Source organism: Shewanella sp. CG12_big_fil_rev_8_21_14_0_65_47_15, assembly GCF_002783505.1.
Classification (GTDB): Bacteria; Pseudomonadota; Gammaproteobacteria; order Enterobacterales; family Shewanellaceae; genus Shewanella.
Genome location: NZ_PFGL01000012.1, coordinates 1 through 57,671 on the forward strand (window position 1 = coordinate 1; position 57,671 = coordinate 57,671).

42 protein-coding genes and 8 tRNA genes (1 of these 50 running past the window's edge) are annotated in these 57,671 nt (G+C 47.2%); 16 read left to right on the forward strand and 34 right to left on the reverse strand.

Features of this window, described 5'->3' with window-relative positions:
* The 3 genes from COW15_RS03035 to COW15_RS03045 form a co-directional block, all read right to left on the reverse strand.
* Positions 1-1,076: PAS domain-containing methyl-accepting chemotaxis protein (locus tag COW15_RS03035; RefSeq protein WP_293629872.1), on the reverse strand; the 1,076-nt coding region annotated here is incomplete at its 3' end.
* A 347-nt stretch (positions 1,077-1,423) separates the two neighbouring features.
* Positions 1,424-5,746 carry an alpha-1,6-glucosidase domain-containing protein gene (locus COW15_RS03040; RefSeq protein ID WP_293629874.1) on the reverse strand — a complete coding sequence of 1,441 codons (4,323 nt, stop codon included), beginning with the start codon at positions 5,744-5,746 and terminating at the stop codon, positions 1,424-1,426.
* A gap of 105 nt (positions 5,747-5,851) precedes the next feature.
* A complete protein-coding gene (locus tag COW15_RS03045) occupies positions 5,852-8,818 on the reverse strand; it encodes a TonB-dependent receptor (protein ID WP_293629875.1) in 2,967 nt (988 codons plus the stop codon).
* A gap of 478 nt (positions 8,819-9,296) precedes the next feature.
* Here COW15_RS03045 and COW15_RS03050 point away from each other — a divergent pair, with 478 nt between their 5' ends.
* The 5 genes from COW15_RS03050 to COW15_RS03070 all read left to right on the forward strand — a co-directional run bounded on the left by COW15_RS03050 (position 9,297) and on the right by COW15_RS03070 (position 12,874).
* Positions 9,297-9,680, forward strand: a complete 384-nt coding sequence (locus COW15_RS03050) for a DUF3649 domain-containing protein (RefSeq protein ID WP_293629877.1) — start codon at positions 9,297-9,299, stop codon at positions 9,678-9,680.
* Position 9,681: 1 nt separating this feature from the next.
* The gene (locus COW15_RS03055; RefSeq protein ID WP_293629879.1) at positions 9,682-11,379 is read left to right on the forward strand and encodes a PepSY-associated TM helix domain-containing protein; all 1,698 of its coding nucleotides are present in this window, start codon (positions 9,682-9,684) and stop codon (positions 11,377-11,379) included.
* Positions 11,376-11,726: a DUF3325 domain-containing protein gene (locus COW15_RS03060; RefSeq protein WP_293629881.1), complete on the forward strand. Its 351-nt coding sequence runs from the start codon at positions 11,376-11,378 to the stop codon at positions 11,724-11,726. The genes COW15_RS03055 and COW15_RS03060 overlap by 4 nt, the downstream gene beginning before the upstream one ends.
* An 84-nt stretch (positions 11,727-11,810) precedes the next feature.
* Entirely contained in the window at positions 11,811-12,248 is a 438-nt protein-coding gene (locus tag COW15_RS03065) for an OsmC family protein (RefSeq protein WP_293629883.1), read from the forward strand.
* Positions 12,249-12,406: 158 nt separating this feature from the next.
* Positions 12,407-12,874 carry a hypothetical protein gene (locus tag COW15_RS03070; protein ID WP_293629885.1) on the forward strand — a complete coding sequence of 156 codons (468 nt, stop codon included), beginning with the start codon at positions 12,407-12,409 and terminating at the stop codon, positions 12,872-12,874.
* Positions 12,875-12,980: 106 nt separating this feature from the next.
* Here the strand turns inward: COW15_RS03070 and COW15_RS03075 are convergent, their stop codons facing one another.
* The 5 genes from COW15_RS03075 to thrA form a co-directional block, all read right to left on the reverse strand.
* On the reverse strand, positions 12,981-16,265 hold the full coding sequence (locus tag COW15_RS03075) for a S41 family peptidase (RefSeq protein WP_293629887.1): 3,285 nt from the start codon (positions 16,263-16,265) through the stop codon (positions 12,981-12,983).
* Between the two features lie 238 nt (positions 16,266-16,503).
* Positions 16,504-17,397, reverse strand: a complete 894-nt coding sequence (locus tag COW15_RS03080; RefSeq protein WP_293629889.1) for a transporter substrate-binding domain-containing protein — start codon at positions 17,395-17,397, stop codon at positions 16,504-16,506.
* Positions 17,398-17,715: 318 nt separating this feature from the next.
* Positions 17,716-18,999, reverse strand: a complete 1,284-nt coding sequence (thrC, locus tag COW15_RS03085) for a threonine synthase (RefSeq protein ID WP_293629891.1) — start codon at positions 18,997-18,999, stop codon at positions 17,716-17,718.
* Positions 19,000-19,072: 73 nt separating this feature from the next.
* On the reverse strand, positions 19,073-20,035 hold the full coding sequence (thrB, locus tag COW15_RS03090; protein WP_293629893.1) for a homoserine kinase: 963 nt from the start codon (positions 20,033-20,035) through the stop codon (positions 19,073-19,075).
* Positions 20,032-22,500, reverse strand: coding sequence for a bifunctional aspartate kinase/homoserine dehydrogenase I (gene thrA, locus COW15_RS03095; RefSeq protein ID WP_293629895.1), 2,469 nt, complete (start codon positions 22,498-22,500; stop codon positions 20,032-20,034). Before thrA ends, thrB begins: the two co-directional genes overlap by 4 nt.
* A 643-nt stretch (positions 22,501-23,143) precedes the next feature.
* Between thrA and slyD the strand changes: the two genes are divergently transcribed.
* Together slyD and COW15_RS03105 are read left to right on the forward strand one after the other, a co-directional pair.
* Positions 23,144-23,800 (forward strand): peptidylprolyl isomerase, encoded by a 657-nt coding sequence (gene slyD, locus COW15_RS03100; RefSeq protein WP_293629897.1) that lies wholly within the window; start codon positions 23,144-23,146, stop codon positions 23,798-23,800.
* A 219-nt stretch (positions 23,801-24,019) separates the two neighbouring features.
* Positions 24,020-24,397: a hypothetical protein gene (locus tag COW15_RS03105; protein WP_293629899.1), complete on the forward strand. Its 378-nt coding sequence runs from the start codon at positions 24,020-24,022 to the stop codon at positions 24,395-24,397.
* A 42-nt stretch (positions 24,398-24,439) separates the two neighbouring features.
* Here the strand turns inward: COW15_RS03105 and trpR are convergent, their stop codons facing one another.
* Complete coding sequence (gene trpR / locus COW15_RS03110) at positions 24,440-24,715, reverse strand: trp operon repressor (RefSeq protein WP_293629901.1); 276 nt, start codon at positions 24,713-24,715, stop codon at positions 24,440-24,442.
* Between the two features lie 189 nt (positions 24,716-24,904).
* On the opposite strand from trpR, the gene COW15_RS03115 reads away from it, so the two are divergent.
* Positions 24,905-25,354 carry a cytochrome c gene (locus COW15_RS03115; RefSeq protein WP_293629903.1) on the forward strand — a complete coding sequence of 150 codons (450 nt, stop codon included), beginning with the start codon at positions 24,905-24,907 and terminating at the stop codon, positions 25,352-25,354.
* A gap of 63 nt (positions 25,355-25,417) precedes the next feature.
* Here the strand turns inward: COW15_RS03115 and COW15_RS03120 are convergent, their stop codons facing one another.
* Positions 25,418-26,110, reverse strand: a complete 693-nt coding sequence (locus COW15_RS03120; RefSeq protein ID WP_293629905.1) for a cytochrome b/b6 domain-containing protein — start codon at positions 26,108-26,110, stop codon at positions 25,418-25,420.
* A 299-nt stretch (positions 26,111-26,409) separates the two neighbouring features.
* Here COW15_RS03120 and raiA point away from each other — a divergent pair, with 299 nt between their 5' ends.
* From raiA to COW15_RS03135, 3 genes are all read left to right on the forward strand, one after another.
* Positions 26,410-26,766 (forward strand): ribosome-associated translation inhibitor RaiA, encoded by a 357-nt coding sequence (gene raiA, locus COW15_RS03125; protein ID WP_293629907.1) that lies wholly within the window; start codon positions 26,410-26,412, stop codon positions 26,764-26,766.
* Positions 26,767-28,110: 1,344 nt separating this feature from the next.
* Entirely contained in the window at positions 28,111-28,614 is a 504-nt protein-coding gene (locus tag COW15_RS03130; protein WP_293629909.1) for a DNA polymerase III subunit chi, read from the forward strand.
* Positions 28,615-28,634: 20 nt separating this feature from the next.
* A complete protein-coding gene (locus tag COW15_RS03135; RefSeq protein ID WP_293629911.1) occupies positions 28,635-31,523 on the forward strand; it encodes a valine--tRNA ligase in 2,889 nt (962 codons plus the stop codon).
* 343 nt (positions 31,524-31,866) lie between these two features.
* Here the strand turns inward: COW15_RS03135 and COW15_RS03140 are convergent.
* From COW15_RS03140 to recA, 13 genes are all read right to left on the reverse strand, one after another.
* Positions 31,867-31,943 (reverse strand) — tRNA-Arg (locus COW15_RS03140).
* Positions 31,944-32,046: 103 nt separating this feature from the next.
* A tRNA-Ser gene (locus tag COW15_RS03145) sits at positions 32,047-32,138 on the reverse strand.
* Positions 32,139-32,172: 34 nt separating this feature from the next.
* Positions 32,173-32,249 (reverse strand) — tRNA-Arg (locus COW15_RS03150).
* A 43-nt stretch (positions 32,250-32,292) separates the two neighbouring features.
* Positions 32,293-32,369, reverse strand: a tRNA-Arg gene (locus COW15_RS03155).
* Positions 32,370-32,412: 43 nt separating this feature from the next.
* Positions 32,413-32,489 (reverse strand) — tRNA-Arg (locus COW15_RS03160).
* Positions 32,490-32,575: 86 nt separating this feature from the next.
* Positions 32,576-32,652: transfer RNA gene (locus tag COW15_RS03165), tRNA-Arg, on the reverse strand.
* Positions 32,653-32,681: 29 nt separating this feature from the next.
* Positions 32,682-32,758: transfer RNA gene (locus COW15_RS03170), tRNA-Arg, on the reverse strand.
* Positions 32,759-32,780: 22 nt separating this feature from the next.
* Positions 32,781-32,872, reverse strand: a tRNA-Ser gene (locus COW15_RS03175).
* A 205-nt stretch (positions 32,873-33,077) separates the two neighbouring features.
* Positions 33,078-33,275: a carbon storage regulator CsrA gene (csrA, locus tag COW15_RS03180; protein WP_007649794.1), complete on the reverse strand. Its 198-nt coding sequence runs from the start codon at positions 33,273-33,275 to the stop codon at positions 33,078-33,080.
* 118 nt (positions 33,276-33,393) lie between these two features.
* A complete protein-coding gene (locus COW15_RS03185) occupies positions 33,394-34,650 on the reverse strand; it encodes an aspartate kinase (protein WP_293629924.1) in 1,257 nt (418 codons plus the stop codon).
* Positions 34,651-34,659: 9 nt separating this feature from the next.
* The gene (gene alaS, locus COW15_RS03190) at positions 34,660-37,284 is read right to left on the reverse strand and encodes an alanine--tRNA ligase (RefSeq protein WP_293629925.1); all 2,625 of its coding nucleotides are present in this window, start codon (positions 37,282-37,284) and stop codon (positions 34,660-34,662) included.
* Between the two features lie 158 nt (positions 37,285-37,442).
* Positions 37,443-37,853: a regulatory protein RecX gene (locus COW15_RS03195; protein ID WP_293630045.1), complete on the reverse strand. Its 411-nt coding sequence runs from the start codon at positions 37,851-37,853 to the stop codon at positions 37,443-37,445.
* Positions 37,854-37,927: 74 nt separating this feature from the next.
* Positions 37,928-39,001, reverse strand: coding sequence for a recombinase RecA (gene recA, locus COW15_RS03200; RefSeq protein ID WP_293629927.1), 1,074 nt, complete (start codon positions 38,999-39,001; stop codon positions 37,928-37,930).
* Positions 39,002-39,380: 379 nt separating this feature from the next.
* Here recA and mutS point away from each other — a divergent pair, with 379 nt between their 5' ends.
* Positions 39,381-41,951 carry a DNA mismatch repair protein MutS gene (gene mutS, locus COW15_RS03205; RefSeq protein ID WP_293630047.1) on the forward strand — a complete coding sequence of 857 codons (2,571 nt, stop codon included), beginning with the start codon at positions 39,381-39,383 and terminating at the stop codon, positions 41,949-41,951.
* Positions 41,952-42,047: 96 nt separating this feature from the next.
* Here mutS and rpoS read toward each other — a convergent pair whose 3' ends face one another.
* The 11 genes from rpoS to mazG all read right to left on the reverse strand — a co-directional run bounded on the left by rpoS (position 42,048) and on the right by mazG (position 52,453).
* The gene (rpoS, locus tag COW15_RS03210; protein WP_198780687.1) at positions 42,048-43,028 is read right to left on the reverse strand and encodes an RNA polymerase sigma factor RpoS; all 981 of its coding nucleotides are present in this window, start codon (positions 43,026-43,028) and stop codon (positions 42,048-42,050) included.
* Between the two features lie 79 nt (positions 43,029-43,107).
* A complete protein-coding gene (locus COW15_RS03215; RefSeq protein ID WP_293629930.1) occupies positions 43,108-44,004 on the reverse strand; it encodes a peptidoglycan DD-metalloendopeptidase family protein in 897 nt (298 codons plus the stop codon).
* Between the two features lie 91 nt (positions 44,005-44,095).
* The gene (locus COW15_RS03220) at positions 44,096-44,731 is read right to left on the reverse strand and encodes a protein-L-isoaspartate(D-aspartate) O-methyltransferase (protein ID WP_293629931.1); all 636 of its coding nucleotides are present in this window, start codon (positions 44,729-44,731) and stop codon (positions 44,096-44,098) included.
* A complete protein-coding gene (gene surE, locus COW15_RS03225) occupies positions 44,728-45,477 on the reverse strand; it encodes a 5'/3'-nucleotidase SurE (protein ID WP_293629933.1) in 750 nt (249 codons plus the stop codon). Before surE ends, COW15_RS03220 begins: the two co-directional genes overlap by 4 nt.
* A complete protein-coding gene (locus tag COW15_RS03230; protein WP_293629934.1) occupies positions 45,474-46,556 on the reverse strand; it encodes a tRNA pseudouridine(13) synthase TruD in 1,083 nt (360 codons plus the stop codon). Before COW15_RS03230 ends, surE begins: the two co-directional genes overlap by 4 nt.
* A gap of 21 nt (positions 46,557-46,577) precedes the next feature.
* Positions 46,578-47,063: a 2-C-methyl-D-erythritol 2,4-cyclodiphosphate synthase gene (gene ispF / locus COW15_RS03235; protein ID WP_293629935.1), complete on the reverse strand. Its 486-nt coding sequence runs from the start codon at positions 47,061-47,063 to the stop codon at positions 46,578-46,580.
* Between the two features lie 42 nt (positions 47,064-47,105).
* Entirely contained in the window at positions 47,106-47,813 is a 708-nt protein-coding gene (gene ispD, locus COW15_RS03240; protein ID WP_293630048.1) for a 2-C-methyl-D-erythritol 4-phosphate cytidylyltransferase, read from the reverse strand.
* A 62-nt stretch (positions 47,814-47,875) separates the two neighbouring features.
* Positions 47,876-48,175 carry a cell division protein FtsB gene (gene ftsB / locus COW15_RS03245; protein ID WP_293629936.1) on the reverse strand — a complete coding sequence of 100 codons (300 nt, stop codon included), beginning with the start codon at positions 48,173-48,175 and terminating at the stop codon, positions 47,876-47,878.
* 98 nt (positions 48,176-48,273) lie between these two features.
* A complete protein-coding gene (gene eno, locus COW15_RS03250; RefSeq protein WP_293629937.1) occupies positions 48,274-49,569 on the reverse strand; it encodes a phosphopyruvate hydratase in 1,296 nt (431 codons plus the stop codon).
* Between the two features lie 215 nt (positions 49,570-49,784).
* Positions 49,785-51,422 (reverse strand): CTP synthase, encoded by a 1,638-nt coding sequence (locus COW15_RS03255; protein WP_293629938.1) that lies wholly within the window; start codon positions 51,420-51,422, stop codon positions 49,785-49,787.
* 116 nt (positions 51,423-51,538) lie between these two features.
* A complete protein-coding gene (gene mazG / locus COW15_RS03260; protein WP_293629939.1) occupies positions 51,539-52,453 on the reverse strand; it encodes a nucleoside triphosphate pyrophosphohydrolase in 915 nt (304 codons plus the stop codon).
* Positions 52,454-52,887: 434 nt separating this feature from the next.
* Here mazG and aguA point away from each other — a divergent pair, with 434 nt between their 5' ends.
* From aguA to COW15_RS03280, 4 genes are all read left to right on the forward strand, one after another.
* Positions 52,888-54,000: an agmatine deiminase gene (gene aguA, locus COW15_RS03265; protein ID WP_293629940.1), complete on the forward strand. Its 1,113-nt coding sequence runs from the start codon at positions 52,888-52,890 to the stop codon at positions 53,998-54,000.
* Between the two features lie 77 nt (positions 54,001-54,077).
* Complete coding sequence (locus tag COW15_RS03270) at positions 54,078-55,784, forward strand: amidase (RefSeq protein WP_293630049.1); 1,707 nt, start codon at positions 54,078-54,080, stop codon at positions 55,782-55,784.
* 597 nt (positions 55,785-56,381) lie between these two features.
* The gene (locus COW15_RS03275) at positions 56,382-57,440 is read left to right on the forward strand and encodes an MBL fold metallo-hydrolase (protein WP_293629942.1); all 1,059 of its coding nucleotides are present in this window, start codon (positions 56,382-56,384) and stop codon (positions 57,438-57,440) included.
* Positions 57,430-57,671: the start of an ABC-three component system protein gene (locus COW15_RS03280; RefSeq protein WP_293629944.1), read on the forward strand. 1,021 nt of this gene lie beyond the right edge of the window; the window shows 242 of its 1,263 coding nt (coding positions 1-242); it begins with the start codon at positions 57,430-57,432; its stop codon lies off the right edge, out of view. The genes COW15_RS03275 and COW15_RS03280 overlap by 11 nt, the downstream gene beginning before the upstream one ends.

A 57,671-nucleotide genomic window follows, 5' to 3' on the forward strand; every position in this document is an offset into this window, starting at 1 on the left:
TTGGTTTGATCGGCAATGGCGCGTATCACTTCTAGCACTTGGTGAATCGCATGGCTATCCTGCTCAATGGTCTGCACCACATCGGAGAAATGGCTGACCTGCACACTCAACTGATGGATTGCGTCGATCACGGTTTCTAAGCGTGAATGTCCCCGCTGCGCCGCCTGATGACTAGACACCATCTCAGAGGCCGTGCGATGAATGTTGCCCGTCACTTCGGCAAAACTGGCGCTCATTTGCTCCATCGCCGTTGCCGCCTGCGTCGTTTGCTCACTCTGGCTATCCGCATGTTCCCAAGTATTGGTAATGGTTTGTTTAAGGTTAACGCTCTGCTCTTGGATCTCGCTGGCAGAATCGGCCATGCGCCCGACCACACCGCCTATTTCAGTGATTAAAAATCGCAGGGCCAGATCCAACTTGCCTATTTCATCCTGCCGGCCGGTATACACTCCCATGGCGACGGGATCGTCAATGATATTAGTTGCTATCGACACCAGCCTTTGCAAGGGCTGCATCAGGTAGTACCAAGTGAGGCACGCAAGACTCATACCTGCTATAGCCGCCACTAGGGGGGAATAACTGGCGATCACAGCTGTGGAGATAATCGAAACCAGCATAGTCAGCAATATCTTACCGCTAAAACCTAGCCTATCTTTGCGCAAGGCCTTAGGTTGTTTACCCTGATTAATATCGCTGTAAATAGTCTCGGCGGCTTTGATCTGCTCGGGTGTCGCTTGGCGGCGAACGGATTGAAACTCGTGAATGACCCCATTCTCATACACAGGTGCAACATAGGCATTCACCCAATAGTAACCACCATGCTTAGTTTTATTTTTGACTATCCCCATCCAAGGCTTACCGCCCTTTATTCTTTCCCACAGGATTTTAAAGGCGGCGGGCATATCGGCATGGCGCACTATGTTGTGCGGACTGCCCTGCAACTCGTTAACACTAAACTCACTGATCTGCGAAAAGGTCTGGTTTACATATTTAATGTTGCCCTTAAGGTCGGTAGTTGACAGGAGAATGGCGTTATCAGACAGGTGTTTTTCACCCTTTGTAGAATGTGTTTGCATAGGTTATAGGGCAGACTCTCGGTAAAAAGATGAATGGCATTTTGCCAAAAGGACAAGCTGTCTACCTTGATTAAGCTCACAATGACAGTAGAAAAATTAACCAAAAGCTAAACAAGTAGTAACCGCTGAACACACTCTAATAAATAAAAACAAACAATTACGGTAAATCTAGCAACTCAAAAACCCATAATTTGTTTCGTACGCTGTTTTAAACGCTTCACCTACATAGAGTGAATCTCTGTCCCCTCCAGCTAAGCTCTATAAAAAACCACCTTAAGCTTGCACTTAAGGTGGTGTTACATTCACATCGTATCCACTGTGAGTGAACCGTGGCTCGCTGCGATAGTTTAGTTAACCTGAGTGACCGTTAAGCTTGGCGATTTAGGATCGGGCCCCGTCACAGTAAAGCGGTAAGTGGCCGCCGCTGGCGCATTAAAATGCATATTGGCGCCCTTAGAAGCCAAGACTTTTAACCCATCAAGCGTCACAGCTTCATCGCCCACCACAGCACCAAAATCGACACTAGACCAATCTGATGAGGCAATTTTAAACTCGTTATCCCCTGCTGCTAACACGATATCGACACTGTAAACCGAGGCGCCTTGGTAGGCTAACGTGTCCACTGTGCCCCAGCCATTCATGCCACCACGAATATAAACCGTGTTCGCACCAAACATCGCCGTTTTATACACGCTGAGTTTAGGTTCATTACGATTTGAAGCATCAAATACAAAGCTGTAGGTATCATCGCTGTCGAAGGTGATGCTCAGATTGCCGCCTTTGACCGCCAGCAATTTCTCTTGATTGAGCACAACGACACCATCGGCCTCACCAGTACCATAATCTACAGTAGACCAATCACTTGACGCGATTTTAAAACCCTTAGTACCCGCCGTGATGGCGAGATCAACGCGGTAAATCCCACCGCCCATATACTTGACTTCGTTATCCGTCCCCCAACCATTCATATCACCGCGCAGATACACAGGCGTGCCTACAAATGGCTCTTCGTTATAAACGCTTAATACTGGATGGTCCTTATCCGATGCATCGAGGGAGAACACATAGGTTGCCGTTATCCCCGCGGAAAAATGCAGATTCCCGCCCTTCGCTGCTAGCGCTTCGGCCACGCCTTCATCAACTTGCGCGACATCTGCATTAATAGCACCGAAGTCAACGGTATTCCAATCTGCCGAGGCAATTTTGAAATCATAGTCACCTGCATTCAGTTTGATGGCAATACGGTATTCGCCAGCGCCGACGTAGGCGAATTTATCGACTTCACCCCAGCCATTCATGCCGCCACGGACAAATACATCGGTACTGCCATAGGGCACAACATCAGGCGCACCAACAGTGGCATTTGCCGAGAGACCCGCCCCCTGAGCACCGTTTTGTTTTTTCACAAATACAGCCGTGCTGTAGGCCGGAACCGTAAATGTGCCTTCATCCACACCTTCACTAAAGCTTGCGCCGCGGATTTTGGCATCAACGGAGTTTGCTTGTACTTCGTGTAAGCTAAAGCCTGCTGCAGTCGGCACTGTGTGAGACTGCTCCGTTGCGCTGCCGTTGATCATCACCACGATGGCGTCGACTGCGGGGTCGAGATCGCTAAGACCCACACTGTCGTCAAGGCTCATGACGATGACGCCCTGTTGCTGACGTTTACCGACGTTATGGAATCCCACCCGCTCAATAATGGTCTGCTCATCGGTCAGGCGGAATAATGGGCTCTGATGGCGTATACGTAAAAACTCGTTAAATACCCCCGAAGCCAATTCGATATCCGACATGGACGCCGCCGCATTTGGGTTAGCAGAAATACCCGCAATCTGTGTCCATTTGCTGCTGTTATCCTGCGCGAGTGGTAAACCTACATTCCAGTTATTGCTGTTGTAGGTAAAGTCGACATAGTTAAACCAGTCACCCGAGTCATAGCTGTTTCTGTCCATCGATTTTGAGCGCAGCAAATCGCCGCCCATTTGCAGGAACGGCACCCCTTGGCTCAAGAGTGGAATACTGGCAGCCATATTTTGAACTCGAACACGACTTTCAATACTCAAACCAATGGCATGTTTATACTGCAGGATATCCCACAGGGTTTCGTTATCGTGCTTAGACACATAGTTAATACTGTCGGCAGGATCGAGGGCATAGGCACTCGGTTGTGAGTTCCAGCTAAAGCTACTGCCCTTAGCCGAATTGCCATTAAAGTCTTTGAGTACATAGTTTTGTAAGTTACCCGCCAATGATAAACGTAGGGTATCTTGATCCCGTAGGTAGTCATCCTTTGCCTCAGTCGCAAACAATGCGCCGCCACGCACCGCCTCACGAATTCTGTCATTAAAGGTGCCCACTTCGGAGCCTGCCATATTGGCTTGGGTTGCCTGTTCGAATAGACGATTATCGGCAACTTCACCAAAGTTCCATCCTTCACCGTAGAAGTAAGTGTCTGGATCGACGGCCTGAACAGCGGTTCTCGCATCGAGAATACCTTGCTTAGGCATGTGCCCCATCACATCGAAACGGAAGCCGTCATAGCCATATTCTTTGGCAAGCAAGACTAATGAATCCGTGACGAGTTTGCCCATCATTCGATGTTCTGTGGCGGTATTTTCACAACAGCTTGACTGTTCCATCGCCCCAGATACGGGGTCGTATCTGTGGTAATAACCAGGAACGACCTTATCGAGCACAGCGTTAGCATTCACGCCAGAAGCGCTAGTGTGGTTGTACACCACATCCAATACGACTCTCAGCCCCATATTATGTAAGGCTTGGTTCATTTCGCGCAGTTCAAGCACTCGCGCCGTACCCTCAGCCACTGTGGCATAACTGCCTTCAGGGGCAAAAAAGTGCTGCGGATCGTAACCCCAGTTAAAGCCATCTAAACCACGCATAGCATCCACTAATGCCTGCGCATCGCTTGAGCCGAGTAAGCTATTCGCCAGAATACTCTCTATCGTTGCTGACTTGTTTTGGGTTTTACAGGCATCGGCCGCATCATTGATTTTGCTGCATAACTTGGCCAGTGTGTCGGTCATTTCGATGCGTTCACTGGCATTTTCATTGACCGTCGCCATATCGGTGGCGGGCAACACATGGAAGTGCGTTAAGCCATTATCAACCAGCTTTTTAAGGTGCTCGACTGGCGCAGAGCCTTGCTCGGTAAAGGCCAAATATTTACCACGGTGGGCGGCACTGGTGCTCTGATCTCGAATACTAAAGTCACGGATATGCCCCTCGTAGATCACCGCATCTTCTGGGTGAGCAATAGCGGCAACGGTTTGGTTATCCCAGCCGTCTGGTTTAAGATCCACATCGTCCAAATTAATAAACTGGCTAAAACGGCCGTTACTCGACACATTTAAAGAATAAGGATCTGTGCTTTCTAGCGACTCCAGTTTTTTGGTCGTTGGATGGTACACACTGAGCGCATAACGATAATAGAGGCGATTAAGGCTAGCATCACCGCGATAGGACCAAATACCAGTGAGGCTATCTAAGGTCATGTTCTCAGTGCTTTTCAGTGTTTTATTGGCATCGTAGACTTTCAGTTTTACATCTTGGGCAGTTGGTGCCCACACTGAAGCAATAATGTTCGCCCCATCGTAAACCACACCGAGCGCAGCTTCATCAGCATCTTGGTCGCCCTGGGTGTAAAGATCATCAAGCACCTTGGCCGCTTGCACATAAGTTGCGCCAACGGGTTTGTTATCGGCATCGTAAGCGACTAATACTAATTGATCTTTTGCAATGGCTTTGGCTTCATCCGCAGTAAAATTAGCAGTATAAGCAGGCCAATCTGCCAGCACTGGCGATAACGCTTTTTGTGCATCACTTAAGGTCGCTGGCGTTAAGGTCACTTGGGTGCCACTGATCACATTATTATCATCGGCGGCGATATCGGCCTTAGCTGAATAATGCAATTTCACACTTGTTACCCCCTGCGGATCTTGGTTCCACACAAAGGTATTGCGATCTAACCAGTGGGCACTCATACCTGAAATAGAGAAACCTGTCTCAAGGATCGGATACTCATACACATCCGACTCGCCGTGGATGGTGAAATTCACGCGTACATAGGTCGCATCGTCCTGCACCAGGGACATAGTTAAGTTGTTTTTACCTAAGGCCTTACCCGCATCATCCGTACCGGCATGCACAATAAAGTTGCCGCAGGCACCATAACCTTCCTTCAGATTAAGGATCCAATAGGCGCCATAATTAGGATCAATACCATCGAAGGGATGGCCGTTGGCCCAATCGCTGGTATCAAAGGGAGCGGCATAGGCATCACACTTTTCATCGTTCCAAGTATGTAATTTGTACTTAGGATATTCAGGGTTACTCGCAGTATTGTTTTTATCTTTAATGCGGTTGTAATACAACACAGCCTGATTGGCCTGCGGAAATACGCTGGGCGCGGGTAATGAGGGATCTAAGCCGTTTATACAACTCTCGTTTTTAGGATCAGGGAATTTGGGCGCCTTACAACTGATAGGCGTAGGGGCAACGCAGCTTGTGCCCGTCGCATCTGGCACCATAGGCACATCGCAGGTTAATAACACTTTACCCGGTTCGGATGAATCGCTGCCGCCACAGGCCGAGAGTAAGCTCATACTCAGGGCTAAGGCCGACAGTTTAATCAGATTAGAGATACTCAACATGAGTGGTTTCTCCCAATTTGCGAATAAGGCGCCGTGATACTAAATGGCGCAACATTTAATGGATTTAGGCTCTGTGCGTTTAAGCACACCAACTGATGCAATGGATTACAGGGCATAGGTGAACCCCAGGAAAAATTCGCGGCCAAAGTATTGCAAGGTGCCGGTTTTCTGCTCGGTGCCGAAGTAACTCTTAGTCGGTTCATCTGTAAGGTTATTCACTTGAAACAGCACGTTTAAACCGTCCATTACTTGGTAGGAGGCTTGATAATCCATCACGGTTTCAGAATCGAAGTTCACCACTTGATCGTTAATCGCAACCTGTTCAGAAACAAAGGCATCACGGTAACGGGCACTGATACGGGTTTCAAAGCCCTCATAGCCGTAAAACAAGGTGGCACTGAGCACATTATTCGATAAACCCGGTAAAGATTGAGTCACACTGTCACCGCCTAGGCTAGTGATGGACTGCACCTCACTCTCGGTATAGGAATAACTGGCGTTAAAACCTAAACCGGAAAACAAATCGGGCAAGGAGGCAAACACTTGGGTGTAAGCCAGCTCTAAACCGCGAATGTATCCGCCCTCGGCATTGTTCATTGCAGTAGTGTAAGTGCCATTACTTGTTGCGGTTTGCACCCCAGTAACAGGATCGACAATGTAATCCGGCACGTTGAAGCCATTCCCCTTAAAATCGAAATTGGTGATAGCCACAGTATCAATAAAGGAGTCGATATTTTTGTAGAATAGCGCCGCGACAAAGGCGCCTTCATCAAAGTATTTCTCATAGGAAATATCATATTGATCCGCATAGAAAGGCTTTAAATAGGGGTTATTAGTACTAGAGCCATTGATGACGCCATCGCTATTAGCCGTTGCGCTCGCATCCCCCGCCAAGCGATTAATGGGCGGACGCGACATCACTTTAGCGGCCGCTAAACGGATTTGAGAATCTTCAGTGATCTTAAAACTGAGGTTAAGGGAAGGTAGATAATCAACATAATCTATCCCTTTGATTTTAGGTGCATAGTAGTTATTCACTATGCCTAAATCATCGACAATATACTGAGCACCAAGTTCGGGATGTGCGCCGACATTCTCTAAGACAGTTGCAGATTGGTCGGTATCAACACGGCGTAAACCGAGATTCCCCGTGACAGGAATACCGCCGATCTCAGTATCAAAATTGACCATGGCATAAGCCGCAAACACCTTTTCGAACACCTCACCACTTTGCAATACGGTCCAAGAATAGTTAGTGGTATAGCCCTTAGCATCGAGTACACCATCGGCATTACCCCAAGTTTGTACTGGCTGTGGGATACCTTCAGGGAACCAAGCCGCTAGCGCCGCGTCGAGGTCAATGGCGAGATAGGATGGGAAATAACTGAACTCCCCCTGCCAATCGACGACCGAAGCCATATCAGACGTCAGCTTGAGTGGCGGCTCGGCGCTAGAGAAAGCGCCATCATTGCCATATTCAAATACCGAGCGGCGATTGGAGTAATTGCGATCCGAGTAACGCACGCCAAACTCTACTGAGCTAATGTAATCATTCTCAAGGTCGTATTTAAAATCAAGGCGATAAGCCTTTACCGCATCTTCATTCTCATAGGGATAGATGCCGTACTTACTCACCATCACCCGATCCAGATCGGTGAAGGCATCTGCTTGATTAAAGCCCACATCGGGCAGATTAAGCCCGTTAAGTTGATAACTAATCGAGACATTCTCATCGAAAACTGGGGTGTCGGCATTAGCATCAACGGCAACGTTCGCCCATAGCAGGCCATTCCTAAAGTTACTTTTGGCAGAGGAATAGGAAATATCGGCGGCGACATTCAGTCTGTCTGTCACTTGCCAGTCAGCATTTAAACCAAAGCTATTCACTTCATCAAAATCTTGGTTATCGTCGTTGACAGTCTCAACTCGGGTATAGCTCTTTGAGGTACGATTAAAGGTTCCGCCAATAACAGAATTGCCATCGAGTACAGGATTGGCAATCGCAGCGCCTGAGCCACCAAACTTAACCCTGAATCCTCGGGCAAAGGATTCGCTATCGAAACGTGATAAAAATGCATCGGCCTTGAGCTTAAAATTATCCCTAGGTGCCCACTCAATCGCGCCCATATAACCGTTACGCATTTCAACACCACCGAGGTGCTGTAGCTCAAAACCCTCGCTGATGTACTCATTCGCCGGGAAATCAATCGAACCGTTGGTATCATTAGTCTGTCCATCGACTTCTTTGCTGTCGTTATAGGCCAAGCCGATAAATTGGGTCGCGACACTGGGTTGTTTTAGACGGGCATAACCTAATGCCACGCCTAAGGTATCGTCGAAAAACTTACCCTGATAAGAAATACTCAATCTGTGGCCATATTCGTCAGCACCGTACACTTCACTGGCTCTGTCGTTATACATACCGCGGGCATTAACCAGAAAACTATGGTCTTTATCGGATTGCAGTGGGCTGACTGTTTGCAGTTCAACTGTGCCGGCAACGCCGCCTTCAATGAGTGAGGCTTTAGGGGATTTATACACAGCGGCGGATGAAATCAACTCAGAGGGGTATTGATCGAACTCGATACTACGAGTCCCACTCGTCGATACCTGTTCACGGCCATTTAAGGTTGAAAAAACAAAACCGCCGGACATACCGCGAATGTTAATTTCCGCCGCTTGTCCGCCGGTACGAACCGCTGAAATACCGGGTAAGCGGGTCAGCGCATCCGCCATTGATACATCGGGTAAGGCGCCCAGATCATCGGCCGATAATTGCTCTGAAACCGTGTCGCCGTAGCGCTTAGCATCGAGGGAATCAATCAGACTTTTGCTGTAACCTTTAACCTCAATACGTTCGATATTTGCCGCTTCATCGCTGGCTTTTTTGTTGGTTTCGACGCTCTTAGTATTCGGGTTGGTATCGTTTTCTATATTGTCGTCTTGAGCTTGTTTAGCCTCCTGTTGAGTTGGCGTGGCCTCTGCAGCAAAGGCTAACTGCGGTGTATACACCACACTAAAGCCTGCCGCCGCGAGAGCCATGGTCAAGACGCTGAGTTTACAATGACGCATTTGGCATTCCCCTATGTCATAACGACTTGTTTTAAACCCATGTTCTATTCACCACATCAATCCAAGAAACATAGGGCAATCAAAGTGTCATACTAACGGTGTAGCGTTTTTCGCCTCAATGGGATGCATACGTATTCATAACTTTCCATTCACAATATATTAACCTTCTGTTTTTAACCTTTGATTTAAAAGCTTTATATCCAATGCTAGAAACACACAAAAGCACAACTTAGTAACAATCCGCACCTCCGTTAGCCCAAGATCACATTTTTATATTTGAATCTAAATGATATCGTTTATCATTTTATCTGACTGAGTTATACTTCTCGCGATTAGCTATTCCCTGTTATAGGAATACATTCGCCGTTAAGCCGAGTCTTCTGTGGTTAAGCTAGAAAGCCCAAGCACACTTTGCAGAATGAACCGTAGCGAATAGCCATAGCAGACCCCTATTGGCTCGGAATGAGAAGTGGTACTTATGTCTAATACACCCGCGTTTGAAACATCAACGCAATCACCTGCAGCTCAAATGCGCTCGTTCTCATTGATTTCACGGGGGATTGTGCAGATTGTGCAATGGTTTACGCAAGAGCAATCGCTATTTGCTTTCAAGGTCTTTGCCCGTGCGAGCGCAGCACTGCTGGCGGGCTATATTGCTGCCGCAACTCTGGCCAGCCTACTGACATTAGTACTGCCCATGCCACGATTCGAGAGCACTTTAACGGCCAATATGTTGTCCTTTTTGTTCTATGCCATCGCCATTATTTACGCCTTTTGTGTACGTCAAACCTGGCATGCTTGGCGAGATTTAGGCCTAGTGAGTTTGTTATGTTTTGGGTTGATTCAGGTGTGTGGACAATAGGATGAAAGAGACATTTTTTAGAACCTTATCTTGGTTACATACCTGGGCAGGTCTGCTGGTTTGCTGGGTACTACTGCTCATTTTCTTTGCGGGTAGTTTGAGCTATTTCCGCCATGAGATCAGCCTCTGGAATGAGCCCGAATTACATCAAGGGGTTTATCAAGACTATCAAGCCGATACACTCGCAAACCAGCTGGATAAAGGCCAAGATTATATCGCTGCGCATTCGCCCGAAACGGCGCAGCGCTGGATGATCAACTTCCCATCCGAGCGTAAACCCTTTTTAAGTTTTAGCTGGCAGCTGCCGCCGGAAAAAGGTCAACGCCGCGGCAAGACTGAAGAGCACGTGACCCTCGCCGACGGCAGCGGCATGGTCTCAGAGGTGCGGGGCAGTCGCGGCGGCGATTTCTTCTATCGGTTGCACTTTGATTTGCATTATATGCCAGCCATCACGGCCCGCTATATCGTCGGTGTTTGCACTATGTTTATGCTAATTGCCCTTATCAGCGGCATAGTGATCCACAAGCGGATCTTCAAAGATTTGTTCAGTTTTAGACGGGACAAGGGCGTCCGCTCTTGGTTAGATGCGCACAATGTAAGCTCAGTTATCGCCCTGCCCTACCATTTGATGATCACTTATACTGGCCTTATCACCCTGATGCTGATCTATATCCCATGGACTGTGGATACCGCCTATTCCGGTGACAACCAAGCCTTCTTAAAAGAGCTGAATCCCGCTAGACAAACCGAGAAGGCCGCGGGGATTAGTGCGCCACAGGTGCAACTGAGTCAATTACTGCCGCAGGTGCAAGCCGCCTGGGGCGATGCGCCAATTAAGCAAGTGATAGTGTCATACCCTAAGGATCAAAATAGCCAAGTGACCTTCTACCAAAACACAGGTAAAGATGTGACCGATGAGGCCAACATCTTGATATTTAATGGCGTTAATGGTGAGCTTAAGTATGCCAGCCCGCAGGAAGCCTCGGGAGTGTCCGCCACCTACGACACTATGATGTCGCTACACACGGCGCGTTTTGCCGCCCCACTATTACGAATATTATTCTTTTTCTGCGGCTTATTGGGCTGCGCTATGGTCGCAACAGGCACTTTGATGTGGGCCATTCGTCTACGGCAGAAACAGCAAAAAGAAATTGATAAAGGCGAGAAACCGAGCTTAGGACTGCGTTTGGTTGAAGGGTTAAACTTCATGTTTATCTTAGGCTTACCTTTAGGCGCTGTAAGCTTCTTTTACGCAAACCGTCTGCTATCGACAAACTTTGCAGGCCGCTCTGAATGGGAAGTTCACAGTTTCTTTATCGCCTTGGTGGCAATGGGGGTGTGGGCTTGCTTTGGCCGTTCACGTCGTCAGTGGCAAAGGGCATTAATACTCACAGGAACCTTGTGCTGCGCACTGCCCGTGCTCAATGCCTTCACATCGCCAAGCAATCTCATCGATAATATCCAATCCCAGCAATGGGCTTTAGTCGGGTTTGATCTGCTCGCCATCCTGCTCGGCGGCGCTATGCTATTTGCCAGTCAAAGATTAACTTTGATTGCAAAAGCCCCCGCTAAACGCCCAGCAAGACCCGCATCCAATGCAACGAATGCCAAGGCCGATAAGGCGCGCCGCGGCGAGCCACAAACATCCTTAGCCAACGAACTTACCTCGCCGTCTTCATTGGAGGAAGCCAAATCATGATGCCAGAATTTATCCCCATACTTGGGATCTTAGGCTTGAGTTATCTCTCCCTCGCCCTGTTCGCCTTAGCTAAGTTTGGCCATTTTAAGGATGTGTTTAATCGTCCCCCGGCTCAGTGGCAGAGCCGCCTATTAAGCTTATTTGCATGGCTATTGCTGATGTTCAGTTTAAGTGCCTGCGCTAGCGATCAAGGCTGGGCCTACGGGAGCATTTTGTTTATGGGGATCATTTCCCTCGCGGCAATGCTGGTCATACTGACGTTAAGCTACAGCCCGCGCCATTTACCGATTGGCATAGTCACAGGCAGCGTACTCACTAGCAGTCTGTTACTGAGCGCTGGGTTATAACTTCGAGTTCACTTAGTGCAGGTCATGGATAAGTGAACACCGCTAGGCTATAGTGCCCTGATGTCCTTCAGATAGGAGAAAATAATGGGCTTTAATTTAACGGTTAACTGGCAAACTTCCCCCGCAGAAGAAGGCGAGTTTTGCCGAGATCACAACATTACCTTTGGTAGCGGTCAAACCATTCAGGCTTCATCCGCGCCGGAATACAAAGGCAATGGGCAGAATGTAAACCCAGAGGAAAGCCTGCTGGCGGCATTATCCTCATGCCATATGTTAACCTTTCTCGCGATTGCACATCTTAAGCGCTTACCCGTGATGTCCTATGTGGACAATGCCACGGCAGAGCTAGGTAAAAATGATGCGGGCAAATTAGCCGTCACCAAAATGGTGCTCAATCCTAAAGTGGTATTTGCCGAGGGTGTTGAAGTCAACCGAGAAACGATCGAAAAAATTCACGAAAAAGCACACGCTAATTGCTTTATTGCCAATAGTTTAGCGACAGATATTCACATCAAGTTTTAAGCTATTAGGGCAAGTTTGAGCTTAAGCTTGCTTGCCCAACGTCTTTTACCCTGCTTAAATTACACGCTATTCAGCTTAGGTCTAGCCTTTTTACCGTACGATACCTCACATCAATTGAGTGACTCGATTTATCAGTCTCGATTTAAAAGAGGTAAGCCATGCATATCCAATCTAACGCTAATGTCTCAAGCATAAATGCAAGCAAATACATCAATGCCAACAATTCTGCACCTTGGCTGGATCCGACCCAAACGAATTTGCCGCCCGCGTCCTCGGAAACAGTGACTATCTCGAGTGAAGCAAGGCAACTTGCGCAAATTGAGGCTCACGCCGAAGAGAAGACAGAGTCCACTCCACTACCCAGTGTGCCGGATATGCCGCAGATTGGGGGCAACATCGAAAAATATCTTGCCTTTCAAGAAGCTAGGATGAAGTATCAGGTCGTATCCGATATGACGAACATCGCAATAGGGAATAGCGAAGGGATTTCAGCCCCGACGGCCTATTATCTAAGCAATAACGAAGAGGCTAGGACCGCGAGTGTCAATCACCTCGCATATCAACAACAAATAAACACTATGCAAACCTATGTAGAAGCGAGTAACGATGTTGATGAATGGGCATAAAAATGGGTGTTGTCTCGGGAACTACAAGACAACACCCTAACTTTGTACCTAAGCATCTTAACCTAGATAGCTTAAATTTCAGTTAAATACTGAATTTAAACATCTACTACTTAGCTTTAATGTCCTGGGCCATTCCTTTTGCCGGCATAGGCTGCGCTTTTAAGGCTGGAACGGGCTGCTTAACCAATTCATCCTTCAAATAGCTTATTGCCGTCTCAAGCTGTGCATCTTTACCGTTAAAGGTGGCGAAAGGTAAGTTATCGACTTCGATATCCGGCGTTACGCCATGTCCTTCCAGCACCCAGCGACCATCCATTGCATACTGTGGATACTCCGCCACCCGCGCCATCCCTTTATCGGTCAACGCATTACGCCCAGATAACCACACGCCCGCCCCTGCCGTTTGTTTACCAATTAGCGGTGCAATACCCAGCGCTTTAATCCCCGCGGAGAAGGTTTCACCATCGGAATAGGTCAGCTCATCGGTTAACACCACTAAATGGCCGCGGAAGGTTTGCTGCATATTGGTGTTTGGCGTGCCGTGGGTCGGTTGCCAAAACGCCCAAGCGCGGCGCAATAGCTTCTCGATAATCCAACTGTCAATATTGCCGCCGCGGTTACGGCGAACGTCGATAATCAAACCGTCTTTGTCGTAATTGGCATAGAATTCACGGGCGAAACTTTCGATGTCACCGCCGCCCATAGCATATAAATGCAAATAACCCATCTTGCCCTGACTCGCATCCTCGACCACAGCCGCATTATGGCTCACCCAATCTAAGTAACGTAACTGACTGTCCACCATGGTACTGACGGGCATGACGATGGTTTTATGGGTTTGGCTGCCACGCTTAAGCTGCAGCAAGACTTGCTTATCCTGTTGATTGCGTAAAAGGCGCGTGACGTCGGCCACGTTCGCCACTGGCGTACCATTGATAGCCAGTAACATATCGCCTTCTTTAGCATCGACTTCGATACGATTTAACGGTGAAGCATTAGCAGGTAACTCAGGATCGTTACTGTAAATATGCGCAATTTTAACGCCATCTGCAGTCTGTTGTAGGCGCGCACCTAGGCTCGCCGCTTTGGCTGCATCGGGATCTTGGGGTAAATCACCACCGCGCACCTGCGAGTGCAAAGAATCTAACTCGCCCATCATTTGCATGAAGATGTCATTCAGTTCGTTACGATCGGTCAGGCGATCGAGCAAAGGTTGATACTTAGCTTTGGTCGCTTGCCAATCGAGGCCGCGCATCTTCTTATCGAAGAAAGATTCCCTGTGCATCAACCAGGCATCTTCAAACATTTGCTGCCATTCAAGCTGGGGAGAAATCGCTAACTGCCATTGTTCCGTTTGCACTTTGGCATTATCGGTATCGCCTAATTTATCGCCGCCATCAACAATCAGGAGTGATTTCTCATTACTGTGCTTACGTAGCATCAGCTTTTTACCATCGACAGCAACCTCATATTGGCCAATGTCCTCGGCAAATACCTCGGCTTTAGGGCTTAATCGGTCAAATTTGATGGTCATTAAATTAGGGGCCACATCGTCGCCAATAGCTTGATCTAACAGATAAAGCCTATCATCGACGGCGCGCAATTCACTGTAATTACCTGAATCGACGGGCACTTGCCATAAACGCTGGGAGATCCCCGCCCAATCGATTTTCACTGGACTCGGTTTATCCTTAGCATCGGTTTTTTCAACTTGATTAGATTCGAGTTCATTGGGTTTACTAAAGGGGAATTTGGCATTTTTGACCAGTGCGATGGCAAAAATTTGGCTGCGTTTATCAAACACTGGGCCCATATTTCTATCGCCCCAGGGTGAACTCGGCGTGGCGCTGAATTGACGGTTTGACAGGAAATATAGCCACTGGCCGTCACTGCTAAAGGTTGGCGAATAGGACTCGTATTTGTCGCTGGTGAGCGTCTCGGCCTTATTTTCATCCACAGAATACAGGACGATTTGCGGTCTTTGTTTACCGATTTCCGACTTAGTTAATGCAATAAAACGGCTGTCACCGGACCAGCGGATATCGGCGTAAGGCCCAAGTCCCTCACCGTTAGTAATGATTTTTTGATTGATATTTTTCTTTAAGTCGAGCAGCCAAACGTTACCATCGTTATCGTCATGGGCGATAAATCGACCGTCATTGGACAAATTCAGACTCATTCTTAAAGTATGACCATCTTTGGTCAACTGTTTAGCGCCACTGCTGCCATCGGCGGGGAATTGCCAAATTTCCTGCTGGCCCGTCATATCGCTAATCGCATAAACCGACTTGCCATCTTTACTAAGCACAGCTTCCCTAACGCGATAGGTCCCAGGTAGCGCCACTTGTACTAAACGCGATCCATCGACACCCGCGATTGCCACGTGGCTGCGGGCGGTGATCACCACTTTATCGCCCGCTGGAGCTAAATTAGTCGAAGAAGCATAATCCATAGGATCTGTCACCCAGTGCTCACGGCGCTCGGCAAAATCGGAAGTGAGTTCGATATTGAGTAATGCGTCTTTCGCGGCCGCAATATCAAACACATGGATATCCGCGCCTAACTGGAAGACCACTTTGCCTTGATCCATCCGCGCGCCGCGGACTTGCCAATCTTTAAATTGGGTCAACTGTTTTGCATCTGAACCATCGAGCGCCATTGACCAGAGGTTGTCGTTACCATCGCTGTCGCTGATAAAATAGAGTCTGTCTTGCCATAGCATAGGTTGACGCACAGAGCCGTCGTGCTGGCCGCTAAGCAACTGGGCTTCGGTTTTGCTACCGAGTTTAAAGCGCCATAATTCGCCCTTTGCGCCGCCACGGTACACTTTGGCGTTATCGCCAGTCACTTGTAGACCAAAGCGGGTGAAGTACACGTATTCGTTGCGATCATCAATCACACCTTCGACCGCATCGGCTAAGGGTAAATCTGTGGTGGTAAGGGTTTGAGGATCGACGCTGCGCAGCATCCAATTATTCGCAGGACCAAAACCAGTGTCGGTAGAATATAAAATCTCGCCTTTGGCGGTCCAACCCTGAACCCGCACACGGCTATTCTCGAAACTCACCCGTTTAGCCACACCGCCCGTAATGGGGATCATATACACTTCGCTCGCGCCTTCATAGTTGGCAACATAAGCAACCCACTTGCCATCGGCGGAAATGGTCGCACCTAGCTCCTCTGCGGGTAAACTCGTTAAGCGAGTCGCCGCTTTTTGGCCTAAGGTCTGAGTCCATAAATCGCCTTCAGCGGTAAAGACTAAGGTTTGATCCTGCAGGGCTGGCGCGCGGTAATAGCCTTGATTATTCACGGCAGTGGCAGCGATGGCGTGGGCCGCAGTTAAAGTGCCGAGTGCGAGCATACAGCAGGCGACGGAATGACGAAGTTTCATAAATGGCCTTTATCCTATTGTTATTGTTAGCAACGGAACCTTTGCGTGGACTGTGTAATAAACTTTTGTAATGAGCTTTTGTAATGCACTTTTGCGCAATGTGCGTTAATCAAACTCAGGGTTTGATAATTTAGCCCATCAAGCTAGCAGAATTTGATAGAGAGTTCAGTAACTTCAAAACGAAGAAGTTTTAGCAAATGTGTCATAGCGTTACCATCAAGGATACACAAGAAATCACTCAGTGATTATCGCGCAATTGGGGATAAATCAAAGCTAAGGCATACCAAGCCTCTTGAGTAGGGTGCTGACGACTCATATTGGTTTGTTGCGCGAGGGAGATCTGCTGCCATTTATGTAACACTCTGGCGATTTCGCCATTATCTTTCAAAGTACGGATGGCATGATTTATCTGTGTGAGCTGTAAAGCTGACATACTCACCTTACTGAGCATCAGATGGATTGGATTTTCCTCTAATACTAATTTGAGAGGTGCTAGCCTGACGCCTTGGTATTGGCTGGCAATATAGGGAACTGCCATAGAGTCACCTATGATTAAGTCTGCACGACCGTGATAGAGCATTTGTACAGATTTATCGAGACTGGGACTCAAGACTAATAATTGCGCTTGCTCGAGTCGCCCCTGAGAATCATGGTAATCATTGCCATACCAACCACTTGTCGGAACGAGCAAACGCAATTTTTGGGTAAAGATATCCTGCCATTGGCCCAAGTGAATTTGTTCTTTTTTCTCATCCAATACAAAGAGGCGTACTTCTTCATTTCGATAGTCTTCGGAGAATAATGCATATTCTTGCCGGTCTTGGGTCTTAGTGGCCCCCATCATCATATCGAGAGTGCCAGCCTTTAACATTTGATGTGAACGTTTAGCGGGCACGTTGATAAAACTCACGTCACAGCCTAGAAATTGAGCAAATGAACGCATCAATTCGACATCGAGTCCCTGCGCCTCACCTTGGGGATCTTGCCATGCGTAGGGAGCCCAATCGTTATAGCCGACTTTAATAGGATTAGGGCAGGCAAAAGCGGCCGTTGCTGGCGACGCACTGTGGGCGGGTAAGACGTAGATAAACCATATAAAAATACAGCTCAGTTTCAACCTTGATATAGGCACAATTTGAGCCCCGCAGGTAATAGCACACTCTCAATAACAAAAGCGTCAAATCCAATGACGCTAAATCCAGAGGGTTTTCCCTAACCTTTAATAAGGGTAGTCCGCACATGGGATTGGCGCCATAAGCGAAATATCTTCCTCAATAAACGCTCATTTACAGCATCAAAGTGTGTCGGTATTCAGCAGGCACAAGCAAAAAGGGAGCATAGCTCCCCTTCTATACAAACTCGCCATTCATGTATCTAAACAACTGATCCTTATTATGCTACATCGCAGGATACAGTGATCTAGAATTCGAAACGGCTATTTAGCCTAAGACTAGGCGAGCACGGTCAATAAATGCGCCTTCAATTTGGCAAAATCTGCGGGTAACTCTGCAGATAAAATTGTCTTAGTCGCCACAGCCTCAAGCTCGGCAGGCAGGGGTAAATCAAGCTTTAACTCCCTATCCACTACGTCCTTAAATTTAGCGGGATGCGCCGTCCCTAGAAATATGCCCACTTCGTCGGGCACTAAGGTTAAAGATAACGCCTTAGCCGCGATCGCCGCATGGGGCTCAGACACATAACCTTGAGCATATAACTCGGCTAATGCCTGTGAGGTTTGCTCCTCGGATAAACAGATCCCCACTAAATTACTCAGTGGCCAGCCTAACTTCTCACAAATGGCCTCTACCCGCGGCCAGTTACTGGGCTCACTCACATCCATCGCATTAGACATAGTCGCTTGAGTCGGATTGGGCTGCCATTGACCGTTTTCTAAGTAACGCGGCACAGTATCGTTAGCATTGGTGGCGGCGATAAAGCGTTTAACCGGTAATCCCATGGCTTTGGCAAATAATCCTGCCGTCAGGTTACCAAAGTTACCGCTTGGCACTGAAATCACAGGATCGGCACTATGGCGCTGTTTAGACTGGGCAACGGCTTCAAAGTAATAACAAATTTGTGCGAGCAAGCGGCTGATGTTGATAGAGTTCGCCGAGTTTAAGCTCAGCCCATCGCGGACTTCTGGATCATCGAAGGCGCGTTTAACCAGATCTTGGCAGGCATCAAAGTCAGACTCTATGGCGACTGTGTGAATATTTTTGCCTAACGTCGTGAACATCTTCTCCTGTAATTCGCTAATTTTGTCCTTAGGATAGAGCACCACCACATTGACTTTCTCAAGCCCATAAAAGGCATCGGCAACCGCTGCGCCAGTGTCGCCCGAGGTCGCAGTCAAAATGGTTAAGCGTGTGTCGCCGACAAAGGCATTGACACACTGCGCCATAAAACGCGCGCCAAAATCTTTAAACGCCAGTGTTGGACCGTGGAACAATTCGAGGCAAGCGCGCTGCTCATCGACGGCAACCAAAGGTAACTCGAAGTTAAAGGCACGCTCAACCAGTTCATCGACCGCAGCTTGGCCTAATTCAGAGGCAAGCCATGCGCCGAGCACCTTTTTACTGCGCTCAACAAATGGCAATGCCAGTAGCCCTTCAATATCGTCTAATACCGGAATTTGGGTGGGGAAGAACAAACCTCTGTCTTTACCTAACCCCAGTTGTACCGCTTCCTTAAAGCTCACTTTCTGCGAAGGGTGTTTTAAATTATACAGTTCCATGATTACTCAACCTTTTGATGCTAAAGCTTAAATTTGAATCTTTGGGGTACTTGGTCTTAGTTAAATTGATGATTTAATCGACCCTGCGCGTGCCTTGCTCGTCGAGGCGACACACGTGGGCAAAGCCACCCGCCTCGGTGAGATAATGCTGTTCTAACCAAGCTTTAGCCGCATTGGCCGTGGCTAAATCATCGGTAATCGAAAATAGCGTTGGGCCACTGCCAGAAATCCCCGTCGTCAACATGCCTAAATCGGCTAACGCAACTCTGGCCTTGTCGTAACCCGGGATCGCAGCGGCGCGGTAAGGCTCGGCTAACACATCCTTTAATACGCTGATCGCAAGTTTGGCATTCTGCTGATAAGAGGCATGTACAAAGGCACTTAAATATCGACCAAAATCGATTGTGACACTTTTATCGTATTGATCGGGCATGAGTTTACGCATCATCGCCGTCGAGAGTGAAATCCCAGGATAGGCCACAACCCAATACCATTCTTTAAAGCTCGGTATCGCTTCGCAAACTGTCCCCGGCACATTGAGCATCAGTTGCATGCCGCCCAAGTAACAGGGGGCGACGTTGTCATAGTGCACACTGCCGCTGATCTTACCTTCAAACTCGCCCATCAGTTCCAGCAGTGCTTGCTCGTTATAGGGTCTGTCAAAATATTCATTTAATGCATACAACGCCGCCACGACTGAGCTTGCACTCGAACCTAAACCACTGCCGACGGGCAGGTTCTTTTCCAGTGTCAGTGCCACGCCTTCATCTGCTTTACCAAGCGCGTCTAAATACTCCTTACTCAGGGCGGTTAAGAAGAACTCGGCACATTGGTACACAATATTGTCTTTTGGATTGTCAGGCAGTTTATGGGCCCAAGCACCGATTTGCGCTAGGCTCACACCCGATTCGGCCGCAGCGATAGTCACTCTATCGCCGAGTAAACTGCCGTCTATCGGCGCCAAAGCGGCGCCCAATAAATCAAATCCGACTCCCACGTTACCCATAGAGGCTGGAGCGTAAACCGTCAAACTCATACATTCACCTCACGGGTCCAATTCAAGGTTCTTAGTACATCGGCAAAGGCACCAGCGGCGGTCACTTCCGTTCCCGCGCCATAACCGCGCAGCACAAAGGGAATGGGCTGATAATAACGGCTATAGAATGCCAAGGCATTTTCGCCACCTTTAACGCTGTAAAGCGGATCATTTGCATCGACTTCGGCGATACGCACACGGCAGACTCCATCCTCAATTTGCCCCACATAACGCAGCACTTTACCTTGGGCTTTGGCCTGCGCCACTTTTGCGGCAATCGCGGCATCAACCTCTGGCAAACGCGCCATAAAGCTTTCGACATCGCCTGAATCATCAAACTCGGCGGGTAATACAGATTCAACCTGCACGTCACTGAGTTCTAGCTTTAGTCCCACTTCACGGGCAAGGATAAGCACCTTACGCGCCACATCCATACCGCTCAAATCATCACGGGGATCGGGCTCAGTAAAGCATTTTTCCCGCGCCAGACCAGTCGCTTCTGAAAGTGTCATGCCGTCATCGAGCATGCCGAAGATAAAGGATAAAGAACCCGATAAAATACCGTTAAACTTATGCAGTTTATCACCCGCAAATAACAGTTTTTTCAGGTTATCGATCACAGGTAAACCCGCGCCGACTGTGGTTTCGTATAAAAATTGACGGCGCTGTTTTAATGCCGTTTGGCGCAGTGCTTGGTAATAGGCATAATCGCGAGTGTTCGACTTTTTATTCGGTGTGACCACGTGTAACCCCGCGTTCATCACCTCCAAATACAGGTTCGACACTTGCTCGCTCGAGGTACAATCCACCAGCACAGGATTGAGTAACTGTTGATCTTTTACCCACGCGAGTAACGCAGGAATATCACAGGCTTGCTGACTATCGGCAAGCAAGCTAGACCAGTTGCTTAAATCGATACCCGCACTGTCGAGTAACATCTTATTCGAGTTCACAATCCCACAAACACGGATGCTAATATGTTGATCCTTCAAGACTGGCGCCTGCTGTTTGATTTGCTCGAGCAGACCCGCACCCACATTGCCACAACCGACGAGAAACACATCTAAATATTGCTGCACATCGAAAAAGCCTTGATGACAAGCCGCCACCGCATGCTTAGTCTTACGCTGCTCGATCACAGTCGAGATCGACCGCTCGGACGAACCTTGGGCTATGGCGATAATGTTCACGCTTGCCTGTGCTAAGGCTTGAAAGAAACGCGCCGCCACCCCTTTGTGGGTACGCATGCCATCACCAATCAATGACACAATTGCCAGCTCATGACGCATAGCGATAGGCTCAAGCAAATCACTTTTTATTTCTAATTCAAATTCTTGCTCTAAGGCCCATTTCACTTTGGCGGCATCAGATGTGGCCACACAGAAGCTAATGCTGTATTCAGAAGAACTTTGGGTGATGAGAGACACAGACACACCACTGCGGGAAATCGCCGCTAAAGTACGGCTCGCCATGCCAACCATGCCCTTCATACCTGGACCAGAAACATCAAACATAGTTTGATTATCGAGATTGGAAATAGCCTTAACCTGCAAACCGCTCTTATCGGCTTGATTGGATACCAGAGTGCCGGGGGCATCGGGGTTAAAACTGTTTTTGATATAACAGGGAATATGGAACTGAGCAATAGGGGCAATCGTCTTAGGGTGCAATACCTTAGCACCAAAATAGGACAGCTCCATTGCCTCTTGATAACTGAGTTGTGACAATAACTTAGCGTCAGCTACCACCCGAGGATCGGTGTTATAAACACCATCAACATCGGTCCAGATTTCACAGCTCGACGCATCTAAACAGGCGGCGAGCACGGCAGCAGAATAGTCAGAACCATTACGGCCTAACGTCACCACTTTGCCCTGTTCATCGGCGGCGGTGAAACCCGGCATCACCCATACGCGTTTTTCATCGAGTGCTAAATTTTTGAATCTTGGTTTGCTCACGCTGATATCAACGACGGACTCCAACGGTTTCCCACGCCCCAAAAATAATGCACGGGGGTCGAGCAAACCAGATGTAATGCCCTTTGCTAACATGACTTGTTCCATCAAGGCCGCAGATAATCGCTCCCCTGCCACCACGATTTCGGCGCGGATACCATCGGGGCATTCTTGCAACAAGGCAATACCACGGAGCCTATCGTGCCATAACGCTAACTGACTCGCTAAACCTGCAAACAAGTATTCACTTTGTGTGCTAGAGAGTCCAGAAGTCACCGCATCTTGGTAAAGCGAGGTAAAAACCCGTTCAACATGTTGTATAACAGGGGAATAATCTTCGCCTTTAACTGCTACGTCGACCATTTCTAATAACGCATTGGTCACAGTTGCAGGCGCCGATAGCACTGTAGCTATGGGCTCAAGTTTAGATGCCTTGGCAACAATATCCGCCGCCATAGAGAATCGCTGCCAATTTGCAAGCGAGGTACCACCAAATTTCATTACTTTCATCTTGTTCTCCTGTGTACCGCGCCCGACTTAGAAATAAGAGCTATAAACAAAAAAGCCCGCTTCTTTGTGGGAAGCGGGCTTATCGTTAGAATTCTTTAGGGTGTATCAGCCCGCCCCCACTGTTGTTGTAGTGGTGGTTGTAATAATGGTAATTACTACGAAACCTAGGCTATGCATGTGTTTGGGCTAATCCATGTTAATTTCTTGATAAACAGAATTGCTTTTTTTACCCGCGCTTGTCAACCCCTAAAATGGATTATTTATAGGCAAATCTTCACACTCAATAAAATGCTGCATCAAGATTAGTTAATATAAAGTTTTCTAGGGGTAAAAATGCGGTTTATGCAATAGATAACTGTTGACGTCAACGTAATGTCGTAAAATAGTGATATAAAAATCACTTATTTTTCATAAAATTATTCATCACTCACTTTTTACTGCTGTGTTATTTGTTCTACCTTATCACTCAGAACAGATTGATAGCCTAACGAGCAAAAAACACATTACACATACTCGACAGCACAAAACAGCGGTTAATCCGCCGAAAAAAAAGCTGTGCGATATCTAACATAAGCTGCTTCAAATTATCGCCAGCGCCAAAAAAGCACGTTATTATGCGCGCACATTCCGAACCGGAGGCGATATGAAGATCACCCAACACAGCGCGGTAACCATTCATTACCGTTTATCAGACCAAGAAGGCAGACTGCTAGAAGACTCTTTTAGCGCAGAACCTATGCTGTATTTGCACGGCACCGAAAACCTGATCCCAGGTTTAGAAGCGGTGTTAGAAGGCAAGGTCAAAGGCGAAAAACTCGATGTGACCATTAGCGCTGAAGAAGCCTACGGCCCTTACCACGATGGCCTGCGTCAAGCCGTTCCCCTAGAAGCCTTTGGTGATATCGAAGATATTGTCCCAGGTATGCGTTTTATTGCCGAAACTGAAATGGGCCAACGCCCAGTTCAAGTTGTCGAAGTCAAGGATGATGTTGTTATTGTCGATGGCAACCACCCTTTAGCAGGTCAAGCCTTGAGCTTTAGCATCGAAATTCTCGATGTGCGTGAAGGGACTGCCGAAGAAATCGCCCACGGTCATATCCACGCCCATGGCGGTTGTGGCAGTCATGGCCATGATCATGACCACGGTGGCGGTTGCTGTGGTGGATCAAGCAAAGAAGAAGCGGGCGGCTGCTGTGGTGGTTCTGACCACGATCATGGACATCACCATGAAGAGCACGAAGTCTGTGACACGCCTAAAACCGGCTGTGATGGCAATGGTGGTTGTGGCTGCCGCGGTTAATAAAACACTCGGCTTAAGTGTAAAACTAGCCTTAACTTAGCTTAGTTTTTCACTTTACCGTAATGAAGCACTTCCTTACATAAGGGAGTGCTTTTTTTATACAGAAATGATTATAATTTGTTAGTAAGCTCTAAAACTGACTTACGATTTGGAATCAACAACTACTTATCTGAATATTTTCAATTCGATATGATACTAAATTTAAGCGACGGAGTGCTTATGCTAGCTAAACCTTTGTATGAAATTTTACCCTATGCTTATATGGCGCTTGGTAGTTCGAGCTTTATTGCACTCGATATCAATTACGCCGTGATAGCGGCTACTGTGATTTTTATACTAGGAGCAAGGATCTATATTCAGCGGTCTCAAAACCGTCGCACCGATCCGGCAAGACGTAGAAAACCCGGTCATCTCCCTGAAATTATTTACAATTTTCTACCTTTTATTTATCTATTCGCCGCGCTATCAATTTTCAAGTTCATGCCCAAGGATCTTTATCCACTGCTCGCCATTTGCCTGCTGAGCTATGGTCTATATATTTTGGTTAGGCGTGCACTATATCGCCGGCACAGATTGCCAGCATCACCTCATTTTTGAAACACATGCGGCGTCCTTGCGCGCCATATGATTGTTGTTTCGCTAATCGATAAGTTTCTGAATTTTCGCCCTATGCTCTGGAGTCATATTCTTCAAATAGTTAGAACAGCGGGTAATAGTCGCAATGCTCACCTGAAATTCAGCCGCGATTTGCCTTTGGCTCATTTCACCATTGAGTAGTAGCTGAAAAACCTTGAGCCGTCCCGCGATAGCGCTACGTTCCTCTTCGGTTAACAGTAAATGAAATAGCACGGAAAGATCTTCATAATTTCCATGACTCAAAATCCGTTCTAGTACTAGATCCCAGTTTGCTCGCATAATCGCCCCAAAAGTACTGTTAAAGCATTACATTAGCAGTTTAACAGATTTACTTCCGCAACAAATAACTTGTTACGCTTCTTCATAATATCTAGACAAAAACTGACAAAATTGCTTCTAGTACATCAAGTTAATTTGTGTACAATAGTGGCGCAATGTCACACTTCGACGCTAATTTGTGAGAATACGATGAAAAAATTACTACTTACTCTTGTGGCCAGTACCTTGCTGGCTTCAGCAGCTCAAGCACACAATTTCGAAGATGCAAAAGATGCGATTGAATATCGCCAATCCGCATTTAGCCTTATCGCCTATAACTTCGGTGATATGGGCGCCATGATGAAAGGTAAAAAACCTTTCGAAGCAGAAACCTTCGCAATGCGTGCAACCAATGTCGCTGCATTATCAAAAATTCCTTTTGAAGGCTTCATTGACGGTTCAGATAAAGGCGAAACCGAAGCTTTAGCGAAAGTATGGCAAGATAGAGCGGATTTCGATGCAAAAATGAAAACCTTCCAAGAAAACGCTGCAATTCTCGCTACTGTGGCACAAAAAGGTGATCAAGCTGCAATCAAACAAGCCTTTATGGATACAGGAAAAAGTTGTAAAGGCTGTCACGACGCTTATAAGAAGGACTAGATTTGTGTTCCCCCATAAAAAAGCCTGCAATTTCGCAGGCTTTTTTATGGGGGACCGACCACTCTACAACACTTGTACTATTGGCCAAATTAGATAAAAAAATACCACTGTTGCTAACAAGGCCAATAGCATGAAAGCCAACCACACAGACTTAAACGTTAATTGGCTCGCATGTGCAGAAGATAGCTCAACGCGAGGAATTTTCTTATAACCACTGAGCATAGCGCCGACTAATCTATCGCCTTTAATGGCATGCACTATAACGGCCAAAACATGAATAACACTCAGCAACAGGATGAAATCAAAATTTAACTTATGCAGCCAAGTTAAAAAAGCACTGCTATCAGAGCTCACATAGCTGTATAGCGGACCCTCAGTAAAAATATCGTCCGTTGCAAATAACCCTGTCACTAATTGCAAACTGATGACAGCAATCAATACCACCACCATATAGCCACCCATAGGGTTATGCCCAAGCCCCCTAGATAGGCCTTTCGTTCGCACCTCTTTAAGATACTCCATCACAATTTTAGGGTGGTGTACAAAATGGCTAAATCTAGCGGTATCGCTACCAATCAGCCCCCATAAAAGACGAAATCCAATCAGGATCAATAAACTGTAGGCAAAAATTTGATGCCATTGCATCTCGCCTGCATCGGCACTCCACCACAGTAACATCATCAGCAGCACCATAGCCCAATGAAAAATGCGTGTAGGTAAATCCCATACTTTAATTTTGACGTGCTCTGTTTTCATAAAACTGGCCCACCCGAGTGAACTAATGAAATTAAGTAGAAGTATTTTATCGGGATTTAGTCAAAAACTTAAAGTAAAGATAGGTAAATAAGGGAAAAGACAGCGGAGTTATCCCATCAAATATGGCCCTATTCTGCAGGCATTACAAGGCTTTTGGGCTGAGAATTCTCGATATTTGTCTAAGTGATCAAATATCCAACGAACAGATACTAACAGGGGCAAAAATGTGATCTAGATCTCGTTTTTGATGACTAGGATTGGTAATCTGAAATCCAAGGAAACAACAGAAGGTTCGACATATGCTAAAGATTACGAGCAAGCAACTAGAAGTCACTGCCCCAATCCGTGAACGCATTGAAAGCCGTTTTGAAAAACTTTCTAGGCACGATGTGCAGTTGATCAATCCCCATGTAATCATCACAGAGGAGAAACCCGGTTTCAAAATTGAAGCATCGGTTGGCATCCCAAATGGAGAACTTTTTGCTCAAGCAAAACACGAAAACCTTTACGCAGCTATTACTGCCATGGGTCAGAAATTAGAGAAGCAACTCAATCGATTAACCCATAAACCTGAAGCTCAACGTTTTGTTTCAGTCGTGCAATCTGACGATGCAGTTAACAACATGGATGAATATGAGGAGGAAGATGCAGCTTAAATTGTTCAATGTTAGTGAGAGACACATCACTTCGAGAGGCATTAAGTAGAAAGCGTTTAAATTGTTTACCGTTTCTTGCAAGGGCTCAACAAATCATCATAATGATTGGCAAGAAACAACACGACATATTAAATCTCTACTACACTTTACAAAGTGACAGCAAGAATCGAAGTGATGTGAATTAAACTAAACTGATAAACAGTTAAAAATCAACCGTTAGTCCCATCTATAAAAGGAGCGCAAAAGTAATCAACACATTTAACACTGAAAATCTTAATGTTAAATGTATCCAACTAGATTTGACGTTCACCATTAAGCTTTACTGATTCTTAGTTTTTATCGGCTCCACCTTTATTCAACTGATGCAATTGGATAGGAGAACACGAGGAACTTATTGAAAGCAGCTAAACGAACTTCCACAACGTTGAGTTATTTGATAAAAACGTTATCTAACAACATCTTTATCTCAAATGGAGCAACAGTAATCTATTAGCAACACGTATTAACTCTATTATTTATCGACTACATGATAAGTAGAAGCACAATCACTATAGAGGAGCAAAAACAGTCTAGTCATACAGTAACAACGCTACGGTATAACCTAAGATAATAAGGTTTACCTAATAGCTAACAAAAATAACTAAAAGGAGCAAAGAGAACTAGTGTTGAATTTTGCAGTTTCTACAGACATACAGAATTTTTAATAACCATAGAGGAGGACCGTTAGTTCAGAAGATATACATGAGTATGTTACAGTCGAAATATTAGTAAGTGCATGTTTATTTATAGGTTAGAGTCAACTGTTAGTGGGAAATGTAATACCGTAAATAAGATAGATAGTCACATTGTTATAGCAATACCATGAAAATTAAGCGAGTGATAAGGCTAAGCTGCTTAACAGCAATATGTACCTAGTACAAATGATGAGCCGTAAACTGCTTATTGATAAACGTAAGTCAGAGAAGCAAGTGTTAGTTGTAAGTGTTAGTTGTTATGTAGAGTGATGGGTAACCCAAAGATAAATAGGGCTAATTTAATTTGATGCTCATTGACATAAGGAGGATAAACTCGCTTGACCAGATATGCTATCTCAGACCAGCGCACCTCCGGGTGCGCTATTTTTTATTACCGCGATCTCAATGTTGAAATAAGCGATATATAGTTTATTTCGCCAACAACACAAGTAGCAAGTAGCAAGTAGCAAGTAGCAAGTAGCAAGTAGCAAGTAGCAAGTAGCATAATGTTATGCCCTCCTTAAACTGGGCAAGGCTAGCATTAACCAAAATATCCTTTTAGTGTAAACTGCCCTCCTAGTCTATTATCTCAAAGCAAGGCATTGAAATCATGACCCAAGCACTGTTTTATCTGATGCCGCCAATGGAACCTAGATCGACAACAAATCATACAGACAGCGATCTGACGATAAGTGCAACTACAGCTTTAATCGAGATGTATCAATTAGCTTGTCACGTCGCCAAGCAGGCTTTTATTAAGCAACAGTCTGTTTATATTCATTGCCAAAACAAAGAAGTCGCTTTTGAAATTGACGAACTCTTATGGCAGTTTGAGCCGACAGCATTTGTACCACACAACTTGAAAGGTGAAGGTCCTGCAACTGGTTCTCCCGTTGAAATCGGTTTTGATCGCCTTGGTGCCAATAAAAGTCGCCAACTTCTGATTAATCTTGCAGACCAAGTGCCTCCATTTGCGGTAAACTTTGGCCAAATCATCGATTTTGTTGCCAATGACCAACAGCATAAAGCTGTCGCCCGCGAACGCTACCGGCAGTATCGCGACTTAGGTGTCGAGTTAACGACCCAAAATTTAGCAACACATCCATTTAATTAGTTTGAGACAGACACGTTCCCATGGAAAAAACATACGATCCGCAGTCCATCGAGCAAACGCTTTACCAAAACTGGGAAGAGCAAGGTTACTTCAAGCCACACGGCGATGAATCCAAAGGCAATTATTGCATCATGATCCCGCCACCTAACGTGACGGGCAGCTTGCACATGGGCCACGCCTTCCAAGACACCATTATGGATACCTTGACCCGTTACCAACGGATGAAAGGCAAAAATACCCTATGGCAAGTCGGTACCGACCACGCGGGTATCGCCACCCAAATGTTGGTTGAGCGTAAGCTTGAAGCCGAAGAAGGTAAAAATCGCCATGACCTAGGTCGCGATGCCTTTATTGATAAAGTGTGGGAATGGAAAGCGCAATCGGGCGGCACTATCACTAAGCAGCTACGTCGTATGGGCGCTTCTGTAGATTGGGACCGCGAGCGTTTCACTATGGACGAAGGCTTGTCCAAGGCCGTGCAAGAAGTGTTTGTACGTCTGTACGAAGACGAGTTGATTTATCGCGGTAAGCGTTTGGTCAACTGGGATCCAAAGCTGCACACGGCTATCTCTGATTTAGAAGTGGAAAGCAAAGAAAAACAGGGCCACATGTGGCATCTGCGTTATCCACTGGCCGACGGTGAACTGACAGCCGATGGTAAAGACTATTTAGAAGTCGCTACCACGCGTCCAGAAACCATGCTCGGCGACAGTGCGGTTGCAGTGCATCCCGATGATGAACGCTATCAAGCGCTGGTCGGTAAGTTTATTCTGTTGCCGATTGTTAACCGCCGCATTCCTATCGTGGCCGACGATTACGTCGACATGGCCTTTGGTACAGGTTGCGTGAAGATCACCCCAGCCCATGACTTTAACGACTATGAAGTCGGTAAACGTCACAACCTGCCCATGTTCAACGTGTTGACCTTAGATGCCGCCATTCGTGCAAGCGCCGAAGTGGTGAACTCTGACGGTACCTTTAACAAAACCCTCGATGGCAGCCTGCCTGAACGTTTTGCCGGACTTGACCGTTTTAAGGCGCGTGATGCTATTGTCGCTGAATTTGACACTTTAGGGCTGCTCGAAAAAATCGCGCCTCATGCCTTGAAAGTGCCTTACGGCGATCGCTCAGGTGTGGTTATCGAGCCTATGTTGACCGACCAATGGTATGTCGCTGTTGCGCCAATGGCGAAAACGGCTATCGAAGCCGTCGAAAATGGCAGCATCAAATTTGTGCCGCAACAATACGAGAACATGTACTTCTCATGGATGCGTGACATTCAAGACTGGTGTATTTCGCGTCAATTATGGTGGGGTCACCGCATCCCAGCATGGTACGACGAAAACGGTAAAGTCTATGTCGGCCGCAATGAAGCCGAAGTGCGCGCTAAGCACAATATCAGCGATTCAATAACACTGCGCCAAGACGAAGACGTACTGGATACTTGGTTCAGCTCAGCCCTGTGGACTTTCTCTACACTCGGCTGGCCGGACAATTTAGAAGATTTGAAAACCTTCCACCCAACCGATGTGTTGGTGACTGGTTTTGACATCATCTTCTTCTGGGTCGCCCGTATGATCATGATGACTATGCACTTCATCAAAGATGAAGACGGCAAGCCACAGGTCCCGTTCAAAACGGTGTACGTGACCGGCCTTATCCGTGACGAAGCGGGTAACAAGATGTCAAAATCTAAGGGTAACGTACTCGATCCATTAGACATGATCGACGGTATCGGACTCGAAGATCTCGTTGAAAAACGTACCGGCAATATGATGCAGCCGCAACTGGCCGCCAAGATTGAAAAGAGCACTCGCAAAGAATTTGCCGACGGTATCGAAGCCCACGGCACAGATGCACTGCGCTTTACGCTTGCGGCGATGGCATCAACGGGTCGTGACATCAACTGGGACATGAAGCGCTTAGACGGTTACCGTAGCTTCTGTAACAAGTTATGGAACGCCTCACGCTACGTGCTGATGAACACAGAAGATCAAGATTGCGGCCCAGGCTCACCAGAGTACTGTGGTTTAGAGAATGGCGGCGAGCTAGAACTGTCGTTGGCCGATCGCTGGATTATCGGCTTGTTCAATCAAACCGTTAAGACATTTGACGATCACATGGCGGCCTATCGTTTCGACTTAGCGGCCAATACCCTGTATGAGTTCACTTGGAACCAGTTCTGTGACTGGTACTTAGAGTTAACCAAACCGGTATTGCAAAACGGCACTGAAACGCAAATGCGTGGCACCCGCCACACCTTAGTGACTGTGCTCGAAGCGATGCAACGCCTGATGCACCCTATGATGCCGTATATCACTGAAACCATTTGGCAGCGCGTTAAACCGTTAGCCGGTGTCACTGGTGATACCATTATGCTGGCGCCGTTCCCAACATTTGATGCCGCTAAAGTCGATAGTGCAGCAATGGCCGATTTAGAATGGGTTAAGCAAGTGATTGTCGCCGTGCGTAACATTCGCGCCGAGCTGAACATTGCCCCATCTAAGCCGCTAAATGCCCTACTTCGTGGTGTTAGCGCACAGGATAAAGCCCGTGTTGAAGCTAACCAAACCTTCTTCACTACCCTTGCCCGTTTAGAAAGCATGACCATTTTAGCCGATGGCGAAACTGCGCCTATGTCGACCACAGGTTTGATTGGCGAAATGGAACTGCTGATCCCTATGGCAGGCTTAATCGATGTCGCCGCCGAAATGGTCCGTATCGACAAACAGCTTGAAAAACTCGGCCAAGAGATTGCTCGCATCGAAGGCAAATTGTCAAACCAAGGTTTTGTGGCAAAAGCCCCAGCCGACGTTATCGACAAAGAGCGCGCTAAGATGACAGATCTGAAACGTGACATGGACAAGCTCAACGAGCAAAAATCAGAATTCGCTAAGTTAGAAGCTTAAGCTTCTCATTTACTCTGATTCACTTGTTATGATTGCTTCTAACTGAATGAAGGGCGGCCACTAGGCTGCCCTTCTTGTATGTATAATGCTGCAATCCGTGGGCTATCTTGAGCCTGATGCCTTCTTAAACCCAAACCAATTCTAAACACGGCCACATTAGCCTACTGCACTGCATTAAAACCACTTAAGACTCATCTTAATCCCTTGCACCTGATGCCTCCCCCCCATCAGCACCGACATGAGTTATCTCCACTGAGCCCAAACAGCAGCGAACGAGTCTAGAAACAACACTGAAAGACGACCAATAAAAAAGCCCTGCAATTGCTTGCAGGGCTTATCTATTTGGTGCGCATGGAAGGAGTCGAACCTCCGACCGCCTGGTTCGTAGCCAGGTACTCTATCCAGCTGAGCTACATGCGCAAACTCGTTTTTGTACTTCTAATAGATCCAATCAAGATTGAGTCTAGGATAAGCACTTTTATCTCGCAAATTTATTCTATTCCCCTCGACTAAAAGAATAGAATGGCGGAGAAGGAGGGATTCGAACCCTCGATGGGAGATAAAGCCCATACTCCCTTAGCAGGGGAGCGCCTTCGGCCACTCGGCCACCTCTCCGCAAAATCTGCATTTGTAAGCAAGCTTACATAATTGGTGCGCGTGGAAGGAGTCGAACCTCCGACCGCCTGGTTCGTAGCCAGGTACTCTATCCAGCTGAGCTACACGCGCATTTTTACTTTTTGCTGATAAACAATTAGCCTATCAACTAATTTGGTGCGCATGGAAGGAGTCGAACCTCCGACCGCCTGGTTCGTAGCCAGGTACTCTATCCAGCTGAGCTACATGCGCATTTTTAACGTTTTATCACAACACAAAAGCATTGAGATTGAATTGGTGCGCGTGGAAGGAGTCGAACCTCCGACCGCCTGGTTCGTAGCCAGGTACTCTATCCAGCTGAGCTACACGCGCATTTTTACTGCTTACTAGAAGCAACTAACTACAAAATTTCAAACTGAAATTCAAACCTGATGAGTTAACAATAACTAATGCAGAGATGGTGCGCATGGAAGGAGTCGAACCTCCGACCGCCTGGTTCGTAGCCAGGTACTCTATCCAGCTGAGCTACATGCGCGACTTGTATCTTTTTGCTTCAATAAAAAATGGTGCGCATGGAAGGAGTCGAACCTCCGACCGCCTGGTTCGTAGCCAGGTACTCTATCCAGCTGAGCTACATGCGCACTGTTTTCTATCGGTAAGAAATGGCGGAGAAGGAGGGATTCGAACCCTCGATGGGAGTTAAAGCCCATACTCCCTTAGCAGGGGAGCGCCTTCGGCCACTCGGCCACCTCTCCGTTTTCTTGGCGCACATATTACTGTTTGACGAAAATAAGTCAAACCCTTTTTCTGAAACAGATTCCATTTGGACTGTTTTTAATCACATTGCTGTTATATCAAGCCAATGCGTTGATTTGCGCCAATCTTTCAGTCTAAAAAATAAAAAAGCCAGTTAAAAAACTGACTCTTCTGCGTCCATAATACTCACGTCGAAACGCAGTATTAAAAGTTACCACCTTCCGATGGTGAACCCGATTTTTCAGATTGAATGCGTTGATAGATTTCTTCACGGTGAACAGAAACCTCTTTAGGTGCATTCACACCAATACGCACTTGATTGCCTTTAACACCTAGCACTGTAACAGTGACTTCATCACCAATCATCAGTGTTTCGCCAACACGACGAGTCAAAATCAGCATTCGATAGCTCCTTTATTTCCTAATTCAGCTTACACACGGCACTCATCCGGTAGATGGGCTTATTATAAGGTCAGCTTAGTACAAATTAATAGTATTCAATACTCAAACGGTTATTTAATTACACCTTATTTAGCTCGAAAGCGTGATGTAACGCCCGAACCGCCTTGTGTAAGTCCCTTTCATCGATCACGGTTGACAACTTACTCCCCGACGTCGAGAGTAACTTAGCATGGATTGTTTCATTACCCAAGACCTCTAACATCTTAGTCAATAATCCAATTTTTTCCTGTAAACCTTTGCCAACTAAAGATACTTTTGCACGTTGACGCTCAACAATCAATTGGCCAAGATCAAGGCTAGCGCTTAAAACTTCGAGTTCTTGCAAAAGAATATCCACTTTTACTTCTGCTAACATAAAACTCACGCTGTCTGAGGGGGTATCCTCATTCAGCCTCAAGGGCGTTATAAACTCGACATCAATCTCAAGGCGCGATAAACAGGCTAAAAGAGCCTGGTAACGCTCACTGGTTGTAAATAGTCCATCTATGGTCAAAGTTGCTAAGGCTTTATTGACCGCAATCCCCTGAACTAAAGAGGCTATCGCGACTTCGGATTCATCACCAAATTGAATTAATGTCCCTTGCCCGGCCTCGAAACTCGATAGCACTCGTAAAGGCACCCTAAACCGCTGTGCATATTCCACCGAATCAGGATGCAATACCTTAGCGCCAAGCTTAGCCATTTCGAGCATAACATCGAAACCAATCACCTCGAGACGACGGGCGCTGCTATCGATATTAGGATCTGTGGTAAACACACCAGGAACATCGGTAAATATCTGGCACTCATCAGCTTTTAACGCCGCAGCTAATGCTACAGCGGTAGTATCCGAACCGCCACGGCCTAAAGTAGTGACATCGCCATTGGGATCAATCCCTTGAAATCCCGCCACAATTGGCACAATGCCTTGTTCCAGCAAGGAGATCAGGTATGCCGTATCGACACTTTCAATACTTGCCCGACCAAAATGGCTGTTTGTATGGATTTGCACTTGATCGCCAGTGAGGGATCTCGCCTTAATGCCTCGACGCTGCAACGCCATCGCCATCAAGGCAATACTGATTTGCTCCCCCGTCGAAACAAGCATATCGAGTTCCCGCGCACTCGCACGGGGATCAATTTGCGCCGCTAGTGCAAAAAGACGATTGGTTTCCCCTGCCATGGCTGATAAAACCAGCACCTGCTGCTCACCACTGTGGGCGGACTTTGCAATCTGTTCGGCAACGACTTCGATACGTTCGATAGAACCCACCGAAGTGCCGCCAAACTTTTTCACAAAAAGCTTGCTACCACTAAGCTTTCGTTTTTCGAGCACAGCAACCTCTTAAGCTAAACGCTCAGTAATCCAAGGTAATACTTGGGACAGTGCCGCATCCAGATTTTCTGGTTGACTACCGCCCGCTTGCGCCATATCAGGGCGACCACCGCCCTTACCACCCACCTGCGCAGCAACCATAGCGACTAGTTCACCCGCCTTCACTTTGCCGACTAAATCGCTACTCACGCCGGCGATCAGGTTAACTTTCCCATCCTGCGCCGTACCGAGTACGATAATAGCTGACTTAAGTTTTTGCTTTAATTCATCTTGCAGGCCGCGAAGTGCACCAGCTTCAACGCCGTCAAGCTTCTTAATCAGCACGTTAACGCCGTTAACCACCACCGCATCGCCCGCTAAATCCGCACTCGCTGCCGCCGCTAACTTATCTTTTAATTGCGACATTTCTTTCTCGAGCTGCTTCATTTTATCCAGCTGAGCCTTTAACTTAGTCACAACTGAATGGGTATCGCCCTTGAGCAATGCCGCGGCTTCTTCAAGCTCTGCCTGTTGCTGCGCCACATAGGCCATGGCAGCAGCACCTGTTACGGCCTCGATACGGCGCACACCCGCGGCAATACCGCCTTCTGAGGTGATCTTAAATAGACCAATATCACCAGTGCGTCCCACATGTGTACCACCACACAATTCGATCGAGAAATCCCCCATGGTAACCACGCGCACTTCTGAATCGTATTTTTCGCCAAAGAGTGCCATAGCGCCCTTCGCTTTAGCTTCATCAATCGCCATTTCAGCGGTTTTCAGCTCGTGGTTACGGCGAATTTGAGTATTCACTAGCTCTTCAACCTGTTTCAGTTCTGCAGGTTTTACCGCTTCAAAATGGGAGAAGTCGAAACGTAAACGCTCTGGATCAACTAATGAACCTTTTTGCGAGACGTGGGTGCCGAGCACTTGACGCAGTGCGGCATGCAACAAGTGAGTGACTGAGTGGTTTAACTGAGTGCGGTGACGCAGTTTCTTATCCACTTTGGCCTCAAGCACTTGACTAAGGCTTAAGCTACCGGAAGTTAACGTGCCTTTATGACCTGAGGCTTGCCCAAACTTTTGAGTATCGTTAACAACGAACTCAATGCCTTGGGCAACTAATACCCCCTTGTCACCCACCTGACCACCCGATTCGGCATAGAAAGGAGTCACATCGAGTACCACTACAGCGTCATCACCAATGTTGATCGTAGGTACTGATTCGCCATTCACGTAAAGGGCTGTCACTTTTGCATTGCCAGTCAATTCGGTGTAACCACAGAATGCAGTTTCGGCATCGATCTTAAGCGCCGCGTTATAATCGGCGCCGAAGTTACCCGCCGCTTGGGCGCGGCTACGTTGCTCGGCCATCGCGGCTTCGAAGCCTGCTTCATCGACAATGATATTGCGCTCACGGCATACGTCAGCGGTTAAATCCACGGGGAAGCCGTAGGTGTCGTACAGTTTAAAGACTGTTTCACCGTCTAAGGTATCGCCCTGTAACTCATTTAACGCTGTGTCTAGAATGCCTAAACCGCGCTCTAACGTACGGGCAAACTGTTCTTCTTCAGCCTTAAGCGCTTTTTCAACGATAACTTGTGTTTCAGCTAAGCCTTTGGCCGCATCGCCCATTACATCAATCAGCGTCGGCACTAACTTGTAGAAGAAGGCTTCGGTAGCACCTAACTTATTACCATGACGTACCGCGCGGCGAATAATACGGCGCAGTACATAACCACGACCTTCGTTTGAAGGCATCACACCATCGGCGACTAAAAATGCGCAGGAGCGGATATGGTCGGCAATAACACGCAGTGACTTATTGGATAAATCAGTCACGCCGATAATTTCGGCCGTTTTTGCAATAAGAGCACGAAAAATATCGATTTCATAGTTAGAATGTACGCCCTGCATAATCGCAGCAATACGTTCGATGCCCATACCTGTATCGACGGACGGTTTCGGCAGAGGCAACATTTCGCCAGAGGCTTGACGATTGTACTGCATGAAAACGATGTTCCAGATCTCGATAAAACGGTCACCATCTTCTTCTGGGCTACCAGGACGTCCGCCCCAAATATGGTCGCCGTGGTCATAGAAAATTTCAGTACAAGGGCCACAAGGACCAGTATCGCCCATTTGCCAGAAGTTATCTGAAGCATATGGTGCGCCTTTGTTATCACCGATACGAATGATATTTTCGGCGGCGACACCAATCTTTTTATTCCAGATTTCAAAGGCTTCATCGTCTGTTTGGTAAACGGTTACGCACAGACGTTCCTTCGGCAGCTTTAAGGTTTCGGTTAAAAATGACCAACCAAAACGGATCGCTTCTTCTTTGAAGTAGTCACCGAAACTGAAGTTACCTAGCATCTCGAAGAAAGTGTGGTGACGGGCGGTATAACCGACGTTGTCTAAATCATTATGCTTACCACCGGCGCGCACACAACGTTGAGCAGTGGTCGCACGTGTGTAGCTACGCTTGTCCATGCCAAGAAACACGTCCTTAAACTGGTTCATACCGGCGTTGGTAAATAACAGCGTTGGATCATTGCCGGGCACAAGAGAACTACTGTCCACAACTTGGTGACCATGGCTGCGGAAAAATTCGAGGAAAGCACTTCTAAGCTCTGCTGTCGTTTGATACATGAAATCGTCCTGAATTGGGTAAGCATGACCAGCTACACCATAAGGTAGCCGCATTTCTAATTTGCCCAGCATTATAAGCAGACTGAGGAAGGACGACCAGCCTTGATTGCGGATATACTCATCAGGAATTTAATATTTTAAGCAAGACTGGGATGAGGTCAGTTATCAAAGTCGTCACTGGGATCATAATCGAGCGCATAGATGACCTGTTCATAACTGAAACCTTGCCCAAGTAAAAAGCGCACCCGTTTAGCCTTTTCCTTGGTTAACAGTTCTAATGCTTTAGAACCTTTGACTTCTGTTACCTTAGGATTGCCGTATTTTTTGATCGCTCTATCTTTGGCTAATTCAAACCAATCACAACCGCTGTTTACAATGGCGGTTTCGATGCATTCTTTGGACAACCCTTTCTGTGCAATAGCTTGACGTATGCGAATAGCACCGTGCCCACGACTAATATGGCTACGAACAAGCAACTCAGCATATCGGCTATCGTTGATAAAACCTAAGGACTCACAGTCATTAAGTACGGCTTCAATCTCGGGTAATTCGAAGCCTTTTTCGAGCAGTTTAGTGCAAACTTCTTGGCGGGAGTAATCGCGGCGCGCTAATAGCGCGACCGCGATTTGACGGGCTGACTGGCTCAGAAAATTTCGCCTGTTTCTAAGTCAATATTCCCCTCGCTATTGTCATCATCGGATGTAGATGCAGCCAGAGCACTCGGGTTACTCAACAATAGCTCACGTAACGTCTTATCAATTTCAGCGGCTACGGCTGGGTTTTCAGTTAAATATTTACCCGCGTTGGCACGGCCTTGACCGATCTTATCGCCCTTATAACTGTACCAAGCACCCGCTTTTTCGATCAGCTTATGGGCAACGCCTAAGTCAACTAACTCGCCGGTGCGGTTAATACCTTGGCCATAAAGGATTTGGAATTCGGCTTGTTTAAAGGGAGCTGCGACTTTGTTTTTCACCACTTTAACGCGAGTTTCGTTACCAACCACTTCATCACCGTCTTTAATGGCACCTGTGCGACGAATGTCTAAGCGTACAGAGGCATAAAACTTCAACGCGTTACCGCCAGTTGTGGTTTCAGGGTTACCGAACATCACACCAATCTTCATCCGGATTTGGTTGATAAAGATAAGCAAGGTATTAGACTGCTTTAAGTTACCCGCAAGCTTACGCATGGCTTGGCTCATCATACGCGCCGCTAAGCCCATGTGAGAGTCACCAATTTCGCCTTCGATTTCAGCTTTGGGCGTTAACGCCGCCACAGAGTCAACGATGATGACATCCACCGCACCTGAACGAGTTAGAGCATCACAAATCTCAAGAGCTTGCTCACCAGTATCAGGCTGAGAACAAAGCAGATTATCAATATCTACCCCTAATTTTTTGGCGTAGATAGGATCTAAAGCATGCTCAGCGTCGATAAAGGCACAGGTTTTACCTTCACGCTGCGCTGCGGCGATCACTTCCAGCGTTAAGGTCGTTTTACCTGAAGATTCAGGACCATAGATCTCAACGATACGTCCCATTGGCAAACCGCCAGCTCCCAAGGCGACGTCCAGAGATAGCGAACCGGTAGAGATGGTTTCAACATCCATGGAGCGATCTTCGCCCAGCTTCATGATGGAGCCTTTACCAAATTGCTTTTCAATTTGGCTCAATACCGCAGCAAGTGCTTTCTCTTTGTTTGGATCGACCTTCATTCCTGTTCCCTCATCTAGACAGCATCTAGGCTGTCAAAAGTGATATTCAATTTAATAACGCGGGCAATTCAAAAAGCGAGGCTTTCTGTCTCAATATGCTGACTAGTATACTGTACAATCATACAGTATCAAGACCTGTAGCTGAATTATTTTTCGGTCAATGAATTTGCTTAAAATAACCCGCTTTTAGATGACTCTAAGTCAGATAAATCACGATATAAACGAATATCCACAGTTTAGGGCTCAATTCTCAGTAAATTATTGCTAAGATTGGCGCAACTTTTTTTGCGCAGTAGTGGCCAAAGTCCCTGACATTTTAGCTATTACCAGACCAATTGATATCGCCTTTAGGGCAGTCACAACGGACGATAACGATTTAATGAATGTAATTGATACCGATGATTTAGAAAAACATACTCCTATGATGCGTCAATATTTGACCATGAAAGCAGAGCATCACGATATGTTACTGTTTTATCGTATGGGTGACTTCTATGAACTCTTCTACGACGATGCCAAACGCGCTTCAGAATTATTGGGCATCTCGCTGACCGCCCGCGGCAAGAGTGGCGGCGATCCTATTCCTATGGCTGGCATTCCCTACCATGCGGTTGAAGGCTATTTAGCTAAGTTAGTTCAAATTGGTCAATCGGTTGCCATTTGTGAGCAGATTGGCGATCCCGCGACCTCTAAAGGTCCGGTTGAGCGTAAAGTAGTGCGCATAGTGACCCCTGGCACCTTAACCGATGAGGCGCTCTTACAGGAGCGCCAAGACAATCTGTTAGCCGCGGTTTACCAAGGGAAAGTTGGCTTTGGCTATGCGACCCTCGATGTCTCTTCCGGCCGATTTGTGATTACAGAACTTGAGACTCGAGAATCCTTAGAGGCCGAATTACAACGGACCAATCCGGTTGAAATTCTCTACAGTGAAGACTTTGGCGCACTGGAATTATTGCACAATTTCAAAGGCAAGCGTCGTCGCCCCGAGTGGGAATTTGATTACGATACCAGCATTAAGCTGCTGCTCGCGCAATTTGGCACTAAAGATCTGCATGGTTTTGGCATTAGTGATGCGCGCTTATCTCTGCAAGCGGCGGGCTGCTTGATGCAGTATGTTAAAGATACTCAGCGCACCGCCCTGCCCCATATCAATGCCATCACCCGTTTCAATCAGACCGATACCATAGTACTCGATGCGGCTACTCGCCGTAATTTAGAGTTGACCCAAAATCTGAGCGGTGGCCGGGATAACACCCTCGCAGCCGTGCTCGATAATACCGCCACTGCCATGGGCAGCCGTATGTTGCAACGCTGGATCCATCAACCACTAAGGGATCATGCGCAAATTTTTGCTCGCCAAACGGCAGTCAATGAATTGCTTGAAACCTCTGTACATGAGTCATTGCATGAGCAGCTTAAAGCGCTCGGAGATATCGAGCGCATCATGGCAAGACTGGCGCTGCGCACGGCTCGTCCGCGAGATTTTGCTCGTCTGCGTCAAGCCTTAAGCCTGTTACCGCAATTGCAACAGTCATTAAGTCAGCTGAGTGCGCCCCATACAGTAAAACTTGGCCAATTCTTAGGGGAATTTCCAGAAGAACAACAACTGCTTGAGCACGCCATTGTCGATAATCCTCCCATGCTTATCCGCGACGGTGGCGTGATCCGTGAAGGCTACAATGCTGAATTAGATGAGTGGCGTGGATTGAGCGAAGGTGCCAGCGATTATCTGGTCCAACTCGAAGCGCGGGAAAAAGAGCGTACAGGCATAGCGACACTGAAGGTCGGCTACAACCGAGTACATGGCTATTACATTGAGGTCAGCCGCTTACAATCAAGCCAAGTGCCGCTAAATTATCAGCGCCGTCAAACCCTTAAGAATATGGAGCGTTATATCACGCCCGAACTTAAGGAATATGAAGAAAAAGTGCTGTCGAGCCAGGGTAGAGCCTTAGCCCTAGAAAAGCAGTTATGGGAACAACTATTCGATCTCATTTTACCTAAATTACATGAATTACAAGCCTTTGCGAGAGCTGCAGCCGAATTCGATGTATTGAGTAATTTTGCCGAACGTGCCGAAACCTTAGGTTATACCTGCCCAGAATTGAGCAGCGAGATTGGGGTAAAAATTGATGCGGGTCGCCACCCTGTGGTTGAACGTGTTAGTCAAACACCATTTATCGCGAATCCCGTCACCTTGCACAATCAAAGACGTATGTTGATTGTGACTGGCCCCAACATGGGGGGTAAATCCACTTATATGCGCCAAGTCGCCTTGATAACCCTAATGGCTCACATAGGCTGTTTTGTACCGGCAGAGCGGGCGGTCATTGGTCCTATCGATCGAATATTTACCCGTATTGGCGCATCGGACGATCTGGCCTCTGGCCGTTCAACCTTTATGGTCGAAATGACAGAAACCGCCAACATCCTCCATAATGCAACGGCTCAAAGTCTAGTATTAATGGATGAAATTGGCCGCGGCACATCGACCTACGATGGTTTATCGCTCGCTTGGTCAGCGGCTGAATATCTTGCCCAGCAAGTCGGCGCTATGACGCTGTTTGCCACCCACTATTTCGAGCTAACTCAACTACCTGAGCTAATGTCTGGTGTCTATAACGTCCATTTAGATGCGATAGAACATGAGGACACCATCGCCTTTATGCATGCAGTGCAGGAGGGTGCGGCCAGCAAGAGTTATGGTTTACAGGTTGCGGCACTCGCGGGCGTGCCAGCAAAAGTCATTAAGGCGGCGAAACACAAGTTGCAGCAATTAGAAAGTCGCGATCATCAGCTTGAGGGCACAAAAACGCCCATTCAAACCCTACTCGCCCTACCTGAGCAGGCTGAGAATCCCGCTCTCACTAAGTTGCAGGCACTCAATCCCGATAATTTAACGCCAAAACAAGCGCTTGACTTACTGTATGAGCTAAAACGTTTAAGTTAAATAATTGAATTTTAGATAACAAAACGCCCACTTAGGTGGGCGTTTATATACCAACGACTCTCGAGACAACCCTAAAATTAAGTCTCCCCAAAGAGATTAATTTCTAAACAAGGCTTCTACCGATAACCCCTGTGAACCGAGCAGATCACGTAGACGTTTTAGGGCTTCAACCTGGATTTGGCGTACACGCTCACGGGTTAAACCTATCTCAGCCCCCACATCTTCTAAAGTGGATGGCTCATACCCCAGTAGGCCAAATCGACGGGCTAACACTTCTCTTTGTTTGGTATTGAGTTCGTTTAACCATTTGACGACAGAGTTAGAAATATCTTCATCCTGCACTTTATAGTCTGGGCCCACATTATCGTCATCGGCTAAAACATCCAGCAGCGCCTTGTCATTATCGCCCCCCAAAGGCGTATCGACAGAGGTGATTTTCTCATTCAACTTCAGCATACGACTCACATCGGCGCTGGAAACCTGCAGTTTTTCAGCAATTTCCTCCGCAGTGGGTTCATGGTCAAGCTTTTGTGCTAACTCCCGCGCTGTACGTAAATACACATTCAATTCTTTGACAACATGGATAGGCAGACGAATAGTGCGTGTTTGATTCATAATCGCCCGTTCAATCGTTTGTCTAATCCACCACGTCGCATAGGTAGAGAAGCGGAAACCTCTTTCGGGATCGAATTTCTCTACTGCGCGGATCAATCCTAGGTTACCTTCTTCGATTAAATCTAACAGCGCAAGACCACGATTATTGTAACGACGGGCAATTTTCACGACGAGCCTTAAATTGCTCTCGATCATGCGGTTACGGGATTTTTCACAGCCTTTTAAGGCTTTACGGGAAAAATAAACTTCTTCTTCTGCGCTAAGCAGCGGGGAAAACCCTATCTCACCTAAATAGAGTTGAGTGGCATCAAGGTTTTTTTGCAGGTCATCTTGAACCTGTTGTTCTAGCCCAAGTTCTTGAACTAAATCGGCGACAGTATCCTCTTTTTCGAGATCAAACTCTGCGGTTTCTACGGAAAAATCTACTAGTTCTTCTGCGGCAGTGCTATTTATGCGGCTCATGATCAAATCTCCCAAACCTAATTTAACTGCTTGAATTACTGCAATTCTATTTCCTCCATGCCAACAAGGCCCTAAACAATCATTGCTTAGGTAAATAGTTAAGTGGGTTTACAGATTGACCATGATAACGAATTTCAAATCGCAACATTACCTGGTTAGTGCCTGTGCTGCCCATTTTTGCAACTGTTTGTCCAGCAAGGACATGTTGCTTCTCTGTGACTAAGATCTGATCTGCGTGAGCATAAGCACTAAGGTAATCGTCACTGTGTTTAATGATGACTAAATTACCATATCCCCTAAGCGCACTACCTGCGTATACCACCCGCCCATCTGCAGCGGCTTTGATGATATCTCCACGTCTTCCTGCGATCTTAATGCCTTTATTCCCCTGCTCATTGGCAGAGTATGTCCCAATCAGTTTACCTCTCACGGGCCATTGCCATTGACTCACACTGTCAGGCAGTGTCGAGGTAGGGGCAACTATTGAAGAGTTAATATTTTGTTGGGTACTTGTTGCAGAATACGCAGGCTTCGCTTTCTGATCAAGTGTTTTTTTCTGTGGGTCATTTGACTGCGATCTTGCAATCGAATTATCACTATTCGATTGTTTTATCGAGGAATTACCCCCACTCCGCCCTTTGGCTGTCGAGTTATTGCCACCTAAAGTGGTCGATTTGGATTTAGGCACTGATGGGATTTCGGTTAAATATAAAACCTGCCCTGGGTAGATAGTGTACGATTTATCTAATTGATTAATTTTGGCTATTTCCGCAAAATCCTTGCCCGCCGCCCATGAAATTGAATAGAGCGTATCGCCTTTTTTAACTTTATATGAATTTGATTTAATGTGGCCTTTGTTATGTTTTGAATAACTGTGGGAAAGACTTTCAACAGGTGCAGGACGACTCGCCTGAAAGCTACAGCCTACAAGCACTAACAATAAACTAAGGTTTAAAAATAAACCCGCATTCAACAATAAAAACTCCTTTCCTAAGCCGTATCACAGTTAACTCTAGGAGAAATAATTTCTCACAACGATTTTCCACCTTAGACAAGGGCTGCAAATGTTAAGCGAGTTCACCATTGACTAGAGGTACAAACTTCACCATTTCAACGATCTCGGAACTGTAACGATCGGCATGACGGGTGATCCGCATCAATTGCTGGGTTTCTTCACCTACGGGGATCACTAATACACCACCGTCGGCTAACTGGGATAATAAAGCCTCCGGCACAGTTGAGGCCGCAGCCGTCACCATAATACCGTTAAAGGGGCTACGATTTTGCCAACCTTGCCAACCATCACCATATTTAAAGGAAACATTATGCAGATCGAGTCGCTTCAATCGCTGCCGAGCTTGGATCTGCAGGCCTTTAATCCGCTCTATGGTATAAAGCTCAGGCACTAATTGCGCCAAAATCGCCGCTTGATAGCCCGAGCCAGTTCCCACTTCAAGCACCCTCTGTGGCTGATTTTGCAGTATTAGCTCTGTCATACGAGCCACAATATAGGGTTGAGAGATAGTTTGACCTTGCCCTATCGGCAAGGCGGTATTTTCATAGGCCTTGTGGGCTAACGCATTATCGAGGAACAATTCCCGCGGCGTTTGTGAAATTGCCTTCAACACGGCTTGATGACGGATCCCCGCATCATGGAGCTTTTTCGCTAAATTCACCGCCGATGTCGAGGCAACTCGAGTCATATTTTATCTACCCAATTTTGCAATGCCGATAATTGTCTATATGCAGTGAGATCTACCGTTAAAGGCGTGATGGAAACATAACCGTTAGCGATAGCATGAAAATCCGTCCCCTCGGTCGCATCCTGCTCTAGGCCTGGAGGGCCTAACCAAAAAATTTCCCGTCCCGCGGGATCTTGGGTTCGCACTATCCCTTCGGCTTTATGCCTCGCGCCAAGCCGTGTCACTCGGATCCCTTTAATTTCTTCTAGGGGTAAATCTGGCACATTGATATTTAAAATCTGGTCGCTTGCCAAGGGGTGCGCTAACAATCCTTGTACTATACGGCGAGCATAAACGGCCGCCGAATGATAATGGTTGCCCTCGCGACCATTAAGCGAAATCGCCACCGCAGGGAAACCTAAAAACCGTCCCTCCATCGCCGCCGCAACTGTGCCCGAATATAAAGTGTCATCCCCCATATTCGCGCCCGCATTAATGCCTGAAACCACCATATCGGGCTCACCATCGCAAAGCTCACGAATGGCTAAGTGCACACAATCGGTGGGAGTGCCGTGCACTGAAATATAGCCGTTATCTAACCTATTAATTCTTAATGGATTAGTCAAGGTCAAAGAGTTACTTGCGCCAGAACAATTACGGTCGGGTGCGACTGTCAACACATGGGCGATTTCAGCGAGCGCTTCGGTTAGGGCGCGGATCCCGAGCGCATTGACGCCATCATCGTTACTGACAAGAATATGGATCATGATGTAGTTTCATCACTGCCGTGAGTCGTTTGCACCTCAGGGGAGAGCGTTGCCTGCCATTGCTGCTCTTTTACATCCTGATAATTGACTAACTCTCTGAGTAAGGAAGTCGCAAAACTCCCCGCGGGTAAAATAAACTCCAACACGAGACCATCTGCAGTTTGTTCGTATTTAAGCCCTTGTGGTTCTAAAAGTAATGGCCGGCGTTCCTGCTCCAATCCCGCATGTTCTAAGCCATAACAATCATCCGTTAATTCCGCCATAGCGGCGGTTTCCATCGCGGCGGCTTCACCTTGAGGTAACATCATGCCGCGGCCCCACAAGGGTGCAGAGAGTTGAATGTCTTTTTCAATCAAACGTTTCAACACCACCAGATCCCATTCAGGCGTGACGAAGAAGCTTTTACTCCCCGCCAACATCACACAATCCCCCGCTAATGGCTTAGTACCATGGTTAGCTAACCGGTATGACACAACGGTATTAAACAGATGTGAGCGCACGGCAGATAAATACATGCTGCGTTTATTTCTGTCTTTAACCTTCTTGCCGGCCAACATTTGCCGTCCCAGAATTAAGTTTTTACCATCGTGGCCAAAGCGTTGCTCACCAAAATAATTGGGTACACCAATTTGGCTCACTTTTTCAATACGGCCGATAATATCTTCAACTTGAGTGACATTACGTAAGGTCAGGATAAATCGATTACCCAGCAGTGCGCCGATGCGCAATTTTTTGCTGTGACGGCTGCTGGAGAGAAGCGTCAATCGTTCGCTGTTAAGTTCTGCCCAAGCGGGGGTTTCTTTACCCGGAATACGTACTCCAAACCATTGTTCCGTGATGGCATTTTTATCTTTTTGCCCCGCGTAGGTCACTTCTTTTGGATGCACTTTTGCGAACTTGGCTATCATTTCAGCCACTTGAACCGTATTCAGCCCATCCTTACGGATATGCAGCAGATGATGTTCGCCTTCGCCAGTCGGGCTAAAAGGCAAAATCTCTTTCACGATAAAATCGCTGTTATGAGTACGTAGATCGGCGCTGCCAAGTGGCTTGCCGTATAGGTAATGGAGTTCACTCATGGGACTTATTTATCTCGTTAATTAATCTTGTATAGGTTTCATCAAGACAACGGCTTCTACCGCAATACCTTCTTTACGCCCGGTAAATCCTAGCTTTTCTGTCGTGGTGGCTTTGACATTAATATCATCTAATGGAGCACTTAAGTCGGCGGCAAGTACCCGGCGCATGGCGTCAATATGCGGCGCCATTTTAGGTGCTTGAGCAATAATAGTGACATCTAAATTGCCTAGCTCATACCCTTTTGCGCTTGCTAACCCATAACAATGACGCAGCAATACACGACTATCGGCACCTTTATAAGCGGCATCCGTATCGGGAAAATGTTTGCCTATATCCCCTAGCGCCAGTGCGCCAAGTATGGCATCGGAAATCGCATGCAAAACCACATCACCATCGGAGTGGGCAACGAGTCCAGTTTCATAGGGCACTTCAACACCACATAAAATTAATGGTCGCGCTTCGCCAAATTTGTGAACATCAAAACCATGGCCGATACGGATTTTCATTTATCCACCCTAACAAATTGATTATTTTTAATTTTATATAAACTACTTAATAGCTCGCATCAAAAAAAGCTCTGCTAAGCCCAAATCATCGGGATGAGTCACTTTAATATTATCGGCTCTCCCAGAAATCAGCCCTGGTGATATCCCCGCCCATTCCATAGCCGAGGCTTCATCCGTTACCACGGCGCCCGCGGCAATGGCACCTTGCAGGTACGATTTAAGCAGGGACGTGGGAAATAATTGCGGTGTCAATGCGTGCCATAAATGATCACGGCAGACGGTTGCGCAAATCTCCCCCTTTGCATCGGCGCGTTTCATAGTATCGCGTACTGGCATAGCCAAAATCGCCCCTTGGGGAAAGCGTATTCTCGATGCCAGCAACTTATCGATATCCCCTTCGGTTAAACATGGCCTTGCCGCATCATGTACTAAGGCCCAGCTGTGCTCAGGTGCAATTTGCAACGCTGCCAACACCGAATCGGCGCGTTCACCACCGCCTAACACTGTGACTAACTTAGGGTGCTGAGCCTGGGGTAAGACCTCAAAAAAAGTGTCTTCTGGATGCAGGGCGACAATAACTTGGGTGATCTGCTGATGGGACAATAACCTATCTAAGGTATGGGCCAATATGCTTTGGCCTAATAACTCTAAATATTGTTTTGGCTTACCTGCCCCCATACGGGAGCCGATCCCCGCCGCTGGCACTATCGCCACAACCGAGTGAAGCTGATGAGCTGTGATGTCGGCCATTTGTGTTTGGTTTTCTGAATGCTTATCCGCTTCTAATGCGATATCCATACGCATTTGCTCCATCACTGTGAAGGACTCGATACTGAGCGTTCACCACCCACGACGCGATAGAAGGTTTCACCTTCTTTGACCATGCCAAGCTCGTTACGGGCACGTTCTTCTATGGCTTCGGTACCACTTTTAAGGTCGATGATTTCTTCCTTAAGCACTTGATTACGCTCGTTGAGTTTGGCGTTGCCTTCTTGCTGCGCCGCAATCTGTTTTTGCAGGACAAAGTATTCGGGCAGGCTGTTATCTCCCGACCACAGCCGGTATTGCAGCAAACCGAGTAGCACTATGAGTGCAATGACAAAAAATTTCATGGAGGAATTAGCGTCAGTATCTTGGATTAAAAAATATATTGCAGATAGTACAACAAAAAAGGCCACCAAGTGGTGGCCTTTTTACATCGGACGTTAAATTACGCCTGACCTTTGATCTCTTTCAAACCACGGTATGGGGCTTTTTCGCCTAATTGCTCTTCGATGCGCAGCAATTGGTTGTATTTAGCGACACGGTCAGAACGACACAGTGAACCAGTTTTGATTTGGCCAGCAGCCGTGCCTACGGCTAAGTCAGCAATGGTTGAATCTTCGGTTTCACCGCTACGGTGTGAAATCACCGCAGTGTAGCCAGCTTCTTTCGCCATGCGAATGGCAGCTAAAGTCTCAGTCAATGAACCGATTTGATTGAACTTAATCAGGATTGAGTTAGCGATGCCGTTTTCGATACCACGGGTTAAGATTTTAGTGTTGGTTACGAATAAATCGTCGCCCACTAATTGGATCTTGTCACCCATAATCTTAGTTTGGTACGCCCAACCATCCCAATCTGACTCGTCTAAACCGTCTTCGATAGACACGATTGGATATTGCTCCGCCAATGATTTTAGGAAATCAGAGAAGCCGTTTGAGTCAAACACTTTACCTTCGCCCGCTAAATCGTATTTGCCATCTTTGTAGAACTCAGAAGCGGCGCAGTCTAATGCCAGAGTCACATCAGTACCTAACTTGTAGCCCGCCAGTTCAACGGCTTCTTTAATTACCGCTAGGGCATCGGCGTTTGACGCTAAGTTAGGGGCAAAACCACCTTCATCACCAACAGAAGTACTTAAACCTTTGTTGTGTAGCACTTTTTTCAGCGTGTGGAAAATTTCGGCACCCATGCGCAGCGCTTCACGGAAGCTTTTCGCGCCAACGGGTTGTACCATAAACTCTTGGATATCCACGTTGTTATCCGCGTGCTCGCCACCGTTCAAGATGTTCATCATAGGCACTGGCATAGCATATTGGCCTGGAGTGCCATTTAATTCGGCGATGTGCGCGTATAAAGGAATACCTTTAGATGCAGCGGCAGCTTTAGCAGCGGCTAAAGACACAGCCAGAATCGCGTTTGCGCCTAACTTGTCTTTGTTTTCTGTGCCATCTAAGTCGATCATGATTTGGTCAAGTTCGGCCTGTGCTGTGGCGTCTTTACCTAATAATTCAGCGCGGATAACGCCGTTTACGTTGGCAACAGCCGTTAATACACCTTTGCCTAAATAGCGGCTCTTGTCGCCATCACGTAATTCTAACGCTTCGCGGCTACCGGTTGATGCACCAGAAGGCGCCGCAGCCATCCCTACAAAACCGCCTTCTAAATGCACTTCGGCTTCAACTGTTGGGTTACCACGAGAATCCATAATCTCGCGGCCAATCACGTTAATAATCTTAGCCATATTACCCTCGATTTAAGTTTAAAAATAAAAGAAAAAACCAATACCTATGGGAATAAACAGATGTAAAGCACGACTAAAATCTTTAAATTCCGTTTACTATTTCCGTCTATACGCATGTCGTTTATGCACATGGGTACGAGTTCTCACTCAGGTTTAAGCGGCTTGAGTGTAGCAAAAGGCCGGCCCCACTGTCGCGGGTCCGGCCTCAAATATTCTTACTTCAGATCACGTTTTTGATGCGCACTTGCCGCAGCAATAAAGCCTTCGAACAAAGGATGACCATCACGCGGCGTTGAGGTGAACTCAGGGTGGAATTGACCCGCAACAAACCATGGATGATCTTTTAATTCGATCATTTCCACCAGCTTACGATCGGAGGACAAACCACTGAACACCATGCCCGCTTGCTCTAAGCGTTCTCTGTACTTGTTGTTCACTTCGTAACGGTGACGATGGCGTTCAATACAAGTGTTGCCTTTATAGGCCTGTGCCGCTTTTGAACCATCGAGTAGATGACATAACTGGGCGCCTAAACGCATAGTGCCACCTAAGTCAGATGCCTCATGGCGCTGCTCTAGGTTACCTTCTTCGTCAACCCATTCGGTGATCAAGCCCACCACTGGGAACGGCGTTTCTTTATTGAATTCAGTTGAATGAGCGTCAGCCATACCAGCGACATTACGCGCAAATTCAATCAGGGCAACTTGCATACCTAAACAAATACCGAAATACGGTAGTTTGTTTTCACGGGCAAATTTTGCCGCCAGTATCTTACCTTCGACACCACGCTCGCCAAAACCGCCTGGTACTAAGATACCGTCTAAGCCCTGTAGGACTTCTTCGCCTTTGGCTTCCACGGTTTGTGAATCAATGTACTTGATGGTCACAGATACACGGTTTTTAAGGCCAGCGTGTTTTAATGCTTCGTTGACTGACTTATAGGCATCTGGCAGTTCAATGTATTTACCCACCATACCAATAACGACTTCGCCGTTTGGATTCGCTTCTTGGTAAATCACATTTTCCCACTCAGATAAGTCCGCTTCACGGCATTCTAAACCGAAACGCTTAACCACTAAGTCATCCAAACCTTGCGAACGTAACAAAGCTGGGATTTTATAAATACTATCAACATCTTTTAATGAAATAACCGCACGCTCTTCGACGTTACAGAACAGCGAAATTTTGGCTTTTTCATTCGCAGGAATCGCACGATCACCACGGCAAACCAGCACATCGGGGGCAATACCGATAGAACGCAGTTCTTTCACTGAGTGTTGAGTTGGCTTAGTTTTCACTTCGCCTGCAGCACCTAAGAAAGGCACTAAGGTTAAATGCATAAACAGAGTACGGTCGCGACCCAGCTCAACGCCGAGCTGACGAATAGACTCGAGGAACGGCAAGGATTCGATATCACCCACAGTACCGCCGATTTCCACGATAGCCACATCATGGCCTTCGCCACCGGCTAATACTTTTTCTTTAATCGCATTAGTGATATGTGGGATAACCTGAATGGTTGCGCCCAAATAATCGCCACGACGTTCTTTACGTAATACTTCTTCGTAAATACGACCGGTAGTGAAGTTGTTACGGCGGTTCATCTTAGTACGGATAAAACGCTCGTAGTGACCCAAGTCGAGATCTGTTTCTGCACCGTCCTCAGTCACAAATACTTCGCCATGTTGGGTTGGGCTCATGGTACCCGGATCAACGTTAATGTAAGGGTCCAGTTTCATGATGGTTACATTGAGACCGCGGGCCTCTAAAATTGCCGCTAATGATGCAGCTGCAATGCCTTTACCTAGTGATGAAACCACGCCACCAGTAACGAAGATATACCTTGTAGTCATGCTGAACCTGAGAAAATGAGTTTGAAAATACGTGCTTGTAAGAAAGCACTAGGACGGGGCAGTAGTATACCAAAGGTGGTGCGATTCGACAAACACCAATCGGGATAATTTGCCGTTTATCTCGTCTCCGTCGCTTTTACGCTATCCCAGTAAGCATCTAGCTCGGCTAAGGTATGTGCTTCTAAGCCCTTACCATTTTCGGCGGCGAGCTGTTCTACACCGCGGAAACGGCGCTCAAATTTAAGGTTCGCTTGGCGCAATGCTTGCTCTGGGTCGACCTTAAGATGACGGGCTAGATTCACCACGGCAAACAGCAAGTCGCCCATTTCGGACTGCACTTTAGCTTGGTCTTGCTCACCTTGATTCACTTCATGCAAGACTTCATCGATTTCTTCATGGATTTTAGCGACCACTGGCTCAAGTTCGGCCCAATCAAACCCGACTCGTGCCACCCTTTGCTGAATTTTAATTGAACGTGACAGCGCAGGTTGCGAGCGAGGAATATTATCCAATACAGAAACCTGTACATCAGCTTGGGTTTCACCCGCCACTTGCTGCGCCTTTTGTTCACGCTCAGTCGCTTTAATCGCCTCCCAATTGGCCTTCATCGCGTGGGCGCTATCACCTATTTGCGGATTTTGTTCGCCAAACACATGGGGATGACGACGGGTGAGCTTGTCGCTGATTTTCCCAATCACGCTCGTAAAATCAAACTTGCCCTGCTCTTTACCGAGCTGACAATAGAATACGATTTGAAATAACAAATCCCCAAGTTCATCGGGTAACTCATCCCAGGCTAAACGCTCTATGGTATCGGCGACCTCATAGGCTTCCTCTAAGGTAAAAGGCACTATGGTTTGAAAGGTTTGCGCTTTATCCCATGGGCATCCTGTCTGTGGATCGCGCAGTTTTTCCATAATCTTAAGTAGCGGTTCTACATCTGTTATAGACAGTTCCGTTGTAGAAGGTTCCGTTGTAGAAGGTTCCGTTGTAGAAAGTTCAGTTGTTGAAAGCGCCGTGCGGGAAGTCATGCTGATATCCTTTAAAAATAAATACTGAAACGAGCAAATGCCGAGGAAGGGCAAAAGAATACGCCCCAGCAGTGCTTTTTAGCGAAGACCACAATAAAGCGATGATAAGCTAGCTAACATAAAAGTGCTATGCGATGCTCACCATGGCGCAAAGGGACAGCGTACCTTTACCTACAAATTCTCATCTATGCGTTGCATATCACTATTCAGCACAGGCCGCCTTAAATGATAAGATACGCAGCAATATTTCAACGACGCTAAAACTCACCTTGTGGATATGCGGTAATTGCGGCCTAACCATACATGAGTGAAAGCTGCGAGATGAATGCAGTCATTCGATTTATTTATTTGATTATGCTAGGTGTTTTCTATTCTATCGCCCTATGTTAGGGCGAACACCCCTATAGATTTCAGCATTACTGGAGACAAAACTCATGACAAACGTGACAGTGGATGCCACGCCGTTAACGACTAAGCCATCCCAAGATGGTTTTTATATGCCCGCCGAATGGGCGGCGCAGCAAGCCGTATGGATGATTTGGCCCTATCGTCCCGATAACTGGCGCTCTGCAGGCGCTTATGCTCAAGCGACCTTTGCTAAGGTGGCCGATGCCATTGGTGCGGCAACGCCGGTTTATATGGGTGTCCCAGAAGCCTTTTTAGCGGAAGCTCAAAAAGTGATGCCTTCCCACGTGACTCTGGTTGAAATCGATAGCGACGACTGCTGGGCTCGCGACACTGGGCCAACCGTCGTTGTGAATGACAAGGGCGAGTGCCGTGGCGTTGACTGGGGCTTCAATGCTTGGGGCGGCCATAACGGTGGCTTGTACTTCCCATGGGATAAGGACGAACAGGTTGCCGCACAAATGCTCAAGCAACATGGGTTTGCCCGTTATAGTGCGCCGCTGATCCTCGAAGGGGGGTCTATCCATGTTGACGGTGAAGGCACCTGTATGACGAGTGCCGAATGTTTGCTCAACGCCAACCGTAACCCGGAACTGACAAAAGAACAGATTGAAGCCTTACTGCGTGACTATTTGAATGTTAAGCAGTTTATCTGGTTACAAGATGGCGTGTATATGGATGAAACCGACGGCCATATCGACAATATGTGCTGTTTCGCCCGTCCTGGTGAAGTGATCCTTCATTGGACCGACGATGAATCTGATCCCCAGTATCCACGTTCAAAAGCCGCATTGGACGTGTTGCAAAACACTGTGGATGCCCAAGGCCGTAAGTTAAAAATTCACCTGTTGCCACAACCAGGGCCGCTATATTGCACCGAAGAAGAATCACTGGGCGTGACAGAAGGCACTGGCGTGCCACGCACTGCGGGCGAGCGCTTAGCGGGCTCTTATGTGAACTTTTTAATCACCAACGATCGTATCGTATTCCCACTGCTTGACCCTGCAACCGACGATATCGCCGCTCAAAAACTGCAGGAAATTTTCCCTGAGCACAAGATTGTGGGTGTGCCCGCACGGGAGATTTTATTAGGTGGCGGCAATATCCACTGTATTACCCAGCAGATCCCTTCTGGAAAGTAAGTACACCAAGGAGAACAGTATGACGCTTGATGTCACTGTTATTGCAGCACAATTGGCTTTCTGCGGGAGGGCGTAAGATGTTTGAAGTCACTGAAGTTTCCATTGCCGAGCTGCGTGCAGCACTCGAATCCGGCCGCACGACTGCGGTTGAGTTGGTGAAATCCTATTTGGCTCGAGTAGCTGCTTACGATGGTCCTGCCACTGAGACTAAGTTGAATGCGTTAGTGGTGCACAATCCCGATGCGCTGAAAGAGGCCGAGGCTTCCGATGCGCGCCGTGCCTGTGGCGAAACCTTAAGCCCGCTCGATGGTATTCCTTACACCGCTAAGGACAGCTATTTAGTGAAGGGACTGACGGCGGCGTCTGGCAGCCCTGCATTTAAAGATTTAGTGGCCCAGTACGATGCTTTTGCCGTCGAGCGCCTACGCGCCGCGGGTGCCATTTGCCTAGGCAAAACCAATATGCCACCCATGGCGAATGGCGGCATGCAGCGTGGTCACTATGGCCGCGCCGAAAGTCCCTACAATGCGAACTATCTGACGGCGCCCTTTGCCTCGGGCTCATCCAACGGAGCGGGCACAGGAACGGCGGCAAGCTACTCGGCGTTCGGTCTTGCCGAAGAGACTTGGTCGAGTGGCCGTGGCCCTGCGTCTAACAACGGTTTGTGTGCCTATACGCCGTCTCGCGGCGTGATTTCCGTGCGTGGTAACTGGCCATTAACCCCAACCATGGACGTGGTCGTGCCTTATACCCGCACTATGGCGGATATGCTCGAAGTGCTCGATGTGATTGTGGCCGATGACCCTATCACCCGTGGCGACCTCTGGCGCCTGCAACCTTGGGTTCAAATCCCTAAAGCTTCTAGCGTTCGCCCAGAATCCTATCTGGCGCTCGCCGCTAGCGCCGACACCCTTAAGGGTAAGCGTTTTGGCGTTCCGCGCATGTACATCAACAAAGATGAACTCGCGGGAACCAGCGAAAACCCAGGTATCGGTGGACCAACGGGACAACGCATCCATACTCGCCAATCGGTTATCGATTTGTGGGAAGCGGCGCGTAAAGCCCTAGAAGCCGCTGGCGCGGAAGTGATTGAAGTCGATTTTCCGCTGGTGTCTAACTGTGAAGGCGACCGCCCCGGCGCGCCGACCGTGTTTAACCGCGGCATAGTCACGCCCCAGTTCCTCCATGATGAATTATGGGAACTCTCGGGTTGGGCGTTCGATGAGTTCCTGCGTGCGAACAATGACCCTAAACTCAACAAGCTTGAAGATGTGGTGGGACATTTGATATTCCCCCATGACCTCGGCACCTTGCCAAACCGTGAAGGTGACTTAGCGGCAGGCATGGAAGAGTATGTCAACATGGCTAAGCGTGGCCTTAAATCCTATGACCAGATCGACAGTATTCCCGATGGTCTGCGTGGCTTAGAGAAGACCCGTAAGCTAGATCTCGAAGACTGGATGGACAATCTTAAGCTCGATGCCGTGCTGTTCCCAACCGTGGCCGATGTTGGCCCCGCCGATGCCCATGTGAATCCGGCCTCAGCCGATATTGCTTGGAGCAACGGAGTTTGGGTAGCTAACGGTAACCTAGCAATTCGCCACTTAGGGGTACCGACTGTGACTGTGCCTATGGGCGTAATGGCCGATATTGGCATGCCAGTCGGTTTGACCTTCGCGGGCCGTGCCTATGACGACAATAACCTGCTGAAATTTGCAGGTGCATTTGAGTCCACAGGTGACAGGCGCATCATTCCGCCACGCACACCAAAACTGGGTCAATAAGCACTAAACTGCCAAATATAGACTTAGCTTAGTCTTAGGGAATTTATCTTCTTAGAGGTTTAGCCCCTTATAACGGCAAAGTGTAGAGTTATAAAAGCGGGATGGGTCTTAATGTGCCAATCCCGTTTTTTTATTCTAACAAAAGCCAGATACGACATTTTGCCATTCGCTACTGTTTGCTGCTGTGTGAGAGTAATACAGTCTTATACCAAGTAATTAAGAATCACATTAAATGGCAGCGATCTCATCGATACGTAGCATTCGATAAAATGTTTTTGCCCCAAAGCAAGACAGTTGAGCTACACGCATTGCGTATTAATTGTCATTGCTTCCCCAGTGACACGCCGCCCTTGCATTTAACAAGAAGCGTCCCTGAGGGCTCTACTAAAACATCCATGTTTTAGAAGGTCACTGGTGCAACAGTGCCAACCCTAACGAACCCTTTCATTGTTCTTTTAGCTAAAAAGCAATTGCCCCATTCCGTGTTACAGCGTTGTTTTACAGGCAGATTGAGCTGTATTAGTTGACCTACTTTTAGTAATGATACAAAGTGTCCACTATTACTGGATCAGATCACCATTTCGAAAAGGAGGTTTAATGGGCATCCGCGTACGCGCTTTGCAGGCGAATCATGGGGACTGCATTCTGGTAACCCACGAAGGGCCTCACAGTACGTTCAACCTCCTTATCGATGGTGGCAACGCCAGAACTTTCAAATATGGCCAGCAGGACCGTATGAAAGGCGAATTGTGCAAGTTGCTCGACGAGCTCAAAGCACTGGACCAGCATCTTGACTTGGTTATTTTGACTCATATTGATGATGATCACATCGGTGGGCTTCTCAAGGCTTTAAAATCTCCAGATTACAGCCAGCTTGTAAAAAGTGTTTGGTTTAATTCGTCAAGATTAATTACGGATCACTTCAGTTTCCCTGAAATTCCAGCGAATGACATTTATTTGCCAGATTCATCTCCTGACACGAGTGTTCGGCAAGGGAAGAAATTTGAAGAGATCTTAGATGAGCGAGGAGTAGAACGTGGCCATATAGTTATGGCTGGGCAGGAAATCGTTAAAGGCCCTTTTACGTTTAATATATTATCACCAAACGAAACTCAGCTTCGGAAGCTCCTGTGTATTTGGCCAGTAGAAAAAACGTCACCTAACACATCCGCGGATGTGACCGACTACTCTATAAGTTTTGAGCAGTTCTGGGCGGACGACAGTTTCGAAAGCGATACCTCGATAGCTAATGGAAGCTCAATCGCTTTCATGCTACAGGCAGACGACCAGAAAATGTTATTCTTGGGGGATGCCTATGATACTTGCACTGTCGAAAGCTTAAAGCAACTAGGTTATAACGAGCAGAACAAGTTGAATCTGAGTTTAGTGAAAGTTTCACATCACGGAAGTCAATACAATACCAGTTCTGATTTTTTGAGCATGATTTCTGCTATGCATTACGTTATCTCCACAAATGGGGCAAGGCATGGACTGCCCAATAAAAGAACCATTGCAAGGATTCTGGCAGCTGGGGATGGGAAAATTTGTTTCAACTACCCTAAGGTCGCCGCTTCAATGTTGCTTCCGAGTGAGCAGCATCAGTATGCTGAACGCTTGAGTGTGGTTACTCAGATAGAGTTTGAAAATGACGCCTGATGAGCTGATAATTTCTTATGCTGTAAAAATAAACGACGGAAGCGGAGTTCTTGTTGGTGCGCTTTCGCAGGACTACACCTATGTCTTCACAGCCAAGCATGTATTGAGCGCGACCAACCAAGTTACCCGAAGTGGAGTGCAGCTTCAGATAATTGATGAGCCATATCTGCACCCAACACTAGATTGCGCAGTAATAAAAGTCGAATTCCAAAAGGATGTAAAGCAACGCAA

Coding starts and splice junctions, on each gene's coding strand:
- COW15_RS03040 (WP_293629874.1), bottom strand. CDS start 5,746: ATGTTGAGTATCTCTAATCTGATTAAACTGTCGGCCTTAGCCCTGAGT.
- COW15_RS03045 (WP_293629875.1), bottom strand. CDS start 8,818: ATGCGTCATTGTAAACTCAGCGTCTTGACCATGGCTCTCGCGGCGGCA.
- COW15_RS03050 (WP_293629877.1), top strand. CDS start 9,297: ATGTCTAATACACCCGCGTTTGAAACATCAACGCAATCACCTGCAGCT.
- COW15_RS03055 (WP_293629879.1), top strand. CDS start 9,682: ATGAAAGAGACATTTTTTAGAACCTTATCTTGGTTACATACCTGGGCA.
- COW15_RS03060 (WP_293629881.1), top strand. CDS start 11,376: ATGATGCCAGAATTTATCCCCATACTTGGGATCTTAGGCTTGAGTTAT.
- COW15_RS03065 (WP_293629883.1), top strand. CDS start 11,811: ATGGGCTTTAATTTAACGGTTAACTGGCAAACTTCCCCCGCAGAAGAA.
- COW15_RS03070 (WP_293629885.1), top strand. CDS start 12,407: ATGCATATCCAATCTAACGCTAATGTCTCAAGCATAAATGCAAGCAAA.
- COW15_RS03075 (WP_293629887.1), bottom strand. CDS start 16,265: ATGAAACTTCGTCATTCCGTCGCCTGCTGTATGCTCGCACTCGGCACT.
- thrC (WP_293629891.1), bottom strand. CDS start 18,999: ATGGAACTGTATAATTTAAAACACCCTTCGCAGAAAGTGAGCTTTAAG.
- thrB (WP_293629893.1), bottom strand. CDS start 20,035: ATGAGTTTGACGGTTTACGCTCCAGCCTCTATGGGTAACGTGGGAGTC.
- thrA (WP_293629895.1), bottom strand. CDS start 22,500: ATGAAAGTAATGAAATTTGGTGGTACCTCGCTTGCAAATTGGCAGCGA.
- slyD (WP_293629897.1), top strand. CDS start 23,144: ATGAAGATCACCCAACACAGCGCGGTAACCATTCATTACCGTTTATCA.
- COW15_RS03105 (WP_293629899.1), top strand. CDS start 24,020: ATGCTAGCTAAACCTTTGTATGAAATTTTACCCTATGCTTATATGGCG.
- trpR (WP_293629901.1), bottom strand. CDS start 24,715: ATGCGAGCAAACTGGGATCTAGTACTAGAACGGATTTTGAGTCATGGA.
- COW15_RS03115 (WP_293629903.1), top strand. CDS start 24,905: ATGAAAAAATTACTACTTACTCTTGTGGCCAGTACCTTGCTGGCTTCA.
- COW15_RS03120 (WP_293629905.1), bottom strand. CDS start 26,110: ATGAAAACAGAGCACGTCAAAATTAAAGTATGGGATTTACCTACACGC.
- raiA (WP_293629907.1), top strand. CDS start 26,410: ATGCTAAAGATTACGAGCAAGCAACTAGAAGTCACTGCCCCAATCCGT.
- COW15_RS03130 (WP_293629909.1), top strand. CDS start 28,111: ATGACCCAAGCACTGTTTTATCTGATGCCGCCAATGGAACCTAGATCG.
- COW15_RS03135 (WP_293629911.1), top strand. CDS start 28,635: ATGGAAAAAACATACGATCCGCAGTCCATCGAGCAAACGCTTTACCAA.
- csrA (WP_007649794.1), bottom strand. CDS start 33,275: ATGCTGATTTTGACTCGTCGTGTTGGCGAAACACTGATGATTGGTGAT.
- alaS (WP_293629925.1), bottom strand. CDS start 37,284: ATGTATCAAACGACAGCAGAGCTTAGAAGTGCTTTCCTCGAATTTTTC.
- recA (WP_293629927.1), bottom strand. CDS start 39,001: ATGAAGGTCGATCCAAACAAAGAGAAAGCACTTGCTGCGGTATTGAGC.
- mutS (WP_293630047.1), top strand. CDS start 39,381: ATGAATGTAATTGATACCGATGATTTAGAAAAACATACTCCTATGATG.
- rpoS (WP_198780687.1), bottom strand. CDS start 43,028: ATGAGCCGCATAAATAGCACTGCCGCAGAAGAACTAGTAGATTTTTCC.
- COW15_RS03220 (WP_293629931.1), bottom strand. CDS start 44,731: ATGACTCGAGTTGCCTCGACATCGGCGGTGAATTTAGCGAAAAAGCTC.
- surE (WP_293629933.1), bottom strand. CDS start 45,477: ATGATCCATATTCTTGTCAGTAACGATGATGGCGTCAATGCGCTCGGG.
- COW15_RS03230 (WP_293629934.1), bottom strand. CDS start 46,556: ATGAGTGAACTCCATTACCTATACGGCAAGCCACTTGGCAGCGCCGAT.
- ispF (WP_293629935.1), bottom strand. CDS start 47,063: ATGAAAATCCGTATCGGCCATGGTTTTGATGTTCACAAATTTGGCGAA.
- ispD (WP_293630048.1), bottom strand. CDS start 47,813: ATGGCCGACATCACAGCTCATCAGCTTCACTCGGTTGTGGCGATAGTG.
- ftsB (WP_293629936.1), bottom strand. CDS start 48,175: ATGAAATTTTTTGTCATTGCACTCATAGTGCTACTCGGTTTGCTGCAA.
- eno (WP_293629937.1), bottom strand. CDS start 49,569: ATGGCTAAGATTATTAACGTGATTGGCCGCGAGATTATGGATTCTCGT.
- COW15_RS03255 (WP_293629938.1), bottom strand. CDS start 51,422: ATGACTACAAGGTATATCTTCGTTACTGGTGGCGTGGTTTCATCACTA.
- mazG (WP_293629939.1), bottom strand. CDS start 52,453: ATGACTTCCCGCACGGCGCTTTCAACAACTGAACTTTCTACAACGGAA.
- aguA (WP_293629940.1), top strand. CDS start 52,888: ATGACAAACGTGACAGTGGATGCCACGCCGTTAACGACTAAGCCATCC.
- COW15_RS03270 (WP_293630049.1), top strand. CDS start 54,078: ATGTTTGAAGTCACTGAAGTTTCCATTGCCGAGCTGCGTGCAGCACTC.
- COW15_RS03275 (WP_293629942.1), top strand. CDS start 56,382: ATGGGCATCCGCGTACGCGCTTTGCAGGCGAATCATGGGGACTGCATT.